At 70.6% G+C, this 56,885-nt stretch carries 48 protein-coding genes, 1 other RNA gene and 1 pseudogene (1 of these 50 running past the window's edge); 17 read left to right on the top strand and 33 right to left on the bottom strand.

What is annotated here, in order from left to right; genetic code table 11:
• The first annotated feature begins 3 nt into the window (after nt 1–3).
• Entirely contained in the window at nt 4–921 is a 918-nt protein-coding gene (locus tag IE168_RS03340; RefSeq protein ID WP_189495195.1) for an AEC family transporter, read from the top strand.
• A 67-nt stretch (nt 922–988) separates the two neighbouring features.
• Here IE168_RS03340 and IE168_RS03335 read toward each other — a convergent pair whose 3' ends face one another.
• The 4 genes from IE168_RS03335 to IE168_RS03320 all read right to left on the bottom strand — a co-directional run bounded on the left by IE168_RS03335 (nt 989) and on the right by IE168_RS03320 (nt 4,805).
• On the bottom strand, nt 989–1,333 hold the full coding sequence (locus IE168_RS03335; protein ID WP_189495313.1) for a DUF3817 domain-containing protein: 345 nt from the start codon (nt 1,331–1,333) through the stop codon (nt 989–991).
• 99 nt (nt 1,334–1,432) lie between these two features.
• Nucleotides 1,433–4,027, bottom strand: coding sequence for a bifunctional aconitate hydratase 2/2-methylisocitrate dehydratase (acnB, locus tag IE168_RS03330; RefSeq protein WP_189495193.1), 2,595 nt, complete (start codon nt 4,025–4,027; stop codon nt 1,433–1,435).
• Nucleotides 4,028–4,095: 68 nt separating this feature from the next.
• The gene (locus IE168_RS03325; RefSeq protein ID WP_189495191.1) at nt 4,096–4,515 is read right to left on the bottom strand and encodes a type II toxin-antitoxin system VapC family toxin; all 420 of its coding nucleotides are present in this window, start codon (nt 4,513–4,515) and stop codon (nt 4,096–4,098) included.
• A complete protein-coding gene (locus tag IE168_RS03320; RefSeq protein WP_189495189.1) occupies nt 4,512–4,805 on the bottom strand; it encodes an AbrB/MazE/SpoVT family DNA-binding domain-containing protein in 294 nt (97 codons plus the stop codon). Before IE168_RS03320 ends, IE168_RS03325 begins: the two co-directional genes overlap by 4 nt.
• Before the next feature lie 164 nt (nt 4,806–4,969).
• Here IE168_RS03320 and acnA point away from each other — a divergent pair, with 164 nt between their 5' ends.
• Nucleotides 4,970–7,744 carry an aconitate hydratase AcnA gene (gene acnA, locus IE168_RS03315; RefSeq protein WP_189495187.1) on the top strand — a complete coding sequence of 925 codons (2,775 nt, stop codon included), beginning with the start codon at nt 4,970–4,972 and terminating at the stop codon, nt 7,742–7,744.
• 143 nt (nt 7,745–7,887) lie between these two features.
• On the opposite strand, the gene IE168_RS03310 is transcribed toward acnA, so the two are convergent.
• The gene (locus IE168_RS03310; protein WP_229823046.1) at nt 7,888–8,349 is read right to left on the bottom strand and encodes a nuclear transport factor 2 family protein; all 462 of its coding nucleotides are present in this window, start codon (nt 8,347–8,349) and stop codon (nt 7,888–7,890) included.
• A 133-nt stretch (nt 8,350–8,482) separates the two neighbouring features.
• Here IE168_RS03310 and IE168_RS03305 point away from each other — a divergent pair, with 133 nt between their 5' ends.
• Together IE168_RS03305 and IE168_RS03300 are read left to right on the top strand one after the other, a co-directional pair.
• Nucleotides 8,483–10,165, top strand: a complete 1,683-nt coding sequence (locus IE168_RS03305; RefSeq protein WP_189495185.1) for a long-chain fatty acid--CoA ligase — start codon at nt 8,483–8,485, stop codon at nt 10,163–10,165.
• Nucleotides 10,166–10,343: 178 nt separating this feature from the next.
• Complete coding sequence (locus IE168_RS03300) at nt 10,344–11,261, top strand: crotonase/enoyl-CoA hydratase family protein (protein WP_189495183.1); 918 nt, start codon at nt 10,344–10,346, stop codon at nt 11,259–11,261.
• A gap of 12 nt (nt 11,262–11,273) precedes the next feature.
• Here the strand turns inward: IE168_RS03300 and IE168_RS03295 are convergent, their stop codons facing one another.
• The 5 genes and pseudogenes from IE168_RS03295 to IE168_RS03275 all read right to left on the bottom strand — a co-directional run bounded on the left by IE168_RS03295 (nt 11,274) and on the right by IE168_RS03275 (nt 18,432).
• Nucleotides 11,274–13,409: an ATP-binding protein gene (locus IE168_RS03295; RefSeq protein WP_229823045.1), complete on the bottom strand. Its 2,136-nt coding sequence runs from the start codon at nt 13,407–13,409 to the stop codon at nt 11,274–11,276.
• Between the two features lie 4 nt (nt 13,410–13,413).
• Nucleotides 13,414–14,487: an HD domain-containing phosphohydrolase gene (locus tag IE168_RS03290; protein WP_189495181.1), complete on the bottom strand. Its 1,074-nt coding sequence runs from the start codon at nt 14,485–14,487 to the stop codon at nt 13,414–13,416.
• Between the two features lie 156 nt (nt 14,488–14,643).
• Nucleotides 14,644–16,167 carry a lysine--tRNA ligase gene (lysS, locus tag IE168_RS03285; protein ID WP_189495179.1) on the bottom strand — a complete coding sequence of 508 codons (1,524 nt, stop codon included), beginning with the start codon at nt 16,165–16,167 and terminating at the stop codon, nt 14,644–14,646.
• 140 nt (nt 16,168–16,307) lie between these two features.
• Nucleotides 16,308–17,436 (bottom strand): peptide chain release factor 2 gene (gene prfB, locus IE168_RS03280; RefSeq protein WP_189495177.1). Its coding sequence is split into 2 segments (ribosomal slippage): nt 16,308–17,360 and nt 17,362–17,436, totalling 1,128 coding nucleotides; the frame shifts between segments, so codons are not numbered across the junction.
• Nucleotides 17,437–17,511: 75 nt separating this feature from the next.
• Nucleotides 17,512–18,432: pseudogene (locus IE168_RS03275) on the bottom strand (LytTR family DNA-binding domain-containing protein).
• A gap of 150 nt (nt 18,433–18,582) precedes the next feature.
• On the opposite strand from IE168_RS03275, the gene IE168_RS03270 reads away from it, so the two are divergent.
• A complete protein-coding gene (locus tag IE168_RS03270) occupies nt 18,583–19,806 on the top strand; it encodes an acyltransferase family protein (protein WP_189495175.1) in 1,224 nt (407 codons plus the stop codon).
• Nucleotides 19,807–19,882: 76 nt separating this feature from the next.
• On the opposite strand, the gene IE168_RS03265 is transcribed toward IE168_RS03270, so the two are convergent.
• The 11 genes from IE168_RS03265 to hrcA all read right to left on the bottom strand — a co-directional run bounded on the left by IE168_RS03265 (nt 19,883) and on the right by hrcA (nt 34,629).
• Entirely contained in the window at nt 19,883–21,214 is a 1,332-nt protein-coding gene (locus IE168_RS03265) for a hypothetical protein (protein WP_189495173.1), read from the bottom strand.
• Between the two features lie 99 nt (nt 21,215–21,313).
• Nucleotides 21,314–23,059 carry a single-stranded-DNA-specific exonuclease RecJ gene (gene recJ, locus IE168_RS03260; protein WP_189495171.1) on the bottom strand — a complete coding sequence of 582 codons (1,746 nt, stop codon included), beginning with the start codon at nt 23,057–23,059 and terminating at the stop codon, nt 21,314–21,316.
• Nucleotides 23,056–23,979 (bottom strand): phosphoglycerate mutase, encoded by a 924-nt coding sequence (locus IE168_RS03255; RefSeq protein WP_189495169.1) that lies wholly within the window; start codon nt 23,977–23,979, stop codon nt 23,056–23,058. The genes recJ and IE168_RS03255 overlap by 4 nt, the downstream gene beginning before the upstream one ends.
• Before the next feature lie 28 nt (nt 23,980–24,007).
• Nucleotides 24,008–24,481, bottom strand: coding sequence for a transcription elongation factor GreA (gene greA, locus IE168_RS03250; RefSeq protein ID WP_189495167.1), 474 nt, complete (start codon nt 24,479–24,481; stop codon nt 24,008–24,010).
• Nucleotides 24,478–27,723, bottom strand: coding sequence for a carbamoyl-phosphate synthase large subunit (carB, locus tag IE168_RS03245; RefSeq protein ID WP_189495165.1), 3,246 nt, complete (start codon nt 27,721–27,723; stop codon nt 24,478–24,480). Before carB ends, greA begins: the two co-directional genes overlap by 4 nt.
• Nucleotides 27,723–28,847 (bottom strand): glutamine-hydrolyzing carbamoyl-phosphate synthase small subunit, encoded by a 1,125-nt coding sequence (gene carA / locus IE168_RS03240; protein ID WP_189495163.1) that lies wholly within the window; start codon nt 28,845–28,847, stop codon nt 27,723–27,725. The genes carB and carA overlap by 1 nt, the downstream gene beginning before the upstream one ends.
• A 135-nt stretch (nt 28,848–28,982) precedes the next feature.
• Entirely contained in the window at nt 28,983–29,693 is a 711-nt protein-coding gene (gene dapB / locus IE168_RS03235; protein ID WP_189495160.1) for a 4-hydroxy-tetrahydrodipicolinate reductase, read from the bottom strand.
• 45 nt (nt 29,694–29,738) lie between these two features.
• Nucleotides 29,739–30,872 carry a molecular chaperone DnaJ gene (gene dnaJ, locus IE168_RS03230; RefSeq protein WP_189495158.1) on the bottom strand — a complete coding sequence of 378 codons (1,134 nt, stop codon included), beginning with the start codon at nt 30,870–30,872 and terminating at the stop codon, nt 29,739–29,741.
• A 129-nt stretch (nt 30,873–31,001) separates the two neighbouring features.
• Entirely contained in the window at nt 31,002–32,930 is a 1,929-nt protein-coding gene (dnaK, locus tag IE168_RS03225; protein ID WP_189495156.1) for a molecular chaperone DnaK, read from the bottom strand.
• Nucleotides 32,931–33,031: 101 nt separating this feature from the next.
• Nucleotides 33,032–33,541 carry a nucleotide exchange factor GrpE gene (grpE, locus tag IE168_RS03220; RefSeq protein ID WP_189495154.1) on the bottom strand — a complete coding sequence of 170 codons (510 nt, stop codon included), beginning with the start codon at nt 33,539–33,541 and terminating at the stop codon, nt 33,032–33,034.
• Nucleotides 33,538–34,629, bottom strand: coding sequence for a heat-inducible transcriptional repressor HrcA (gene hrcA, locus IE168_RS03215; RefSeq protein WP_189495152.1), 1,092 nt, complete (start codon nt 34,627–34,629; stop codon nt 33,538–33,540). The genes grpE and hrcA overlap by 4 nt, the downstream gene beginning before the upstream one ends.
• Before the next feature lie 90 nt (nt 34,630–34,719).
• Here hrcA and recN point away from each other — a divergent pair, with 90 nt between their 5' ends.
• Complete coding sequence (gene recN, locus IE168_RS03210; protein ID WP_189495150.1) at nt 34,720–36,399, top strand: DNA repair protein RecN; 1,680 nt, start codon at nt 34,720–34,722, stop codon at nt 36,397–36,399.
• A gap of 30 nt (nt 36,400–36,429) precedes the next feature.
• Here the strand turns inward: recN and fur are convergent, their stop codons facing one another.
• A complete protein-coding gene (gene fur / locus IE168_RS03205; RefSeq protein WP_189495148.1) occupies nt 36,430–36,834 on the bottom strand; it encodes a ferric iron uptake transcriptional regulator in 405 nt (134 codons plus the stop codon).
• Nucleotides 36,835–36,938: 104 nt separating this feature from the next.
• On the opposite strand from fur, the gene IE168_RS03200 reads away from it, so the two are divergent.
• Nucleotides 36,939–37,334 (top strand): outer membrane protein assembly factor BamE, encoded by a 396-nt coding sequence (locus IE168_RS03200; RefSeq protein ID WP_189495307.1) that lies wholly within the window; start codon nt 36,939–36,941, stop codon nt 37,332–37,334.
• A gap of 1 nt (nt 37,335) precedes the next feature.
• Here IE168_RS03200 and IE168_RS03195 read toward each other — a convergent pair whose 3' ends face one another.
• Both IE168_RS03195 and IE168_RS03190 read right to left on the bottom strand, forming a co-directional pair.
• The gene (locus tag IE168_RS03195; RefSeq protein ID WP_189495146.1) at nt 37,336–37,593 is read right to left on the bottom strand and encodes an RnfH family protein; all 258 of its coding nucleotides are present in this window, start codon (nt 37,591–37,593) and stop codon (nt 37,336–37,338) included.
• A 2-nt stretch (nt 37,594–37,595) separates the two neighbouring features.
• The gene (locus IE168_RS03190; RefSeq protein WP_189495145.1) at nt 37,596–38,024 is read right to left on the bottom strand and encodes a type II toxin-antitoxin system RatA family toxin; all 429 of its coding nucleotides are present in this window, start codon (nt 38,022–38,024) and stop codon (nt 37,596–37,598) included.
• A gap of 23 nt (nt 38,025–38,047) precedes the next feature.
• Here IE168_RS03190 and smpB point away from each other — a divergent pair, with 23 nt between their 5' ends.
• Nucleotides 38,048–38,545 carry an SsrA-binding protein SmpB gene (gene smpB, locus IE168_RS03185; protein ID WP_189495143.1) on the top strand — a complete coding sequence of 166 codons (498 nt, stop codon included), beginning with the start codon at nt 38,048–38,050 and terminating at the stop codon, nt 38,543–38,545.
• Between the two features lie 6 nt (nt 38,546–38,551).
• On the opposite strand, the gene IE168_RS03180 is transcribed toward smpB, so the two are convergent.
• A complete protein-coding gene (locus IE168_RS03180) occupies nt 38,552–40,756 on the bottom strand; it encodes a CHASE domain-containing protein (RefSeq protein WP_189495141.1) in 2,205 nt (734 codons plus the stop codon).
• A 172-nt stretch (nt 40,757–40,928) separates the two neighbouring features.
• On the opposite strand from IE168_RS03180, the gene ssrA reads away from it, so the two are divergent.
• From ssrA to IE168_RS03155, 5 genes are all read left to right on the top strand, one after another.
• Nucleotides 40,929–41,282: a transfer-messenger RNA gene (gene ssrA, locus IE168_RS03175) on the top strand.
• 138 nt (nt 41,283–41,420) lie between these two features.
• Nucleotides 41,421–42,278: a formate dehydrogenase accessory sulfurtransferase FdhD gene (fdhD, locus tag IE168_RS03170; RefSeq protein ID WP_189495139.1), complete on the top strand. Its 858-nt coding sequence runs from the start codon at nt 41,421–41,423 to the stop codon at nt 42,276–42,278.
• Nucleotides 42,275–44,626 (top strand): FdhF/YdeP family oxidoreductase, encoded by a 2,352-nt coding sequence (locus IE168_RS03165; protein ID WP_189495137.1) that lies wholly within the window; start codon nt 42,275–42,277, stop codon nt 44,624–44,626. The genes fdhD and IE168_RS03165 overlap by 4 nt, the downstream gene beginning before the upstream one ends.
• Entirely contained in the window at nt 44,616–45,683 is a 1,068-nt protein-coding gene (locus IE168_RS03160; protein ID WP_229823043.1) for a response regulator, read from the top strand. Before IE168_RS03165 ends, IE168_RS03160 begins: the two co-directional genes overlap by 11 nt.
• Nucleotides 45,680–47,683, top strand: a complete 2,004-nt coding sequence (locus IE168_RS03155) for an ATP-binding protein (protein ID WP_189495136.1) — start codon at nt 45,680–45,682, stop codon at nt 47,681–47,683. Before IE168_RS03160 ends, IE168_RS03155 begins: the two co-directional genes overlap by 4 nt.
• Before the next feature lie 54 nt (nt 47,684–47,737).
• On the opposite strand, the gene IE168_RS03150 is transcribed toward IE168_RS03155, so the two are convergent.
• The 8 genes from IE168_RS03150 to IE168_RS03115 all read right to left on the bottom strand — a co-directional run bounded on the left by IE168_RS03150 (nt 47,738) and on the right by IE168_RS03115 (nt 54,390).
• The gene (locus tag IE168_RS03150; RefSeq protein WP_189495134.1) at nt 47,738–48,463 is read right to left on the bottom strand and encodes a helix-turn-helix domain-containing protein; all 726 of its coding nucleotides are present in this window, start codon (nt 48,461–48,463) and stop codon (nt 47,738–47,740) included.
• Between the two features lie 148 nt (nt 48,464–48,611).
• Entirely contained in the window at nt 48,612–49,289 is a 678-nt protein-coding gene (locus tag IE168_RS03145; RefSeq protein ID WP_189495132.1) for a YiaD family glycine zipper/OmpA-like lipoprotein, read from the bottom strand.
• A 95-nt stretch (nt 49,290–49,384) separates the two neighbouring features.
• Nucleotides 49,385–50,527 carry an alanine racemase gene (alr, locus tag IE168_RS03140; protein ID WP_189495130.1) on the bottom strand — a complete coding sequence of 381 codons (1,143 nt, stop codon included), beginning with the start codon at nt 50,525–50,527 and terminating at the stop codon, nt 49,385–49,387.
• Nucleotides 50,528–50,531: 4 nt separating this feature from the next.
• The gene (locus IE168_RS03135; RefSeq protein ID WP_189495128.1) at nt 50,532–51,947 is read right to left on the bottom strand and encodes a replicative DNA helicase; all 1,416 of its coding nucleotides are present in this window, start codon (nt 51,945–51,947) and stop codon (nt 50,532–50,534) included.
• Between the two features lie 200 nt (nt 51,948–52,147).
• Nucleotides 52,148–52,600, bottom strand: a complete 453-nt coding sequence (rplI, locus tag IE168_RS03130) for a 50S ribosomal protein L9 (protein ID WP_189495126.1) — start codon at nt 52,598–52,600, stop codon at nt 52,148–52,150.
• 100 nt (nt 52,601–52,700) lie between these two features.
• Complete coding sequence (gene rpsR / locus IE168_RS03125) at nt 52,701–52,931, bottom strand: 30S ribosomal protein S18 (protein ID WP_144893764.1); 231 nt, start codon at nt 52,929–52,931, stop codon at nt 52,701–52,703.
• 11 nt (nt 52,932–52,942) lie between these two features.
• A complete protein-coding gene (gene rpsF / locus IE168_RS03120) occupies nt 52,943–53,377 on the bottom strand; it encodes a 30S ribosomal protein S6 (RefSeq protein WP_189495124.1) in 435 nt (144 codons plus the stop codon).
• Between the two features lie 671 nt (nt 53,378–54,048).
• Nucleotides 54,049–54,390: a HesB/IscA family protein gene (locus IE168_RS03115; protein WP_189495122.1), complete on the bottom strand. Its 342-nt coding sequence runs from the start codon at nt 54,388–54,390 to the stop codon at nt 54,049–54,051.
• 101 nt (nt 54,391–54,491) lie between these two features.
• Between IE168_RS03115 and asnS the strand changes: the two genes are divergently transcribed.
• The 4 genes in view from asnS to IE168_RS03095 are tightly spaced (at most 33 nt apart) and all read left to right on the top strand, a layout consistent with a single transcriptional unit that may run on beyond the window.
• Nucleotides 54,492–55,892 carry an asparagine--tRNA ligase gene (asnS, locus tag IE168_RS03110; RefSeq protein ID WP_189495120.1) on the top strand — a complete coding sequence of 467 codons (1,401 nt, stop codon included), beginning with the start codon at nt 54,492–54,494 and terminating at the stop codon, nt 55,890–55,892.
• 4 nt (nt 55,893–55,896) lie between these two features.
• Complete coding sequence (locus IE168_RS03105; protein ID WP_189495118.1) at nt 55,897–56,202, top strand: hypothetical protein; 306 nt, start codon at nt 55,897–55,899, stop codon at nt 56,200–56,202.
• Complete coding sequence (locus IE168_RS03100; RefSeq protein WP_189495116.1) at nt 56,199–56,522, top strand: hypothetical protein; 324 nt, start codon at nt 56,199–56,201, stop codon at nt 56,520–56,522. Before IE168_RS03105 ends, IE168_RS03100 begins: the two co-directional genes overlap by 4 nt.
• 33 nt (nt 56,523–56,555) lie before the next feature.
• Nucleotides 56,556–56,885, top strand: partial view of an SDR family oxidoreductase gene (locus IE168_RS03095; protein ID WP_189495114.1) — the start only. Its footprint extends 456 nt past the window's final position; 330 of the gene's 786 nt are visible here — the first part of the coding sequence; its start codon is at nt 56,556–56,558; its stop codon lies off the right edge, out of view.

Genomic DNA, 56,885 nt, shown 5'->3' with positions numbered 1-56,885 from the left:
CTGATGGCCTTTGATGCGTTTGCGTTGATGCTCGCGATGCTGGCCTTGGGCATGGTGTTCGCGCGCCTGCGCGTGCTGCCGGCCAACGCGGCGGAAACGTTGAACCTGCTGGTGCTCTACGTCTGCCTGCCGGCGGCGATCCTGCTCAACGTGCCGAAGCTGCGCTTCGACGTGTCGCTGTTCGCGCTGGCGGCGCTGCCGTGGCTGGTGGCCGGCGTGGCGTGGGCCATGGTGCAGCTCGCGTCACGCTGGCTGCATTTCCGGCGCGATGAAATGGTGGTGCTGGTGCTGCTGACGATGCTCGGCAACACCAGCTATGTCGGCTTCCCGATGGTCGAGGCGCTGCTCGGCGGGCAGGCCATTCCCTATGCCGTGGTCTACGACCAGTTCGGCACCTTCCTGCTGCTGTCCACCGTCGGCATGATCGTGCTGGCGCGCGGCAGCGGCGACAGCGCGCCGTCGGCGCGGGCGATCGCGCTGCGCATCGTCCGTTTCCCGCCGATCTGGGCGCTGGTGTTCGGACTCACGCTGATGCCGGAGCAGCCGCCGCAGTGGATCGCCCTCGCGTTGGAGCGCCTGTCCGGCGTACTGGTGATGCTGGTGATGCTGGCCGTGGGCCTGGGCATCCAGCTGCGCCTGCCGCGCGACGAGATCGCGCCGCTGGCGACCGGGCTGGCGCTGAAGCTGGTGCTGTTGCCTCTGCTTTCGCTGCCGGTGGCCTGGCTGCTGGGCATGCGTGGCGACGTGCTGCAGGTGGGCGTGCTGGAAACCGCGATGCCGCCGATGATCACCGCCGCCGCGCTGGCGATCACGCATGGGCTGGCGCCGCGATTGGCGGCTGCGATCGTGGGGTACGGGATCGTGCTGTCGCTGGTGACCTTGCCGCTGTGGCGGCTGGTGCTGCTGCAGGTTTCCGGCTGAGCGCAGCCTGGCAACTGCGCGTTTCATGCTGCCTGCAGCGCGAAGCCGCTGCGCAGCCCGGTTTCCGTCAGGCCTTCCCCGTGAGTTCTGGGCCGGGGTTCCTTGCAATCACCACCTGCGACAGCAGGCCGCGGCGGCGGAACCAGTACTCGAGTGGCAGGGTCACCAGCGGCGGGATCGCCGCAAGCACCGCGACCAGCAGGGCCCACATCGGCCAACGCAGCCTGACACCCGCGGCGAACGCGACGACCACGTAGAGCAGGAACGCGCCGCCGTGGAGGCGGCCGAACAGCCAGACGCCAAGATCGGTCGTGCCGCTGACGTACTTCAGGTACATGCCCACGAGCAGCCCCGCCCAGGTAAATGCTTCGACCAGGGCGACGAGGGAAAAGAGTTTGCCGGCCGCTGACATCCGCCGTTGCCCTTCACGCATGTGAATCTCCAGACTGGAACGCTGATCGGAAGACGCCCGACAATGCCGGGCGTTTCCGCAGTCGACGCGACGTGCCGGTCAGGCCGCCGACGCCCCTTCCGCCACCTCGCGGTACTCCTCGATCTGATCGAAGTTCATGTACCGGTAGATCTCCGCGCCCTTGTCGCTGATCACGCCCACGCCTTCCATGTACTCCTCGCGGGTCGGGATGCGGCCCAGGCGCGAGCAGATCGCGGCCAGCTCCGCCGAGCCCAGGTAGACGTTGGTGTTGCGCCCCAGGCGGTTCGGGAAGTTGCGGGTCGAGGTCGACATCGCGGTGGCGCCCTCGCGGATCTGCGCCTGGTTGCCCATGCACAGCGAGCAGCCCGGCATCTCCATGCGTGCGCCGGCGGCGCCGAAGGTGCCGTAGTGGCCTTCCCTGGTCAGCTCGCTGGCGTCCATCCTGGTCGGCGGCGCGACCCAGAGGCGCGTGGGGATGTCGCGCTTGCCTTCCAGCAGCTTTGCAGCCGCGCGGAAGTGGCCGATGTTGGTCATGCACGAGCCGATGAACACCTCGTCGATGGTGTCGCCGGCGACGTCGGACAGGGTCTTGGCATCGTCCGGATCGTTCGGGCAGCACACGATCGGTTCGACGATCTCGGCCAGGTCGATCTCGATCACCGCGGCGTACTCGGCGTCGGCATCGGGCTCGAGCAGCTGCGGGTCGGCCAGCCACTGCTCCATTTTGGCGATGCGGCGCTGCAGGGTGCGGGCGTCGGCGTAGCCTTCGGCGATCATCCACTTCAGCAGCACGATGTTGCTGGTGAGGTATTCGATGATCGGCGCCTTGTCCAGACGCACGGTGCAGCCAGCGGCGGAGCGCTCGGCGGAGGCGTCGGCCAGCTCGAAGGCCTGCTCGATCTTCAGGTCCGGCAGGCCTTCGATCTCCAGGATGCGGCCGGAGAAGATGTTCTTCTTGCCCTGCTTGGCAACCGTCAGCAGGCCCGCCTTGATCGCGTACAGCGGGATCGCGTGCACCAGGTCACGCAGGGTCACGCCCGGCTGCAGCTGGCCCTTGAAGCGCACCAGCACCGATTCGGGCATGTCCAGCGGCATCACGCCCGTCGCCGCGGCGAAAGCGACCAGGCCCGAGCCCGCCGGGAAGGAAATGCCGATCGGGAAGCGAGTGTGGCTGTCGCCGCCAGTGCCGACGGTGTCGGGCAGCAGCATGCGGTTGAGCCAGCTGTGGATGATGCCGTCGCCCGGGCGCAGCGAGACGCCGCCGCGGGTGGAGATGAACTCCGGCAGCGTGTGGTGCGTCTTCACGTCCACCGGCTTCGGATAGGCCGCGGTGTGGCAGAACGACTGCATCACCAGGTCCGACGAGAAGCCCAGGCAGGCCAGGTCCTTCAGCTCGTCGCGGGTCATCGGGCCGGTGGTGTCCTGCGAACCGACGGTGGTCATCTTCGGCTCGCAGTAGGTGCCCGGGCGAACGCCCTGCCCCTCCGCCAGGCCGCAGGCGCGGCCGACCATCTTCTGCGCGAGCGTGAACCCCTTGCCGGTGTCGGCGGGCGCGGCCGGCTGGCGGAACAGCGCGGTGGCGGGCAGGCCCAGCGACTCGCGGGCCCGCGCGGTCAGGCCGCGGCCGATGATCAGCGGGATGCGGCCGCCGGCGCGCACCTCGTCGAACAGCACTTCGCTCTTGACCTCGAACTCGGCGATCACTTCGCCGCCCTTCAGCGCCTTGCCGTCGTAGGGACGCAGCTCGACCACGTCGCCGTGCTCCATCTTCGACACGTCGAGCTCGATCGGCAGCGCGCCGGCGTCCTCCATCGTGTTGTAGAAGATCGGCGCGATCTTCGAGCCCAGGCAGACGCCGCCGAAGCGCTTGTTCGGGATGTAGGGGATGTCCTCGCCGGTCCACCACAGCACGCTGTTGGTGGCCGACTTGCGGCTGGAACCGGTGCCGACCACGTCGCCGACGTAGGCGACGAGATGCCCCTTCTCCTTCAGCGACAGGATCTCCTGGATCGGGCCGCGCTTGCCGTCTTCTTCCGGCACGAAGGGCGCGTCGGGGCGCTTGTTCTTCAGCATCGCCAGCGCATGCATCGGGATGTCCGGGCGCGTGGTGGCGTCCGGCGCCGGCGACAGGTCGTCGGTATTGGTCTCGCCCGGCACCTTGAACACGGTGATGGTCATCGACTCCGGCACCTCCGGCTTCGAGGTGAACCATTCGGCGTCGGCCCAGCTCTGCAGCACGGCCTGGGCGTTGGCGTTGCCGGCCTTCGCCTTCTCCTCGATGTCGTGGAAGGCATCGAACACCAGCAGGGTGTGCTTCAGGCCATCGGCGGCGACGGCGCCCAGCCGCGCGTCATCCAGCAGCTCGACCAGCGGAGCGACGTTGTAGCCACCCAGCATCGTGCCCAGCAGCTCCGTGGCGCGCTCGCGGCTGATCAGCGCGTTCTGTTCGCTGCCGAAGGCGATGGCGGCCAGGTACGAGGCCTTGACCTTGGCCGCATCGTCCACGCCCGCGGGCACGCGGTGGGTCAGCAGGTCGAGCAGGAACTGCTCCTCGCCGGCCGGCGGGTTCTTCAGCAGCTCGATGACGTCGGCGGTCTGCTGCGCGGTCAGCGGCAGCGCGGGGATGCCGAGCGCAGCGCGTTCGGCCACGTGGTGGCGATAGGCTTCCAACATGGTGGGGACTCCGGGAAAAAACAGGTGGTGGATGTCGCTTCGTTCCCGCCACGGCGGGGACGCTGTTCTCAGGTGGCCTTTGGCACGATCAGCTTCAGGCCCTTGAAGTAGTCGCGGAAGAAGCCGTCGTCGCGGGTGATCAAGGCATTGCACTGGAGCATGGCGTGGGCGCCGACGAGGAAATCCGGCACGGTGCGCGGTGCTTCCTTGTTACGCGAGGATTTGCGCCGCTGGTTGAAGCGGCGCTGCATTTCACCAGCGCGGATGGCCGCCCTGCGATCGACCGGCAGGTAGCTCAGACCCATGTCCTCGACCACGTCCATGATGTCCGCGCCGTGGCCCAGGCCCGCGGTGATTTCGCTCACCACCACGTCGCAGACCACGACCGGCCCCAGCATCAGGGCATCGCGGACGCAGCTTTCGGCCGCGTCAGCCCGGGCGTCTTCACCGAGCAGGTCGATCAGTACATTGGTATCGACGGCGATCATTCATCGCCCGCCTGGCCGGCATCGGCCGGTTCGCGCAGCACCTCGAAGGGTTCCAGAGGGTCACCCGGCGCACGCCCACGCAGTTCGCGCATGATGTCGTCGGTGGTGACGCCGGGCGGCAGCTTGAACCGGCCACGGGCCCGCGACACAGCGTCATCGACGTTCTTGCGCAGGATGATGCGCCCGCCTTCCAGTTCAACCTTCAGGGTGGTGCCCTTGGTCAGCCCCAGGGCATCACGCACCGCCTTGGGCAGGGTGATCTGGCCGCGTTCGGCAACGGTGGCTTCCATGGGACCTCCCGCCCGTCGGGGCATGGCTGGAACGGTATGCATGTATTGTACATACCTTGCAATGCATACCCAAGCCCACATACCGGGAACGCAGCGGTAACGCATTCATCCGTACACTGGCGGCCTGCCCGCCCGCCAAGCCATCCGAACCAAGGAGCCCAGCCATGGCCGATTCCTTCTCCACCCGCGACCGTCTCGAGGTCAACGGCAAGTCCTACACCTATGCCAGCCTCGCGAAGCTCGGCCAGCAGTTCGACCTCGCCCGCCTGCCCTACTCCATGAAGATCCTGCTGGAGAACCTGCTCCGGCACGAGGACGGCGGGATCACGGTCGGCAAGGAGCACATCGAGGCCGTGGCGCGATGGGACGCGAAGGCCGAGCCCGACACCGAGATCGCCTTCATGCCTGCGCGCGTGGTGCTGCAGGACTTCACCGGCGTGCCCTGCGTGGTCGACCTGGCCGCGATGCGCGATGCCGTGGCCCGCCTGGGCGGCCGCCCCGAACAGATCAACCCGCTGATCCCGTCGGAGCTGGTGATCGACCACTCGGTGCAGGTCGATGTCTTCGGCCGCCCGGACGCGCTGGACCTCAACGGCCGGATCGAGTTCGACCGCAACAAGGAGCGCTACGGCTTCCTGCGCTGGGGCCAGAACGCCTTCCAGGACTTCAAGGTGGTGCCGCCCAACACCGGCATCGTCCATCAGGTGAACCTGGAGCATCTGGCGCGCGTGGTGATGGAGCGCAGCATCCCCAACGAGAGCGGCGACGGCGAGACCTGGGCCTTCCCGGACACCGTGTTCGGCACCGACAGCCACACCACGATGATCAACGGCATCGGCGTGCTCGGCTGGGGCGTGGGCGGCATCGAGGCCGAGGCCGCGATGCTCGGCCAGCCGTCGTCGATGCTGATCCCGCAGGTGGTCGGCTTCAAGCTCACCGGCAAGCTGCCCGAGGGCGCCACCGCCACCGACCTGGTGCTCACCGTCACCCAGATGCTGCGCGCGCATGGCGTGGTCGGGAAGTTCGTCGAGTTCTTCGGCGACGGCCTGCAGCACCTGCCGCTGGCCGACCGCGCCACCATCGGCAACATGTCGCCCGAGTACGGCGCCACCTGCGGCATCTTCCCGGTCGACGCCGAGGCGATCCGCTACCTGCGCCTGTCCGGCCGCAGCGAGGAACAGATCGCGCTGGTCGAGGCGTATGCGAAGGCCCAGGGCCTGTGGCACGAACCCGGCCAGGCCGAGGCCACCTACTCCTCCGTGCTTGAGCTGGACATGGGCACCGTCAAGCCCTCGCTGGCCGGCCCCAAGCGCCCGCAGGACCGGGTGCTGCTGGAGGACATGAAGGCGAACTTCAACGAGAACGTCGAAGGCCTGGTCGCCAACCGCAAGGTCGGCTGCGCGGTGCAGGAACTGGCGGCCGAGGGCGGCGACCAGCCCCAGGCCGCGCGCCTGGCGGCCAAGCCGGTGTCGAAGATCACCATCGGTGACGGCGAACACCAGCTTTGCGACGGCTCGGTGGTGATCGCGGCGATCACCTCCTGCACCAACACCTCCAACCCGGCTGTGATGCTCGGCGCCGGCCTGCTGGCGCGCAACGCCGTGGCGAAGGGCCTCAAGGCCGCGCCCTGGGTGAAGACCTCGCTCGGCCCGGGCTCGCTGGTGGTCACCGACTACCTGAAGAAGGCCGGGGTGATGGACGACCTGGAGAAGCTCGGTTTCTACGTGGTCGGATACGGCTGCACCACCTGCATCGGCAACTCCGGCCCGCTGCCGGAAGCGGTGTCGAAGGGCATCGCCGAGAACGACCTCGCCGTGGCCTCGGTGCTCTCGGGCAACCGCAACTTCGAAGGCCGCATCCACGCCGAGGTGAAGATGAACTACCTCGCCTCGCCGCCGCTGGTGGTGGCCTATGCCATCGCCGGCACGGTCGACATCGACCTGACCCGCGAGCCGCTGGGCCAGGATGCCGACGGCAAGGACGTCTACCTGCGCGACATCTGGCCCTCCAACAAGGAAATCGGCGACATGATCGCCGCGACTGTGGGCCCGGAGCTGTTCGCACAGAACTACGCCGACGTGTTCAAGGGCGACGCGCGCTGGAACGCGATGGCCTCGCCGGAAAGCGAGCTCTACCCCTGGGACGAGGCCTCGACCTACATCAAGAACCCGCCCTACTTCGACGGCATGACGATGGAGGTCGGCAGCATCGACGACATCCACGGCGCGCGCGTGCTGGGCCTGTTCGGCGACTCGATCACCACCGACCACATCTCGCCCGCCGGCTCGATCAAGAAGGACTCGCCCGCGGGCCTGTTCCTGCAGTCGCGCGGCGTGCAGCCGGCGGACTTCAACAGCTACGGCTCGCGCCGCGGCAACGACGACGTGATGGTGCGCGGCACCTTCGCCAACATCCGCATCCGCAACCGGATGCTCGACGGCGTCGAGGGCGGCTACACCCGCTACTTCGGCAAGGACGGCGGCGAAGGCGAACAGCTGGCGATCTACGACGCGGCGATGAAGTACAAGGCCGACGGCACGCCGCTGGTGGTGATCGCCGGCAAGGAGTACGGCACCGGCTCCTCGCGCGACTGGGCGGCCAAGGGCACCAACCTGCTGGGCGTCAAGGCGGTGATTGCGGAAAGCTTCGAGCGCATCCACCGCTCCAACCTGGTGGGCATGGGCGTGCTGCCGCTGCAGTTCATCGACGGGCAGAGCGCGGAGTCGCTGGGTCTGGACGGCACCGAGACCTATGCCGTCACCGGGCTGGAGGACGGCGCCGCGAAGCGTGCCACGGTCACGGCCACGGCGGCCGACGGCCGCAGCACTACGTTCGAAGTTGCGGTGATGCTGCTCACGCCCAAGGAGGTCGAGTACTTCCGCAACGGCGGCCTGCTGCACTACGTGCTGCGGCAGCTGGCCGGACACCAAGCCGCCTGACCCCGCCCCCTGTATCTGTAGGAGCAGCTACAGCTGCGACCCGTGCTTGCCGGGCTGCCCGGTCGCAGCTGTAGCTGCTCCTACAGAGGTGGGCTGTGCGGTCGCAGCTGTAGCTGCTCCTGCAGGCAGGGAGTCTTCGGCCTTCAGCGCATCACCGGCGCCCAGTCCGCGCTGCTCATCCGCCACTCGCCATCGACCAGGCGCCAGCCGGTGTCGACCTGCCAGGCCTGGGCGCTGTCGGGCAGCAGCCGGCCGCTGCCGCCGGAGAGCACGGCGCTGAAGCGGACGCGGGCGTGGTCGTCCTGGAGCTCGATGTCAAGCGGGCCCGGAAGCACGCCCACGTCGCCGTGGCGCATGAAGTGCAGCGCGGCCAGGCGTCGCGCGCCATCGCGATCGAGCCCGCCGGGCCCGATGAAGTCGTCGCTGAGATGCTCCGACACCTCCCCCGCATCGCGCGCCTCGATCGCCGCCTGGATCCCGTCGAGCGCCTGGCGCAGCGCTTCCTCGGGCTGTGGACGTGCGCAGGCGGCCATCGCCGCGACGAGCAGCAGCGCGGCTGCGATGCGCCACCGGGGCGCAGCATCGAAGTGTCCGCGTGCCGCCATGCCGTTCCCCGTTCGCCCGTGGTCCGCGCCAGCATAGCTGCACTGCGCCTTGCCGCGCCGCGGAACCGTGTGATCCAATCGAATCGATGCGCCGGGCGCGAAACCCGGCGGCCAACCGTCCGAGGGGGAATGAATGAGCAGCACTGAACGGCCATGGCTGGCGAACTATCCGGACGGGATTCCCGCCGAGATCGACGCCGACGAATACCCCTCGATCCCGGCGCTGCTGCAGGAGGCGATCGACAAGTACCGCGACCAGCCCGCGTTCTCCAACATGGGCGTGTCCATCACCTATGGTGAGCTGGACACGCTGAGCCGGCAGTTCGCGGCCTACCTGCTCGGGGAGTTGAAGTTCAGGAAGGGCGATCGCATCGCGATCATGATGCCCAACTGCCTGCAGTACCCGATCGCCACCTTCGGCGCGCTGCGCGCGGGGCTCGCGGTGGTCAACACCAATCCGATGTACACCGCGCGCGAACTGCGCCACCAGCTGGTCGATTCCGGCGCGCGCGCGATCCTGGTGCTCGACAACTTCGGCCACGTGGTGCAGAAGGTCCTGGCCGACAGCAAGGTCGAGAAGGTCATCACCACCGGCCTGGGCGACATGCTCGGCTTCCCCAAGGGCGCGATCGTCAACTTCGTCGTCAAGCACGTGAAGAAGATGGTGCCCGACTACGCCATCGCGGGAACGATCCGCTTCCGCGACGCGCTGAAGGCCGGCGCGGCGCACGCGGTGCCCGACGTCGCCATCGACCGCGAGGACATCGCCTTCCTGCAATACACCGGCGGCACCACCGGCGTCGCCAAGGGCGCGATGCTGACCCACCGCAATCTGGTGGCCAACATGCAGCAGGCCTCGGCCTGGGTCAGCAAGCAGGCCAAACCGGGCCAGGAAGTGATCGTCACCGCGCTGCCGCTGTACCACATCTTCGCGCTGACCGCGAACGGCCTGGTGTTCACCAAGTTCGGCGCCAAGAACATCCTGATCACCAACCCGCGCGACATGCCCGGCTTCGTCAAGGAGCTCAAGCGTGAGCCCTTCACCGCCATCACCGGCGTCAACACGCTGTTCAACGGCCTGCTCAATACGCCCGGCTTCGAGGACGTCGACTTTTCGCAGCTGCGCCTGACGCTGGGCGGCGGCATGGCCGTGCAGCGTTCGGTGGCCGAGCGCTGGAAGAAGGTGACCGGCGTGACCCTGGTCGAAGCCTACGGCCTGACCGAGACCTCGCCCGCGGCCTGCATCAACCCGATGGACCTGGCCGAGTACAACGGCGCCATCGGCCTGCCGATCCCGTCGACGGACGCCTGCATCAAGGACGAGGAAGGCCGCATGCTTCCCGTCGGCGAAGTGGGCGAGCTGTGCATCAAGGGCCCTCAGGTCATGCGCGGCTACTGGCAGCGCCCCGAGGACACCGCCGCGGCGATCGATGCCGACGGCTGGCTGCACACCGGCGACATGGCGCGCATGGACGAAGGCGGCTTCTTCTACATCGTCGACCGCAAGAAGGACATGATCCTGGTGTCGGGCTTCAACGTGTACCCGAACGAGATCGAGGACGTGATCGCGATGATGCCCGGCGTGCTCGAGGTCGCCGCCGTCGGCGTGCCCGACGACAAGTCGGGCGAGGCGGTGAAGCTGGTCATCGTGAAGAAGGACCCGTCGCTCACCGCCGAGCAGGTCAAGGCCCACGCCCGCAACGAGCTCACCGGCTACAAGCAGCCGCGCTATATCGAGTTCCGTGACGAGCTGCCCAAGACGAATGTGGGCAAGATCCTGCGGCGGGAGCTCCGCGACGAAACACCCTCGCATTAATGTGACGTAATTCACAGTTTTTCCCTGACGGCCGGGCTCCCCTGCCCCGGTGCGTCCACTCCGCTTGCCCAAGCGGGGAAATGGGCGCATAGATGCCCGGCAACGGGCATTCATCATCTTTCCAGGACTCCGCCGGCAGGCCCGGCCGGAGGCGTCCTGCACGTCAGGGGACCTCCACATGAACGTCGAATTTCTTCACGGCAACACCGCCACGGACCTGGCCACGCTCCGCATCACCCACGACCCGTCCAACGCCTCGCACTGGTGCCACATGCACGCCCGCCAGGCCTTCAGCGACGCCTCGTACCGGCCATGCTTCTCCCCGCGGCTGCTGCGTGAACTCCGGCTGTTCGCGCGGGAGGCGATCGAGGGCTGCCAGGCCGCGTCCGCGGCGGCCGAGGGCCCGGCTCCGGCCCTGTCGCACATCGTCATCGGCTCGGATGCGCACGTCTTCAACCTCGGTGGCGACCTCGAGCTGTTCGCGGGCCTGATCCGCCAGCGCGACCGCGAAGGCCTGCTCCGCTACGCCACCGAATGCGTCGACAGCATCCACCTGCTGCACACCCGCCTGCATCCGGACGCACACACCGTGGCGCTGGTCCAGGGCGACGCGCTGGGCGGCGGCTTCGAGCTCGCGCTGGCCTGCCAGACGATCGTGGCCGAGCGCGGCGTGCAGATGGGCTTCCCGGAGGTCCTGTTCGGCCTCTTCCCGGGCATGGGCGCCTACTCGCTGCTATCGCGCCGCATCGGTCCGAAGCGCGCCGAACAGATGATGCTCGACGGCGTGATGTACAGCAGCGAGGCGCTGCACGATATGGGCATCGTCGACGTGCTGGCCGAGCCCGGCGAGGGCGTGCGTGCCGTCAACGAGGTGATCCGGCAGAACCGCCGCATCGCCGCCGCGCGGCTGGCGCTGCACCGGGTGCGCGATGCGATCGACCCGATCCCGCACGCGGAGCTGATGGACACCACGCGGATCTGGGTGGACACCGCGCTGCAGCTGGGCGACCGCCAGCTCAGGATGATGGAGCGCCTGGTGCGCGCGCAGCTGCAGCGCCCCGCCCTCCTCGACGCCGCGGTGGCCACCAGCCGCTGAGGCTGGCCCCCTTCAGGCGCTGTCAGGCCCGGTGGCGGCATCGCCCCGGGCCAGGTCGCCGCGTGCGCGCAGCGCCGCCAGCGCCTGCTCCAGCTGCTGGCGCATCAGCCGGACCATGCGGCTCCACTCGCGGACCAGCCCGTCGGTGGGCATGCGCATGCCGTCGGACGCGGTTTCGGAAACGCGCACCGCGCCCATGTTGCCGGCCGCGCCCTTCAGCGCGTGGCAGGCGTCCCTGAAGCCATCCCAGCGCGCCGCAGCGCCCGCGGCCTCCATGTCGGCCAGGCACTTGCGCGCGTCGCGCGCGCACTCGCCCAGGAAGCGCTGCACGAACTCGTCGCCCAGGCCCATCTCGCGCAGCTCGTCGAGGATGTGCTGGGAGATGACGCTGCCATTCCCCTGCCCGGCGACGTCCGCCGCTGCGGCGCCGGCGGCCGCCGGAGCCTCGCCGTCGGCGATCGCGGCCAGCCGCTCCAGCAGGCGGTCCACGACCACCGGCTTGGTCATGAAGGCATGGGCGCCGGCCCGCTCGCAGTCCGCGCGCGCCTCCGGCGTAGCGTCGGCCGTGAGCACGATGAAGGGCGTGCGCCTGCGGCCGGCCTCCAGGAAACGGGCCTGCTTGAGCACCTCCAGCCCGCTGCCCCCCGGCATGTGCAGGTCGATGATCACCACGTCGAAGTCCTGCGCCTCGAGTGCGGCCAGCACTTCTTCGCCATCGTCGACGACCTGCGGCCGGTGCCCCGCCTTCTCCAGCAGCTTGCGCATGACCATCAGGTTGGCGGCCTGGTCGTCGGCCACCAGCACCCGCAGCGGACGCACGCGCGCGCGGTGGCGGACGAAGGGATCGCTGAAGGCGATGACGTTGCCGCCATCGCCCGCGGCCACGGGCGTCGCGGCCGCGAACGGCAGGTCCACCCAGAAATGCGAGCCGATGCCGGCGTGGCTCTCGAGGCCGATGCTGCCGCCGAGCTGCTCGACCAGGGCCTTGGCGATGGTCGTGCCGAGGCCGGTGCCGCCGTAGCGTCGTTCCAGGCCGTCGTCGGCCTGCTCGAAGGCCTCGAAGATCCGCGCCTGCGCCGGGACCGGGATGCCGATGCCGGTGTCGCGCACCGAGAAGCGCAGCCAGATGCGGGCCTCGTCGCGCGGCAGCCGCTCCACCTCCAGCGAGACCCGCCCGGCGTCGGTGAACTTGATCGCGTTCGACAGCAGGTTCACCAGCACGTGGCGCAGGTGGTTGCCGTCGCCGTGCAGGTGGGCCGGAACGCCGTCGCCCAGGTGTGTGTCGAAGGCCAGGCCCTTGGCATGCGCCCCGGGCTGCAGCATCAGGCCGATGCCGCGGATCAGTTCGTCGAGCGGGAAGTCGGCGTCGCTGCGGCGGAACTTGCCCGCCTCCAGACTGGACAGGTCCAGCACCTCGTCCACCAGCATCTGCAGCGCGCGCGCCGAGGTCCGGATCACCTCCGAGCTGTCACGCTGTTCGGCGCTGAGCGGCGTGGCCGCCAGCAGCTCGGACATGCCGAGGATGCCGTTGAGCGGTGTGCGCAGCTCGTGGCTGATATTGGCCAGGAAGCGGCTCTTGGCGCGGTTGGCCGCCTGCGCCGCCTCCTTGGCCTGGACCAGCTGGCGCAGCAGCGAGCTCAGGTACAGCGGCACCGCGGCCAGCCCGACCAGCAGCCCGGCGCCCAGCCACAGGTTCTGCTGCCAGTACGGCGTGATCGCCAGCGCGGTGCCGAACGACACCGCGGCGAAGCCGATCGCCAGGTACAGCCAGCGCGGCCCGAAGCGCAGGCCGTTGCCGACCGTGACCCACAGGATCACCACGTACATCCACGCCAGCAGGTCGCCGAGCAGGTACAGGCCGACGCCCATCAGGCTGTAGTCGGCCACCATCCCGAGCACGCGGCGCGGATAGGAGACACCGGGACGCGCCAGCAGCCAGCCCAGGATCAGCAGGCCGATGCCGAACTCCACCGCCATCAGGATCTGCGACAGCCGCAGCTGCTGCGCCACCTCCGGCCGGCCGCTGACCACCAGCTGCAGGTAGGCGGTGATGAGCACCAGCATCGCCATGCGCACCAGCGCCTGGCCGTGCTCGGTATCCGGCCGGTTGGCCAGCCGGGCCCTGATCCATGGCAGGACCGGCGGCACGGCGTCAGTCCCCCACCGGCCCGGCATCGCCGCCGCGGGCGACATCCGCCGCATAGCGCTCGCAGGCCTCCTCGACGCGCGCGCGGCTGGCCACGAGGGCGTCCACGCAGCGCGGGTCGAACAGGCGCCCGCTCTCGCGGACGATGAAGTCCAGGGTTTCGTCCATGCTCCAGGCGCGCTTGTACGGCCGCTCCGACAGCAGCGCGTCGAACACGTCCGCCACCGCCACGATCCGCGCCTCCAGCGGGATCTCCTCGCCCTTCAGGCCGCCCGGGTACCCGCTGCCGTCGTAGCGCTCCTGGTGGCGCAGCGCGATCGTCGCGCCCATCTGCACGAAGCGGTTCTGGCTGTCCTTGAGCAGCTCGTGGCCGATCTCCGGATGCCGGCGCATCACCGCGAGCTCGTCCGCGTCCAGCGCGCCGGGCTTGAGCAGCACGGCGTCGGGGATCGCGATCTTGCCGATGTCGTGCAGCGGCGCGGCCAGCTCGATGGTGCGCACCTCGTCCTCGCCCAGGCCCAGGCCCTCGGCGACGATGCCGGCCACCGCCGCCAGCCGCGCGAGGTTGGCGCTGGTGCCGGCGTCGCGGTAGGCGATGGCGCGCGCGAGCCGCGTCAGCGTCTCCCGCTCGCGCTCCTCGACCTCGTGCATGCTCGACAGCAGCCGCTGCTCGAGCGACAGCGCACGCTGCTTGACCGACTCGGCCTGCTGCCTGAGCTGCAGCAGGTTGCGGCAGCGTGCGCGCAGCTCGCGCGGGCGCACCGGTTTGACCAGGAAGTCGATCACGCCGGCATCCAGTGCGGCCTGGCGGATGGGTTCGTCGCCGACCACGGTCACCAGCACGATCGGCACGTCGCGGTGTCGCAGCGGACGCCGGAAGCGGCGCGCGAACTCCAGCCCGTCCATCACCGGCATCCGGTAATCGAGCAGCAGCAGGTCGGCGCGATTGTCCTCGCACCAGCGCAGGGCTTCCTGCGGGTCGCTGAAGTCGAGCACCTCCAGCTCGGGACTGATGTCCTCGAGGATGTGCCGCAGCATCGTGCGTGCCGAGGTCTGGTCGTCGACGATGACGATGTTCACCGGTTCATGTTCCCTCGCATCGCGCAGGGCGTCGGGCGCCGCCCCCGGACCGCTGCATGCAGGCCGCGTGCCCGCCCCCGGCCCGCGGATGCGGGGCCCAGGCGACCGAGGATACGTCAGTTCCCGGCCCGGTCGGGCACTTCCCGGCCCCCTGCGTCACTCGGGCGCCGCCTGGGGGCGCATGTAGGGGAACAGCAGCACGTCGCGGATCGAGGCCGAGCCGGTCAGCAGCATGACCAGGCGGTCGATGCCGACGCCGAGTCCGCCGGTGGGCGGCATGCCGACCTCGAGCGCGCGGATGTAGTCGGCGTCGTAGTGCATGGCCTCGTCGTCGCCGCCGGCCTTGGCCTCGACCTGGGCGCGGAAGCGCGCGGCCTGGTCCTCGGGATCGTTGAGCTCGGAGAACCCGTTGGCCATCTCCTTGCCGCCGATGAACAGCTCGAAGCGGTCGGTGATGCCGGGTTCGGTGTCCGACTCGCGCGCCAGCGGCGAGACCTCCACCGGGTAGTGGGTGATGAAGGTCGGCTGCACCAGACCCTCCTCGACGGTCGCCTCGAAGATCTCCAGCAGCAGCTTGCCCCAGCCCCAGGACGGCTTCGTGCGCACGCCGAGGCGCTCGCAATGGGCCGCCAGTGCGTCACGGTCGCGACAGTCGGCGGCGCTGATGCCGGGGTTGAGCTCGCGCACGGCGTCGTCCATGCGCCAGCGGCGGAAGGCCGGAGCCAGGTCGATGTCATGGCCGTCCCAGCCGAAGCGCGTGCCACCGGTGGCCTCGAGCGCCACGTCGCGGATCATCGCCTCGGTCAGGTCCATGACCTGGGTGTACGTGGCGTAGGCCTCGTACAGCTCGAGCATCGTGAACTCGGGGTTGTGGCGGGTGCTGACGCCTTCATTGCGGAAGTTGCGGTTGATCTCGTACACGCGCTCGAAGCCGCCCACGACCAGCCGCTTCAGGTACAGCTCGGGCGCCACGCGCAGGTACAGCTCGAGGTCGAGCGCGTTGTGGTGGGTGGTGAACGGACGCGCGGTGGCGCCGCCGGCGATGTAATGCATCATCGGCGTCTCCACTTCGAGGAAGCGGCGCGCGTCGAGCCAGCGGCGCATCGCCGCGACCACCTTCGAGCGCACCACGAACACCTCGCGCGCCTCGGGGTTCACGATCAGGTCGACGTAGCGCTGGCGGTAGCGCTGCTCGACGTCGGCAAGGCCGTGCCACTTGTCCGGCAGCGGCCGCAGCGACTTGGTCAGCAGGCGCAGCGCGTCGACCTTCACCGACAGCTCGCCGGTGCGGGTGCGCGTGAGCACGCCCTCGGCGGCCACGATGTCGCCCACGTCCCAGCCCTTGAAGGCGTCGTAGGCCTCGCCCAGGGCATTGGACTGCAGGAACAGCTGCAGCCGCCCGCTCACGTCCTGGACCTGGGCGAACGCGGCCTTGCCCATGACCCGCTTGGCGAGCATGCGGCCCGCCACGGCGACCCGGCGGCCGCTGGCCTCGAGGGCCTCGGCGGTCCAGGCCTCGGCGTCGGCGTACTCGTCCTGCAGGTCGCCGGCGTGGTCGGTACGACGGAAGTCGTTGGGGAAGGCGACGCCCTGCCCGCGCAGCGCGGCCAGTTTGCCGCGGCGCTCGGCGATGAGGCTGTTGTCGTCGGCGGCGGGCTGGGGCTGGGCGGGGGTGGTCATGCGGGTCTCGGGGGCTGCGGGATCTGTGGAATCAGGGGGGGGCTGGGAGCGTGTCGCGGGTGCGGGTCGCAGCTTTAGCTGCTCCTACAGTGGCGGCGGCGCGGCTGCAGGAGCAGCTATAGCTGCGAACACTTCCGCGATCAAACAGCGTCGATGCGCTTCGCGCCCACTTCCAGCCCCGACTTCAGGCTGGCCTCGATGAACTCGTCGAGGTCGCCATCGAGCACGTTCTGCGTGTCCGAACGCTCGATGCCGGTGCGCAGATCCTTGATGCGGCTCTGGTCGAGCACGTAGTTGCGGATCTGGCTGCCCCAGCCGATGTCGGACTTGGTGGCTTCCACCGCGTCGCGCTCGGCGTTGCGCTTCTGCATCTCGAGCTCGTACAGCTTGGCCGCCAGCATCTTCATCGCGGTGTCGCGGTTGGAGTGCTGGCTGCGGCCGGTCTGGCAGGCGACCACGATGCCGGTGGGCACGTGCGTGATGCGCACCGCCGACTCGGTCTTGTTGACGTGCTGGCCGCCGGCGCCGGACGAGCGGTAGACGTCGGTCTTGAGGTCGGCCGGGTTGATCTGGATGTCGATCGAATCGTCGACTTCCGGCGACACGAACACCGAGGTGAAGCTGGTGTGGCGGCGGTTGTCGGAGTCAAACGGAGACTTGCGCACCAGGCGGTGCACGCCGGTCTCGGTCTTCAGCCAGCCGTAGGCGAAGTCGCCCTCCACGCGCACCGTGGCCGACTTGATGCCGGCAACGTCGCCGCCGCTGGCCTCCATGATCTCGGTCTTCCAGCCGCGGCTCTCGGCCCAGCGCAGGTACATGCGCAGCAGGATCTCGGCCCAGTCCTGGGCCTCGGTGCCGCCGGCCCCGGCCTGGATGTCCAGGAAGGCGTTGGTCGAGTCCATCTTGCCGGAGAACATGCGCTGGAACTCGAGCTTCTCCACCTGCGCCGACAGGCGCTCGACATCCGCCTCGACCGCTTCCGCGGTCTCCGCGTCGTCTTCGGCCTCGGCCAGGTCCAGCAGCTCGGCCGCCCCCACCAGGCCGTCGGTCAGGTCGCGGATGCCGTTGACGGTCTTGTCGAGCGTCGAGCGCTCGCGCCCCAGCGCCTGCGCGCGCTCGGGGTCGTTCCAGACGTCCGGGTTCTCGAGCTCGCGCTCTACTTCCTCGAGCCGCTCGCGCTTGGTGTCGTAGTCAAAGAAACCCCCTCAGCGCATCCAGCCGACCCTTGAGGTCGGCGATGCGCTGGCGGACGGGATTGAGCTCCATCATCTGCCGGTCGATCCGCTTGGAAAGAGGCGGATTCTAGCAATTCCGGCGCCGGGACCGGGATGCCGCCGTGCGCGCTCAGGCGGTCCGCTGCGGCGCTCCCGGAAAGGCGCGCCCGCGCAGCGCCTCGCGGTAACTGCGGCTGCACGGCAGTTCGGTGCCGTCGACCAGATGAACGCGGGCGTCGCCGCTGTCGAGCGGCTCGATCGAGGCGACCCGCTCGAGGTTGACGATATGGCTGCGATGGATGCGGACGAAGCGGGCCGGATCCAGCCGCGCCTCGATGCCCGCCATGGTGCTGCGCAGGGGATAGTCGCGCCCGGCCACGTGCAGATTGACGTAGTTGCCTGCCGCCTTGAGCCACTCGATGTCCGCCGCGGCGACCAGGAAGTCGCGTCTCAGTTTGCGCACCAGGAAGCGGTCCGGACGTTCTTCGTGCTCGTCGGCGGGAGCCGGAACGCCGGGGTCCGGGCGCCCGAGCACGTGCGCCTCCCCGTGCAGCCGCCGCCAGAGCCAGCTGTAGCCGTGGGCGACGGACACGATCAGGGCAAAAGTCTGCACGTCCTTGATGTACTCGTAAGGCAGGCCGATCCACCAGTCGAAGCTGTAGCTGTCGCCCGCCAGGGCTTAGGCGAAGTTGCGGACCAGCACCATGCCGGCCACGTGCAACAACGACCAGACAAGACTGGCGGCCGCGTACACCGGCAGGCGCCGGGCCCAGGTTCCGGCGTGCAGGGGCCAGCGCTCGCACAGCCACAGCAGCGACGGCACCAGCAGCAGCGACGCCAGCGCACTGCTGCCCTCCTCCACCACCGGCTGCCAGGCCTGCACATGCAGGCCATCGCGATGGGCATCGATCAGGATCACCGCGACGTTGGCCGCCGCGGCGATGCCGAACACCAGCACCCAGATCGCGATCTCGAAGGGGCGCTGCCAGGGCCGGTGGCGGGTCCAGAAGTCCTGCGGCTCGCGGGCAGGTCCGGCATCGGATCGGTGCATGACGAAATTGTATCGACGCCGCCGATACCCGCTCCACGGCTCGTCCCCCAGTTCCGCGGTTCGGCCCAAAACCCCGTCGCAGTGCCACTTTGCGCTGGCACCAGCAGGCATCACGATCAATGCTCGACCGTCCTTTCGCCGGCCAGACCGATGCCCAGACGCCACGATATCGACGCGCTCCGCGTCTTCGCTTTCGCCCTGCTGATCGCCTATCACCTCGGCATGGTCTACGTCGCCGAATGGGGCTACCACGCCAAGAGCACCTACCAGGCGGAATGGCTGCAGTGGCCGATGATCGCGCTCAACCGCTGGCGGATGCCGCTGCTGTTCATGATCTCCGGCATCGCCCTGGGCCTGGCCATGGCCGCACGTCCGGGCTGGCGACTGGCGCTGTCACGCAGCTGGAGACTGCTGCTTCCGCTTCTGTTCGGGATGCTGGCGATCGTCCCGGTCCAGGCCTACTGCGAAGCACTCGGCAACGGCGCGATCGAGCCGGACTTCGGCGCGTTCATGGCCCGCTACCTGCAGCTGCGACCCTGGGCGGGCGGCGGCTGGTCCGGCGCCGAGTATGGAATCACCTGGAACCATCTCTGGTACCTGGCCTATGTCTGGACCTACAGCATGCTGCTGCTGGCGCTGACGCCGGTGCTGGAGTCGGCCGCTGGAACGCGGCTGCGAAACTGGCTGTTCGACCGCCCCCGCATCTTCTGGGTGCTGGTCCCCTCGGCCTGGCTGTTCGCCGGCCTCTGGTGGTTGATGCCGCGCTGGCCCGAGACCCATGCGCTGGTCGGCGACTGGTACGCACACGCCAAATACCTGTTCTTCTTCGCCGCGGGCTGGCTGGTCGCAGGCGAGGCGCGCTTCTGGACCGGCCTGGTCGCCATGCGCCGGACGACGCTGGCGCTGGCGCTGCTGGCCATCAGCCTCGAACTGTCCCTGCGTGCAGCCGGTCGCTACCTTCCGCCCGGCGACATCCCCGCCTGGGCGCTGCGCGTGGACTGGGCCATGATCGAGCGCATGGCCCGGGCGACCTACGCCTGGACCGCGCTGCTGGCGATCTTCGGCTGGAGCCGCACTCTGCTCGACCGCCCATTCCAGTGGCTGCCGAGCGCACGTGAGGCGGTGTTTCCCTGGTATGTGCTGCACCAGAGCCTGATCGTGCCCCTGGCGTTCTCGCTCTCACCGCTGGCGCTGGGGCCGTGGCTCGAGCCACTCCTGGTGGGCACGGGCACCATTGCCGGCTGCGCCATCCTGCATATGCGGGTCATCGCCCGCATCCGCTGGCTGCGCCCCTTCTTCGGACTTCCGCCCAGACCCAGTCGCCAGGCTTCCCGGTACTCGACAACGAGCTGGATGGCATCTCCGCCGCGGTAGTCGTCGGGCGAGAGACGGAAGGCGACGTGCAAGCGCGGGGGCGGTGGTTCGCCGCCCCAACCGCCGAACCGGCCGTTCAGCGCCGCCGCACGCCGATGCGGTAGCGACCGCCCTCGCCGCCGCCCAGCGACGATGCTTCGAGCACGTAGTCCCCGGCCGGCAGGTGCTGTTCGATGCGCGCGTCCAGGCCACCACCGCTGTCGTCGTCCGCGGCGATCTCCTCGCCATCGCGGAACAGGCGCAGGTGGCTGTCGAGGCCCTCGCCGGCGGACATCTCGACCACGTGGTCGCCGGCGCGCGGGACGCTGAAGGTGTAGCGGTCCGAGGTCCCCCCGATCAGTCGCGCGTCGCGCGGCTGCCCGACCCGCAGCGCGCCGCCGCCGGCATCCGCCGGAACGTCGGACAGCGCCGCGGACAGGGTGAACACGCCGGCGCCGGTATCGAAGGCCGAGGCGCGGACGGTGTATTCGCCCGGCTCCAGCACGGTGGCGATGCGCGCGTCGAGCCGCTCGCCGGAGTCGTCGTCCTCGAGCTCCACGCCGTTGCCCAGCAGCTGCAGGCCGGGATCGATCTCGTTGCTGCGCATGTCGAGTTCGAGCAGATGGCGGCCGTCCAGTCGCAGGCGATAGGTCACCGGCTGGCCCTGGTAGAGGGCGGTGACCTCGCGGCCCGGCACGAGTTCGCCGTCGACGGCCGGCTCGACGCCTTCCGGCAGCGCATGGCTGGCCACCGAGAGTTCGTACTGGCCGTCGATGCTGTCCTGGAAGCCGGAGGCGCGCAGGCTGTAGATCCCGGGCGCGAGCCGGGTGGTCAGCATCGAGTTGCTGCCTTCGGAATCGTCGCTGCGCAGCGACACGCCCTCGCCCTCCAGCGACAGCACGGTGTCGAAGTCGTCGGACGCCATGCGGATGCGGTACATGCCGGGCTCGGTGATGCGCAGCGGGATGGTGCGCGGCGACTGCGCCCAGTCGGTGATCGTCGCCCCCGGCGCGAGCTCGCCGCCGGCATACACCTGCATGGCCGTGGCGCTCAGCGTGTACGGGCCATAGGCCGAAGCATCGCGGCCACTCACGGCCAGCACGTAGCGGCCGGCCCGCGGCGCGCGCACGGCGAGGCTGGCGTCGTCGGGGCCCTCGGCCGAGGCCTGCACCAGTTCGCCGTCGCGGAACAGCGACAGCTGCGCATCCAGCGGGCCCGTGACCTCGAAGCGCACGCCTTCGTCGGCGGCCAGGCTGATGGCGTACAGCTCGCTGCGGCTGCCGTCGCGCCAGTTCATGGCATCGGCGCTGGTGATCTCGCCCCGTACGGGCTGGCCCACGGCCAGCGGCGACGTCGGCGTGGCCGCCGTGGCCATGCCGGAGAACATGGCGAGGATCGCCAGCGTGAGCGCGGTTGAGCGTGGAGCCATGTGCGATTCCCTCGATCGGTGGCCGGCGCGGGCGCGCAGGCGGTGCGCGATTATCAATCGGCTCCGCGGTCCGCGATAGCCCCCTGAATGCGGCCGCGCTCAGCAGGCCTCGAGGTGTTCGACCAGCAGCTGGATCGCGTCCCCGCCGCGGTAGTCATCCGGCTGCAGGCGGTAGGCCAGGCGCGCGCGGCCCGGCGGAGGTTCGCCGCGCCAGGCGCCGAACTGGATCGCGGCCAGCGGCGTCCTCAGGCCCTCGGCACGCAGGGTCATGCGCAGGTGGCGCTCGCCCACCACGCGCCAGTCGGCCACCTCGAACTCGCCGTCGAACAGCGGCTCGGGAAAGGCCTGGCCCCAGGGGCCGCCATCGCGCAGGGCCTCGGCGTGGAAACGGTCGAACTCGTGCGGGGCCAGCGCGCCGTCGCTGTCGAGGGTGGCCTGCAGCGCGGCGGCATCCAGCGTCGCGGCGGCATGGGCCTGGAACGCGGCCTGGAAGGCGTCCAGGCGCGCGGCGTCCAGCGTCAGGCCGGCCGCCATGGCATGGCCGCCGAAGCGTTCGATCAGCCCGGGATGACGCGCATCGATCGCGGCCAGGGCATCGCGCACGTGGAAGCCCGGGATCGAGCGTGCCGAGCCGCGCAGGCTGGCGCTGCCGGGTTCGGACGGCGCGAACGCGACCACCGGCCGGTGCAACCGCTCCTTGAGCTTCGACGCCACCAGCCCGACCACGCCCGGATGCCAGCCCGGATCGAAGGCGCAGGCCGCGGCCTTGCTCCCATCGCCCTGCCCCATCGCGTCGAGCGCCTGCGTCGTGAGCGCGCGCTCGGCTTCGTCCAGCATCGCCTGCTGCACGTTGCGGCGTTCGCGGTTGATCGTGTCAAGCTGGACCGCCAGTTCGCGTGCCCGCGCCGGATCGTCACACAGCAGGCATTCGATGCCGAGCGCCATGTCCTCCAGGCGCCCGGCGGCGTTCAGGCGCGGCCCGACGGCGAAGCCGATGTCCGCCGCGGACAGCAGCTCCGCGCGGCGGCCGGACACCTCCACCAGCGCCTTGAGCCCGGCGCAGCCCTGCCCCGCGCGCAGGCGGCGCAGGCCGGCCGCGACCAGGGCGCGGTTGTTGGCGTCCAGCGGCACCAGGTCGGCCACGGTGCCGACGGCGACCAGGTCCAGCAGCTGCGCAAGCTCCGGCCCCTTGCCTTCCAGCCGGCCCTCGTCGCGCAGTCGCGCGCGGAGCGCCAGCAGCACGTAGAACATGACGCCCACGCCGGCCAGCATCTTGCTGCCGAAGCCGTCACCCTCGCGGTTCGGATTGACGATGGCGTCGGCCGCCGGCAGCCGCTCGCCGGGCAGGTGGTGGTCGGTGACCAGCACCTGCCAACCCAGGGCCCGGGCGGCCTCGATACCGGCATGGCAGGCGATGCCGTGGTCCACGGTCACCAGCAGGTCGGGGCGCAGCGGCGCCAGTTCCGCCACCAGCGCGGTCGACAGGCCATAGCCGTGCACCATGCGGTTGGGAACGGCGTGCAGCACGTCGCCCGCGCCGAGCATGCGCAGGCCGCGCACTGCGAGGGCGCAGGCGGTGGCGCCGTCGGCATCGAAGTCGCCCACCACCAGGATGCGGCGGCCACCCTCGATCGCAGCGGCCAGCAGCGCCGTGGCGCGATCGAGGTCGAGCAGGCCGTCGGGCGGCAGCAGGCCGGCCAGCCGCGGGCGCGCGGCATCGGCGTCGTGCGCGCCGCGGGCGGCATAGATGCGGCGCAGCAGCGGCGGGATGTCGGCCGGCCACGACGCCGCGGCGTCAGCGCCGTCCGCAAGCGCGCGGCGCCGGATCCTGCGGACGGGCGTCACTGCGCCGGCCAGGCCAGCGGGGCGCGCCAGATGCGCAGCGCCTGCCCGCGACGCAGGCAGAAGCGCCAGCCATCGGCATCGTCCAGGTGCAGCGCCGCGATGCCGCCCGCGCGCAGCGCATCCAGCGCCGGTGCCAGCCACCCGCTTTCGATCCACGCGAGGTCGCGCGTGCCCTCGAGGTCGTACACGCCCGGCTCGCCCGCGAAGCGCTCCGGCAGGTCGGCCCCGCGGCCGCCGGCCGAGGCAAGGGCGCGCGCGCTGTCGTCGCCGCTGAAGCCGGTGGTGCCTTGGCCGGACGCAGCGGCCGGCAGGCGACCGCCGCCCCAGAACCACAGCGCGTTGACCGGCGACTGGCCGCGCGCCGCGCGTCGCGCATTGAGGGGATGGTGGTGCAGCGTCACCTGCGCCTCGCTGGCCAGCGTGCGCCAGCGCCGCGCCTCGGGGCTGATGTCCAGGTGTTCGAAGATGTCCTCGCCCAGCGCGTCGCCGGGGTCGGAAAACACCGGCAGGCGCGTCTCCGCCGGCAGGCGCAGGTACCAGCGCGCCGGATGCGGGGCGTCGAGCATGAACCCGGCATCGCCGAACAGCGGACGCAGTGCCGACAGCAGCTCGTCACTGTCGGCGCGCGCCAGTCCCAGCGCATCGCCGTGCGCCAGCAGGCGCACGCCGTTGATGTCCGGGCGCAGCCAGACCGGGTCGGCGCGCAGCCACGCCGCACCGGCGGCATCGCCGAGCTCGGCCTGCCGCGACAGCGCCGCGATCGGCCAGCCCTCGCCGCGCAGCGGGAAATGCCGCAGCAGCTGCGCGCGCCTGCCCGCCTCGCCGGCGGGCACCGGGTCGCCGCGCCCCAGGCGCTTCGCGCAGGCCGCGGACAGGCGCTGTCGCCCCAGCCGAGCGGCGGCCGGGAGCAGCAGGGTCACGCTGGAATCCAGGTCCGGCATCGCCGGATCAGCCGTAGCTGACCTCGACGATCTCGACCTCGCTGGTGCCGCCGGGCGCCTCGATGGTCACGACGTCGCCGGCGTGCTTGCCGATGAGCGCGCGCGCCACCGGCGAGGAGATGGCGATCAGGCCCTGTTTGATGTCGGCTTCCAGGTCGCCGACGATCTGGTAGCGGGTCTCCTTGCCCGTATCCTCGTCGGCCAGCAGCACGTTGGCACCGAACACGACCTTGTCGCCGACGTTGAGCGAGGCGACGTCGATCACCTGCGCGTGCGACAGCTCGCTCTCGAGCTGCTTGATGCGGCCCTCGATGAAGCCCTGCTGCTCGCGCGCGGCGTGGTACTCGGCGTTTTCCTTCAGGTCGCCGTGGGCACGCGCCTCGGCGATCGCGTTGATGACGGCAGGCCGCTGGACGCTCTTCAGTTCTTCCAGCTCCGCGCGCAGGCGCTGCGCTCCCTGTGCCGTGATCGGTGGTCTCATGTCCGCTTCAACTCCTCGTGCAGTTCTTGCAGCGCCCACACCGGGCCGCTGCCGCGATATTCCAGAGAATGCAGCAGGGCCTTCGCACCGGCAATGGTGGTCGAATAGGTCACCCGCTGCTGCAGCGCCTCGCGGCGGATCGAGAACGAGTCCGCGATCGCCTGGCGCCCTTCGGTGGTATTGACGATGTAGGCGATGTCGCCGTTCTTGATCAGGTCCACGATGTGCGGCCGGCCTTCGGCGACCTTGTTGACCTGCTCGCATTCGAATCCGTTGTCGCGCAGCCAGGCCGCGGTACCGGAGGTCGCGACCAGCGAGAAGCCGCGCTCGACCAGCGCCTTCGCCACCGGCAGCACGCGCTTCTTGTCCGGATCGCGCACCGAGACGAAGGCCTTGCCCGCCTCCGGCGCACGGATGCCCGCGGCCTCCTGCGCGCGCGCGAAGGCGGCGCCGAAGTCGCGGCCCACGCCCATCACCTCGCCGGTGGAGCGCATCTCCGGGCCCAGGATCGGATCGACGCCCTGGAACTTGGCGAACGGGAAGATGGCTTCCTTCACCGAGTAGTACTCCGGCACCACCTCGTCCACCGCGCCCTGCTCCGCCAGGCTGCGCCCGGCCATGCAGCGCGCGGCGATCTTGGCCAGCGGCACGCCGGTGGCCTTGGACACGAAGGGCACCGTGCGCGAGGCGCGCGGATTCACTTCCAGCAGATAGATGGTGTCCTCGCCCTCGTCGCTGGTCTGCACGGCGAACTGGGTGTTCATCAGGCCGACCACCTTGAGCTCGCGGGCGAGCGCGGCGACCTGCTCGCGCAGGCGCGCCTTCGTGTCGGCCGACAGCGAGTACGGCGGCAGCGAGCACGACGAGTCGCCGGAATGCACGCCGGCCTCCTCGATGTGCTCCATCACCCCGCCCACCAGCACCCGGCCGTCGGCGTCGGCGATGACGTCGATGTCGACCTCGATCGCGTTGTCGAGGAAGCGGTCCAGCAGCACCGGCGAATCGTTGGACACCTTCACCGCCTCGCGCATGTAGCGCTCGAGATCGGCGTCGGCGTGCACCACTTCCATCGCGCGGCCACCGAGCACGTAGCTCGGGCGCACCACCAGCGGATAGCCGACCTCGCGCGCCAGCACCAGGGCTTCCTCCGCACTGCGTGCGGTGCGGTTGGGCGGCTGCTTCAGGCCCAGTCCGTCGACCAGCTTCTGGAAACGCTCGCGGTCCTCGGCGAGGTCGATCGAGTCCGGCGAAGTGCCGATGATGGGCACGCCGTTGGCCTCCAGCGCGCGCGCCAGCTTGAGCGGCGTCTGGCCGCCGTAATGCACGATCACGCCCTTGGGCTGCTCCAGCTCGACGATCTCCAGCACGTCCTCCAGCGTCACCGGCTCGAAGTACAAGCGGTCGGAGGTGTCGTAGTCGGTCGAGACCGTCTCCGGGTTGCAGTTGACCATGATGGTCTCGTACCCGTCCTCGCGCAGGGCGAGCGCGGCGTGCACGCAGCAGTAGTCGAACTCGATGCCCTGGCCGATCCGGTTGGGCCCGCCGCCCAGCACCATGATCTTGTCGCGCCCGCTGGGCTCGGCCTCGCACTCGTCCTCGTAGGTCGAGTACAGGTAGGCGGTGGTGGTGGCGAATTCGGCGGCACAGGAGTCCACGCGCTTGTAGACCGGGCGGATGCCGAAGGCGCGGCGCAGCGCGCGCACCGACTTCTCCTCCACCCCGACCAGCTGCGCCAGGCGCGCGTCGGAGAAGCCCATGCGCTTGAGCGCACGAAGGCGCGCGGCATCGAGCGCGTCGACGCCGTTGGCGGCCACCTCGCGCTCGGCGGCGACGATGTCCTCGATCTGGTCGAGGAACCAGGGATCGATCCACGACAGCGCGAACACCTCGTCCACCGTCATGCCGGCGCGGAAGGCGTCGGCGACGTGGAACAGGCGCTCCGGCCCCGGCTCGCGCAGCTCGCGGCGCAGCGCGGCACGGCCTTCGTCCGTGTCCAGCGCAAGGCCGGTGGGATCGAGGCCGGCCTTGCCGGTCTCCAGCCCGCGCAGCGCCTTCTGCAGCGACTCCTGGAAGCTGCGGCCGATGGCCATCACCTCGCCCACCGACTTCATCTGGGTAGTCAGGCGCGAGTCGGCCTGCGGGAACTTCTCGAACGCGAAGCGCGGGATCTTGGTGACCACGTAGTCGATCGAGGGCTCGAACGAGGCCGGCGTCTTGCCGCCGGTGATCTCGTTCTTCAGCTCGTCGAGCGTGTAGCCCACGGCCAGCTTGGCCGCGACCTTGGCGATCGGGAAGCCGGTGGCCTTCGACGCCAGCGCCGACGATCGAGACACGCGCGGGTTCATCTCGATCACCACCACGCGCCCGGTCTCGGCGTTGATGCCGAACTGCACGTTCGAGCCACCGGTGTCGACGCCGATCTTGCGCAGCACGTCGATCGAGGCCTGGCGCAGACGCTGGTATTCGCGGTCGGTGAGGGTCTGCGCCGGGGCGACGGTGATCGAGTCGCCGGTGTGCACGCCCATCGCGTCGAGGTTCTCGATCGAGCAGACGATGATGCAGTTGTCCGCGGTGTCGCGGACCACCTCCATCTCGAACTCCTTCCAGCCCAGCACCGACTCCTCGACCAGGATCTCGTTCACCGGCGACAGCTCGAGGCCGCGCTTGGCGATCTCCTCGAACTCCTCGCGGTTGTAGGCGATGCCACCGCCGCTGCCGCCCAGCGTGAACGACGGCCGGATGATGGTCGGGTAACCGACCTTCGCCTGGATCTCGACGGCCTGCTCGAAGGTCTTGGCGACTTCGGCCCTGGGGCATTCAAGCCCGATCTCGCCCATCGCGACGCGGAACAGCTCGCGGTCCTCGGCCATCATGATGGCCTCGCGCTTCGCGCCGATCAGCTCGACGCCGTACTTCTCCAGCACGCCGTGGTCGGCGAGGTCGAGCGCGCAGTTGAGCGCGGTCTGGCCGCCCATGGTCGGCAGCAGCGCGTCTGGCTTCTCCTTGGCGATGATCTTCTCGACCGTCTGCCAGTTGATCGGCTCGATGTAGACCGCGTCCGCCGTGTCGGGGTCGGTCATGATCGTGGCCGGATTGGAGTTCACCAGCACCACGCGGTAGCCCTCCTCGCGCAGCGCCTTGCACGCCTGCGCGCCGGAGTAGTCGAACTCGCAGGCCTGGCCGATGACGATGGGGCCGGCGCCGATGATGAGGATGGTCTTGAGGTCGGTGCGCCTGGGCATCAGTGCTGCGCCTCCATCAGCGCGATGAAGCGGTCGAAGAGTGGCGTCACGTCCTGCGGGCCGGGCGCGGCCTCGGGATGGCCCTGGAAGCTGAAGGCCGGCGCGTCGGTGAGCGCGATGCCCTGGTTGGTGCCGTCGAACAGCGAGCGGTGGGTGACGCGCACGTTGCCCGGCAGCGTGGCCTCGTCGATGGCGAAGCCGTGGTTCTGCGAGGTGATCATCACCCGCCCGGTCTCGAGGTCCTGCACCGGATGGTTGGCGCCGTGGTGGCCGTTGGCCATCTTGATCGTGCGCGCGCCCACGGCCAGGCCCAGCAGCTGGTGGCCCAGGCAGATGCCGAAGGTCGGCACCTTCGCGGCCAGCACTTCGCGGATCGCGTCGATGGCGTAGTCGCAGGGTTCCGGGTCGCCGGGGCCGTTGGACAGGAACACTCCGTCGGGCTTCAGCGCCAGCGCCTCGGCGGCGGTGGTGCGCGCGGGCAGCACGGTCACGTCGCAGCCGCGGTCGGCGAGCATGCGCAGGATGTTGCGCTTCACGCCGAAGTCCCAGGCCACCACGCGGAAGCGCGGCGCCACCTTGCGGAAGCCGCCGGCGTCGAGGTCGAGGTCGCCCTCGTTCCACTGGTAGCGCGCGTCGGTGCTGACCACCTGGGCCAGGTCCATGCCCTTGAGGCCCGGGAACTTGCGCGCGGCTTCAACGGCGCGGTCGATGTCGATCTCGCCGGCCATCACCGCGCCGTTCTGGGCACCGCGCTCGCGCAGCAGGCGGGTCAGGCGGCGGGTGTCGATGCCGGCGATCGCGACCACGCCGCGGTCGGCCAGCCACTCGGGGAGCGCGGCGCGGCTGCGCCAGCTGCTCGGGCGGCGCGGGACGTCACGCACCACCAGGCCCGCCGACCAGACCTTGCCGGACTCGTCGTCCTGGCCGGAGCAGCCGGTGTTGCCGATGTGGGGATAGGTCAGGGTGACGATCTGGCGGGCGTACGAGGGGTCGGTGAGGACCTCCTGATAGCCGGTCATCGCGGTGTTGAACACGACTTCGCCGACGGAAAGGCCGGGCGCGCCGACGGATACGCCTTCGAAGACCGTACCGTCTTCGAGCGCGAGGATTGCGGGTGGGGTCACTGGCGGTCGCCTACGTGGGGTTGCAAGACACCGCCGGCCCGGCATTGGCCGGCCCGGAGGCATGAGGATCAGGCGAGCGGGAATGATACCGGCGCGGGTTCCGCTGCGCCAGCGAGAACGTGAATGCCCGGCGCCTCAGAGCAGGTCGCGCAGGCGCCAGGCCCCCGGCGGGCGGCCACGCAGGCGGGAGGCCGCGTGCAGCGCCCCGCGCGCGAAGACATCGCGGCTGGTGGCGCGATGCACCAGCTCCACGCGCTCGCCCGTGCCGGTGAGCTGCACTAGGTGTTCGCCGACGATGTCGCCGGCCCGCAGGCTGGCGTAGCGCGGCATGCCGCCGCCCCTTTTCGCGGCGGCACCGAGGGCCAGCGCGGTGCCGGACGGGGCGTCCTGCTTGTGCACGTGGTGGGTCTCGACGATGTCGCAGTCCCAGCCGGCCAGCGCCGCCGCGGCGCGCTCGACCAGCTCCTCGAGCACCGCCACGCCCAGGCTGAAGTTGGCGGCCCACAGCACCGGGATATCGGCGGCGGCCTCGGCGAGGGCCTGTCGCTGGGCATCCGAGAGCCCGGTGGTGCCCGACACCAGGGCCGCGCCACGCTGCCTGCACAGGGCCAGCAGCGGATCGAAGCCCTCGGGCAGGCTGAAATCGATGGCGACGTCGAAGGGCGGCACGCCCGCAAGCTCGCTGGCCGCGAACTGCGGCACGCCATCGACCACCCGCTGCGCCGGCTTGCGCGACACCGCCGCCACCACGCTGCAGTCCACCGCGCCCCCGGCGCACAGGCGCAGCAGCGCCTGCCCCATGCGGCCGCTGGCACCGTGGATCAGGAACCTGACTGGATCACCCATCCGGGAAGGCTAGCGAGGCGGCCGCGCAGCCACAAGCACGCGCCCTCAGGAGGTCATCCGCTCCCAGAAGCCTTTCACGCCGTCGACGAAGGTGCTCGACTTCGGTGAATGACGGCGCGCGCCCTCGCCGACGAAGGTGCCCTCGAACTGCTCCAGCAGCTCGCGCTGCGCGGCGGTCAGGTTGACCGGGGTCTCCACCACGACCTTGCAGTACAGATCTCCCGGCGCGCGGCTGCGCACCGACTTCACGCCCTTGTCGCGCAGGCGGAAGACCTTGCCGGTCTGGGTCTCGGCGGGAATGCGGATCTCGGCCTCGCCGCCGAGGGTCGGCACGCGCACGGTATCGCCAAGCGCGGCCTGCGAGAAGCGGATCGGCACCTCGCAGTGCAGGTCGTCGCCGTCGCGCTCGAAGATGGCGTGCGGGCGCACACGGACTTCGACGTAAAGATCGCCGGGCTGGGTGCCGGGCGGACCGGCCTCGCCCTCGCCGGACAGGCGGATGCGGTCGCCGGTATCGACGCCCGCGGGCACCTTGACCTGCAGGACCTTCTCCTCCTCCACGCGGCCGTTGCCGCGGCAGGCCGGGCACGGGGTCCTGAAGGTCTTGCCGCGGCCGTGGCAGGACGGGCACGGCTGCTGCATCGAGAAGATGCCGCGCTGGAACCGGACCTGGCCGTGGCCATGGCAGGTGTCGCAGGTCTCGAGCTGGCCGTCCTCGGAGCCCGTGCCCTTGCAGGGTTCGCACTCGACCAGCGTCGGCAGCTCGATGCGGCGCTCGACGCCGGCGACGGCGTCCTCGAGGTCGAGCTCCATCACGTAGCCGATGTCGGCGCCGCGGCGCGGGCCGCGGGCGCCGCCACCGCCGCCGAAGATGTTGCCGAAGATGTCGCCGAAGATGTCGCCCATGTCGGCGCCGCCGAAGCCCGGGCCGGCGTTGCCGCCGCCCATGCCGTGCTCGAACGCGGCATGGCCGTGCTGGTCGTACATGCGGCGCTTGCCGCCGTCGGACAGGACCTCGTAGGCCTCCTTGCACTCCTTGAACGCAGCCTCGGCCCTGGCGTCGCCGGGGTTGCGGTCAGGGTGGTACTTCATCGCGCAGCGGCGATAGGCCTTCTTCAGCTCGTCCTCGGTGGCGCTGCGGGCCACGCCGAGGACTTCGTAATAGTCACGCTTGCTCATCGATCAGGTCCGTGCTGCCTGGTGGACCCGACGGTGCGGGGTCCGGATACGCGGCGGGAACCGGGTTTCGATCCGGTCCCCGCCACGGGGGTGGCCATCGCGGCCATCGCCGCGCCCACGCTGGGGCGATCAGGCCTTGCGGTCGTCGTCCTTGACCTCGGTGAACTCGGCGTCGACCACGTCGTCGGCCGCCTGGCCGGCATCGGTGGGGCCGCCGGCACCGGCGTCGCCGCCCTGCCCGGCCGCCGCGGCCGCCGCGAACAGCGACTGCGCGACCTCCTCCAGCGCCTTGGTCTTCGCCTCGATCTGGCCCTTGTCGTCACCCTTCATGGCGGTTTCGACGTCGGCGATCGCGGCCTCCACGCGGCCGATCACGTCGCCCGGCACCTTGTCGCCGTTGTCCTTGATCGCGCTGCGGGTACCGTGCACCAGCGCATCCGCCTGGTTGCGGGCGCCGACCAGCTCGTGGAACTTGCGGTCGTCCTCGCGGTGCGCCTCGGCGTCGGCGACCATCCGCTGGATCTCCTCGTCCGACAGGCCCGAGCCGGCCTTGATCTCGACCTTCTGCTCCTTGCCGGTCTTCTTGTCCTTGGCGGTCACGTGCACGATGCCGTTGGCGTCGATGTCGAACGACACCTCCACCTGCGGCATGCCGCGCGGCGCCGGCTCGATGCCCGACAGGTCGAACTTGGCCAGCGACTTGTTGTAGCGGGCCTGCTCGCGCTCGCCCTGCAGCACGTGCACCGTCACCGCGGACTGGTTGTCCTCGGCGGTGCTGAACGTCTGCGAGGCCTTGGTCGGGATGGTGGTGTTCTTCTCGATGATCTTGGTGAACACGCCGCCGAGGGTTTCGATGCCGAGCGACAGCGGGGTCACGTCGAGCAGCAGCACGTCCTTGACGTCGCCGGCCAGCACGCCACCCTGCACCGCGGCGCCGATGGCGACGGCCTCGTCGGGGTTCACGTCCTTGCGCGGCTCCTTGCCGAAGAACTCGGCCACGGCCTGCTGCACCTTGGGCATGCGGGTCTGGCCGCCGACCAGGATCACCTCGTTGATGTCGCTGGAGCGCAGGCCGGCGTCGTTGAGCGCGGTGCGGCAGGGCTCGAGCGTCTTCTTGACCAGGTCCTCCACCAGCGCCTCGAGCTTGGCCCGGGTCAGCTTGATGTTGAGGTGCTTCGGGCCCGAAGCGTCCGCGGTCACGTACGGCAGGTTCACTTCCGTCTGCTGGGCGCTGGACAGCTCGATCTTGGCGCGCTCGGCCGCGTCCTTCAGGCGCTGCAGGGCCAGCGGGTCCTTTCGCAGGTCGATGCCCTGGTCCTTCTGGAACTCTTCCACCAGGTAGTCGATGACGCGCTTGTCGAAGTCCTCGCCGCCCAGGAAGGTGTCGCCGCTGGTGGCCAGCACCTCGAACTGCTTCTCGCCGTCGACTTCCGCGATCTCGATGATCGACATGTCGAAGGTACCGCCGCCGAGGTCGTACACGGCGATCTTGCGGTCGCCGCCGTCCTTGTCGAGGCCGTAGGCCAGCGCGGCCGCGGTGGGCTCGTTGATGATGCGCTTGACGTCGAGGCCGGCGATGCGGCCGGCGTCCTTGGTCGCCTGGCGCTGGGAGTCGTTGAAGTAGGCCGGCACCGTGATCACGGCCTCGGTCACCTTCTCGCCCAGGTAGTCCTCGGCGGTCTTCTTCATCTTCTCGAGGATGCGCGCGGAGACTTCCTGCGCCGACAGCTTCTTGCCGTCGCTGGTCTCGACCCAGGCGTCGCCGTTGTCGTGGGCGACGATCGCGTACGGCACCAGGCCCAGGTCCTTCTTGACCTCGGCGTCGGTGAACTTGCGGCCGATCAGGCGCTTGACCGCATAGAAGGTGTTCTTCGGGTTGGTCACGGCCTGGCGCTTGGCGGACGCGCCGACCAGCACCTCGCCGTCCTTGGTGTAGGCGACGACGGACGGGGTCGTGCGGTCGCCTTCACTGTTCTCGATGACGCGGGCCTTGCCGCCGTCCATGATCGCCACGCACGAATTGGTCGTGCCCAGGTCGATGCCGATGATCTTTGCCATGGGTGTCTGCCTCTTGGAATTTGGTCTGGGGGCGGCAGCGCCGCCGATGACTGCTATCTGGGGATGGCGGCGGCGCCTTCAAGCGCCCGCGGCCCGCGGATTCAGTCCGCCTTCGCCACGGCGACCATCGCCGGGCGCAGCAGCTGCTCGTTGAGCCGGTAGCCCTTCTGGAACACTTGGGCCACGGCGCCCGGGGCCACGCCCTCGGCCTCGACCACGCTCATCGCCTGGTGGGACTCGGGGTCGAAGGCATCGCCGGCGGCGGGAGCAATCTGCAGCAGGCCCTGGTTCGCCGTCACCCGGTGCAGCTCGCGCAGGGTCAGTTCGACGCCGTCGTGCAGCGGGCCGGAACCGCCGGCCGCGGCCAGCGCCGCGTCCAGGCTGTCGAACACCGGCAGCAGGTCGCCCAGCAGCTGCTTGTTGGCGAAGCGGCAGGCGTTCTGCACGTCGCGCTCCATGCGGCGGCGCTGGTTCTCGAGGTCGGCACGGTCGATCAGGGACTGCGCGCGCACCTGCTCCAGTTCGGCGCGGAGGGTTTCGATCACGTCTTCCAGCGGAAGGTCTTCGGCGGGCGCCTCGGCGGCGTGGTCGGGCGTGGGTTCGGTGGTCATGGCTCTGGTGGGTCCGGAATGGCTCGGTCCGGACTCAGTGGGGATGCCGCGTCGGGATTCAAGGCGGCCCCCAGCACCTCGGCGGTGGCCTGGACCACAGGGATCACCCGGTCGTAGGCCATGCGGGTCGGGCCGATCACCCCCAGCACGCCCAGCACCCGGCCATCCGCCGCGTAGGGCGCAGTCACCAGGGACATGCCGGCCATCGATGCGACCCCGGTCTCCTCGCCGAAGAACACCCGCACGCCGGGGGCCTTCACCGTGCGTTCGAGCAGCTGCAGGATCTCGCGCTTCTCCGAAAACGCCTCGAACAGCTCGCGCAGGCGGTCGAGGTCGGACAGGTCCTGCAGGCCCAGCAGGCGGGCCTGGCCGGCCACCACCATGTCCTCGCCGCCCGGCGCCAGCGCCTGCTCGGCAAGCTCGGTGGTGGCGCGCAGCAGGCCTTCGAGCTCGCTGCGCGCGGTGCGCAGTTCGCGCAGCAGGCCGGCGCGGATCGCCGGCAGCGGCTGGCCGGCGAACCGGGCGTTGAGATAGTTGGCCACCCGCTCCAGCTCGGCGGCGTCGTAGGCGCGGCGGGTCTGGACGATGCGGTTCTGCACCTCGTTGTCGGCGAAGACCACGATCGCCATCACCCGCTGGCCGTCGAGCGGCACGAAGTCGATCTGGCGGAAGGCGAACTGCTCGCGCCCGGGCACGCTGACCACGCCCACGAAGCGGGTCATCGCCGACACCAGCTCCGAGGCGCTGCCCAGCAGCGACTGGGTTCCGCCGCCGGGCGCGAGCCCCCCGCGCAGCCGATCGACCTCGGTGTCGTCGAGCGGGCTCAGCTGCAGCAGCGAATCGACGAAGACCCGGTAGCCACGCGCGGTCGGCACGCGGCCGGCCGAGGTGTGCGGCGCCGACAGCAGGCCGACTTCCTCGAGGTCGGACAGGATGTTGCGGATCGTGGCCGGGCTGACGTCGAGGCCGGCGTGGCGCGCGAGGGTCTGCGAGCCGACCGGTTCGCCGTCGCGGATGTGGCGCGCGACGAGCGTGCGCAGCAGCTGGCGGGCGCGGGCGTCGAGCGGATCGTCAGGGCGTCGGGACATGCCGCGGGTATACGTCCGCCGCGCGGCCGTCGCAAGCGGCGAGATCGGCCGATGACAGGCTGCGCGTCCCCGCGGCACAATTCACGCGCCATGCTCAAGCGTCTGTCGATCAAGGATTTCGCCGTCGTCTCCGCCACCGAGCTCGAGTTCGGGCCGGGTCTCACCGTCGTGTCCGGCGAAACCGGCGCCGGCAAGTCGCTGATCGTCGACGCGCTGGGCTTCCTGTCCGGGCTGCGCGCCGACAGCGGCATGGTCCGCCACGGCGCCCAGCGCGCCGAGCTCGACGCCGAGTTCGCGCTCGAGGATTCGCCCGCGGCGCTGGCCTGGCTGCGCGAGCAGGAGTTCGACGACGGTGGTGCCTGCCAGCTGCGCCGCACCCTGCGCGCCGACGGCGGGTCGCGCGCCTGGATCAACGGCCGCCCGGCCACGCTGTCGCAGCTGGGCGCGCTGGCCGCGCTGCTGGTGGAGATCCACGGCCAGCACGAGCACCAGGCGCTGCTGTCGCGGGGCAGCCAGCTGGCGCTCCTCGACGCCTTCGGCCGCCACGAGGCGGAGCTGTCCGCGGTCGCGCAGGCGGCGCGCGCCTGGTCGGCGCTGCTGCGCGAGCGCGACCTGCTCAACGCCGCCGGCGACGTCTCCGACCGCATCGACTTCCTCGGCCACCAGCTGGGCGAGCTGGAGCGCGAGGCGCTGGAGCCGGACGCGATCGCCGACCTGGTCGCCGCGCACCGGCGCCAGGCCCACGGCGCCGAGCTGGTGGAGGCCTGCGACGCCGCGCTGGAGCGCCTGGGTGGCGACAGCGACGCCCTGCCGGCGGCCGTGCAGCAGCTGCGCGGCCTGCTCGCGCGCATGCAGGCGCACGAGCCGCGCCTGGGCGAGGTCGACGCCATGCTCGAGGGCGCGGCCATCCAGCTCGACGAGGCCGCGGTGCTGCTCGACCGCATCCGCGCCGACCTCGACATCGATCCCGAACAGATGCAGCAGCACGACGCCCGCCTGTCGCGCCTGCACGAACTCTCGCGCAAGCACCGCGTGCCGCTCCAGGACCTCGCGGCGCACCGCGACGCGCTGGCCGCCGAGCTCGAGTCCCTGTCCACATCCGCGAAGCGGCTGGAGGGCCTGGGCGCGGAGATCGAGGCCGCCGCCGCCGCGTGGCGCGGCGCGGCCGCGAAGCTTGGCAAGGCGCGCACGAAGGCCGCCACCGCGCTCGGCAAGGCCACGACCGCACTGATCGGCGAACTGGGCATGGGCGGCGGCCGCTTCGAAGTGGCGCTCGAGCCCACCGCGGGCGAGACGCCCGACGCCCAAGGTGCCGAACGCGCCGAGTTCCTGGTCACGGCCAACGCCGGCCAGCCGCCGCGGCCGCTGCGCAAGGTGGCCTCGGGCGGCGAACTGTCGCGCATCTCGCTGGCGATCGAGGTCGCCGCGCTGGGGCTGGACGCGGTCCAGACCATGGTCTTCGACGAGGTCGATTCCGGCATCGGCGGCAACGTCGCCGGCATCGTCGGCCGCAAGCTGCGCGACCTCGGGTCCCGCCGCCAGGTGCTGTGCGTCACCCACCTGCCCCAGGTCGCCGCCCAGGGCCACGCGCACTACCGGGTCAGCAAGGCCGAAAGTGAAGGCATGACCCAGAGCGCGGTGCGCCTGCTCGACGATGCCGGGCGCCAGGAGGAACTGGCGCGCATGCTGGGCGGGATCGAGGTCAGCCGCGAGGCGCGGGCGGCGGCGAAGCGCCTGCTGCGCGAGGCCGAGGAAACACCGGCCGCGTAACGGGCCGGTCGGAGACGGCGGCTCCGGCCATCAGCGCTTCTTGCGGACGTAGAGCACCAGCGAGTGCTCTTCGAGGATGTAACCGTGCTTCTCGGCGATCTGGTGCTGCAGCGCCTCGATTTCGGGACTTTCGAACTCGATGATCCTGCCGCTGTCGACGTCGACCATGTGGTCGTGATGGCCGCCGCGGTCGATCTCGTAGACGGCGGTGCCGCCCTCGAAGTTGTGCTTCAGCACCAGGCCCGCGGCCTCGAACTGGGTGAGCACGCGGTAGACCGTGGCCAGGCCGATCTCGTCGCCCGAATCCAGCAGTTGCCGGTAGATGTCCTCGGCGGTCATGTGGTGCTGCGAGGTCTTCTGCTCGAGCAGCTGCAGGATGCGCATGCGCGGATGGGTGACCTTCAGTCCGGCCTTGCGCAGCTCGTTGGTTTCCATGCGTCTCCCGTGGACAGTCGATAGGGGGGCGCCAGCTGCCGTAACCGGTTGCCGTGGCCCGGCGAGTGTATCATCGCGCCATGTCCGTTCCGACCTGGCCCCCGATGCACAAGCTGATCGTCCCCGCCCTCGCCGTCTGTCTCACCGCGGGCTGCGGCATCCTCTACAAGCAGCCGATCTACCAGGGCACGCTGATCTCCCCGGCCAGCGTCGAGCAGCTGCAGGTCGGCATGAGCCGGCAGCAGGTCGAGGCGCTGCTGGGCACGCCGTCGATCCAGGACCCGTTCCACCACGACCGCTGGGACTACACCGCCACCGAGCGCGTCGGCCGCACCGGACGGACCGAGAAGCGCAACTTCGTGGTGCACTTCGAGGGCGATGCCGTGGCGCGCTGGGAAGGCGACTACTTCCCCAACCGCGACCAGGAACTGATCCAGGACGTGCGCCGGCAGTTCGGCCCCAACCTGGCGCGCCCGAACAACAAGCGCGGCGGCCGCTGAGTCATCGCGTCCCGCGGGCGGCCCGGCGCCGCCTCGCTTCCTTGGGATCCAGCTGCAGCGGCCGCAGCAGCTCCACGCGGTCGCCGTCGCGCAGCGGCGCATCCGCCGCCGCCCGCAGCCCGAACACCGCATAGCCATCGATGCCCTCCAGCGGCAAGCCGCTGGCGGCCACCGCATCGGCGACCGTCGCCGCCGCGTCCAGCTCGACCCGCACGGCGCGGTGCGCACGCGGCAGCGCCAGCACCACCTCCACGTGCATGCTCAGTCCGCCGAATCCGCGACGCGCACGAAGTCGTCGACCATGCGGTCGGCCAGCCCCTGCAGGCCCAGCTTCAGCGCCGGGACCAGCAGCCGGCTGCGCGGCTCGAAGTCCAGCGACAGCATGACCTTGCAGGTCGACTCGTCGAGCGCGTGGAAGTCCCAGCGCCCTTCCAGCTTGCGGAACGGGCCGTCGCGCAGCGCCATGTCGATGCGGTGTGGCGGCTGCAGCCGGTTCTCGGTGGTGAACCAGGTGCTGATGCCGCCGATCCCGAGCTCGAGCCGCCCCAGCATCCGTTCCGGCCCGGCCTCGATCACCTCGGCGCCGCTGCACCAGGCGAACCGCCGCGGATAGGCCTCGACGTCGTTGACCAGGTCGAACATCCGCGCGGCGGAGTGCTCGACCAGTGCGGACCGGGTGATCGTGGGCATGGGCGGTGTGGGAGAATGGCGCGATGGGCAAGAAGGCAAAGGATAAGGGAAAGGCCGGTGACGGGGGCACGATCGCGCTCAACAAGCGCGCGCGCCACGAGTACCAGCTGGGAGATCGCCACGAGGCCGGCCTCGCCCTGCAGGGCTGGGAGCTGAAGGCGATCCGCGCCGGCCGCGCCAACATCGGCGAAAGCTACGCGGTGGTGCGCGGCGGCGAACTGTTCCTGTTCGGCGCGCAGATCACTCCGCTGATCCAGGCCTCCACGCACGTGGTCGCCGACGAGCGCCGCACGCGCAAGCTGCTGATGCATCGCCACGAGATCGACAAGCTGGTCGGCCTGGTGCAGCGCGAGGGCTACACCATCGTGCCCACCGCGCTCTACTGGAAGGGCAACAAGGTCAAGGCCGAGGTTGCGCTGGCCAAGGGCAAGCAGTCGCACGACAAGCGCGACGCCGCGAAGGAGCGCGACTGGCAGCGCGACAAGCAGCGCGTGATGCGCCGCCACAACCGCGACGCCTGAGCCGCCTCAGCCCGGCTCCTCCGGCAGGGTGAACCTGAAGCGCGCGCCCTGTCCGGGCGTGCCCTCGCCGGTGATGGTGCCGCCGTGGCGCTCGATGATGCGCTTGACCGAGGCCAGGCCGATGCCTTCGCCACTGAACTCGTCGGTCGCGTGCAGGCGCTGGAACGGACGGAACAGCTTGTTGGCATAGGCCGGGTCGAAGCCGGCGCCGTTGTCGGCGACCTCGAACCAGTCATGGCCGCCCTCGTGCACGGCGCGGAACGAGATGCGTGCATCGGCGGCGTCGCGGGTGAACTTCCAGGCGTTGCCCAGCAGGTTGCCCAGCAGGTTGCGCACCAGCGCGCTGTCGCCCGAGGCCTGCAGCCCCGCTTCGATGTAGACGTCGACCGCGCGCCCGGGCTCGCCCTGCGAGAGCTCGGCCACGATGTCCTCGGCCATGGCCGACAGGTCCAGGCACTCGCGCCTGAGCTCGCCGCGCGACACGCGCGACATCTTGAGCAGCGCGTCGATCAGCTCGCCCATGCGCGCGGTGGCCGCGCGCACCCGCGCCATGTAGCCGCGGCCGATATCGTCGAAGGCGTCCGCATGGCGGTCCGACGCCATCCGGCTGAAGCCGTCGATGGCGCGCAGCGGCGCGCGCAGGTCGTGCGAGATGGTGTAGGCGAAGGATTCCAGCTCTTCGTTCGCGCGGGTCAGCTCGCGCGTGCGCCGCGCCACCCGCGCCTCCAGCGTGCGGTTGAGCGCGAGCACCTGGGCCTCGGCACGCAGGCGGTCGGTGATGTCCTCGACCTGCACCAGGCTGGCGATGCCCTGCCCCTCCTCGCCGGGCACCTGCGCGTAGGTCAGGTGCACGTGCCGGAGGTCGCCGTCGTCGCGCAGCAGCTCGCGCGTGACCCGGTAGACGCTGCCCGACGCACCGCGCGCGCGCAGTTCCGCGGCGCTGTCCATGCCCGTGAACAGGCCGTCGAAGTCGCGCCCCAGGAGTTCCTCGGGCGAGGCGCGGAGGATGTTGGCCAGGGCGAGGTTGCTGTCGATGATCCGGCCGTCGCGATCCAGCAGCGCCTTGCCGATGGCGGAGAAGCGCATCGCGCTGCGGAAGCGCTGCTCGCTGCGCCGGTAGGAGTCGCTCATGCGCGCGGCGATCCGCTGCGCGCGCGACTGCGTGCGCGCCAGGATCATCGCCAGCGCGAAAAGCAGCAGCGAAGCCAGCACGCCCACGTAGATCGTCCCCGAAGGCCCCAGCAGCCCGGCGCCTTCGTGCGAGCCCGGCGACTGATGGAAATCCAGCCGCCAGCGCCGGCCGTAGACCTGTTCGACCACGCTGTGGCGGGCGCCCTCGACGCCGGGTGCCGGGAAGTCCGCGTCGTCGATCGGGAACACCGCGAGTTCGGGCGCGCCCCCGGCATCCGGGACGTCGCTTCCGGCCTCGCCGATGTCGACGATGCGCATCGTCATGCCCTCGCGCCCTTCGGGCACGGCGTTGGCGACGAACACGTCCAGACGGAACGGAGCGCAGACCCAGCCGGCCAGCGCCGCAGTGCGCGCGGAGGGATTGGCCGGAACGATGCCGCTGCGGTACACCGGGGCGTAGATGACCAGCCCGGGACCCGACCCGGCCTGCACCGCCGGCATCGGCGCGGTGATGCGCGCGGCCGCGCTCGCGCGTGCGGCCCGCATGGCGTCGGCCTGCACCGGCTCGGTGAGCATGTCGAAGCCGACCGCGTCGGCGTTGCCCAGGGTCTGCGGCTCGAGCAGCACGATCGGGCCGTATTCCGGGCGTGCGCCGGGTGGATCGACCCGGAACAGCACGCGCGAGGCATGGCGCTGCTCGAGCTGGAACTCCTGCAGCTGCGCGGGCGACATCGACGCGGCGTAGCAGAGCCCGAGCATGGCCGGAAACCGCTCCGCCAGGTCCAGGCCTTCGGCATAGTTGCGCCATTGGCGCGCGCTCGGGCGCTCCACCGCGGCCAGCAGCGACACGCCGCCGCGCGTGATCAGCTCGTAGGTCAGCAGCTGCTGGCGCAGGCCGGCAGTCACCTGCTCGGCATCGGCGACGAGCCGGGCCTCGGCCAGCGCCCGCTCCCGGTTGCCGGCGCCGGCCGCGTAGATGGCCACGAGGGCCAGCGAGGCGAGGAGGACCAGGCCCGCCAGCATGTAGCCCTGGCGGGGTGGCAGCGGCTCGCCAGCGGGCATGTCGTCGCGGATGACCATCGGCGGCGAGGATAACGCGAGCCGCGACCACGCCGGAGGCCGCGTGCCACGACGCGGGGCTGAACGCCGGCGCATGCGCATCGCCATGTCCCTTGCGGACGCCGCCTGCGCCCCTATACTGGATCGGTCAAGCGCGTTCTCTGCCATCCGGCAGGCCAGCTGTCCCGGACACGGGGGTGTACTGGCTTCGACGGGGGTTGCGAAATCGCCTGGTGCATGCCGAGGGGGCAGCTTTCCTCGTAAATCCAGCGGCAAACTTCTAGTTGCCAACGACGACAACTACGCTCTCGCCGCTTAAGGCGTAAGCCCCGAACCCACTTGTGCCCGTGCTCGTGGATGTAGGGTCACTATCACGGGAATCCAGCCGCGGCGGCCGCCTGTCTGCCGCGGTTGAACTCACAGGCTGGTTTCCTGGCGCGCTTCGCACACCGTGCTGCCGGGGAACGAGATCCAACGGTGGGCTAAGCATGTAGGACTGGGGATGGAGTGCCTTCGGACGCGGGTTCAATTCCCGCCACCTCCACCACTGCAAGACCAGGAAAGCCCGCGCAAGCGGGCTTTCCTGCCTCTGGCGGCCGTGAACCCATGCTCCCGCGTGGATCCGCGCGGGCGCATGGCCGGCAGCCGCATTGCCCCTTCCAGCCGGCAAGGCCATCCTGTCCGCATGCACGCCTCCGATCCCTGCCCGTCCCCGCCTCCCGCCGGCAGCGTCCTGCGCCGGGTCGAGCGCTGGCGTGGCGACGCCCGCCGCCTCCTCGACGACCATGTCGCCGAGGAGGTCCCCGTCGCCTTCGTCTACAACGACGAGCCCTTCGCCGTGATGATGGCCACGCCGGCGGACCTTCCAGATTTCGCCATCGGCTTCGCGCTCAGCGAGGGCATCGTGGAGCGGCGGGAGGACGTGGCGATCGAACGCATCGAGGAGCTGATCGAAGGCGTCGAGATCCGGCTGCGCATCCCGGCCGCGCGCGCGCAGGCGCTGGCGCTGCGCCGCCGCAGCATGAGCGGGCGCAGCGGCTGCGGGGTCTGCGGCAGCGAACTGCTGGAGGCGGCACTGCGCTATCCGCCGCCGGTGGCCTCCGACGTGCGGGTCAGCGCGGGCGCGCTGCGCCGGGCCCTGGCCGACCTGCGCTCCGCGCAGCGCATCACCGCGCTCACCGGCGCCGCGCACGCGGCGGGCTGGGCCTCGCTCGACGGCCACCTGCAGCTGGCGCGCGAAGACGTCGGCCGCCACAACGCGCTCGACAAGCTGATCGGGGCGATGGCCGCCGCGGGGCACGATCCCGGCGCCGGCTTCCTCGTGGTCACCAGCCGCGCCAGCTACGAGATGGCGATGAAGGCGGCCAGCGCCGGCATCTCCTTCATGGCCGCGATCTCGGCGCCGACGGCGCTGGCGATCTCGCTGGCCGAGCAGGCGCGGCTGACGCTCGTCGGCTTCGCTCGCGACGACGGGCAGGCGGTGTACACGCACGGACACCGGCTGCTGGCGGTGCCTGACGACGCCGCGGAGGCATCGGCATGAGCAGCGATCCGTCCATCCGCGACTACGACCGTCCCGCCGGCGGCTGGGACGCGCTGAAGAGCGTCGCCCGCCAGCTGGTGAGGGAGGATGTCGGCGTCGAGGGCGCGCGCACCCTGCTGCGCACCAACCAGCCAGACGGCTTCGACTGCCCCGGCTGCGCCTGGCCCGACCGCGACCACGCCTCCACCTTCGAGTTCTGCGAGAACGGCGCCAAGGCCGTGGCCGCCGAGGCCACCCGCCGCCGCGCCGGCCCCGACCTGTTCGCGCGCCACAGCGTCAGCCAGCTGGCGGAATACAGCGACCACTGGCTGGAATCGCAGGGCCGGCTGACCACGCCAATGCGCTACGACGCCGCCAGCGACCATTACGTGCCGGTGACCTGGGACGAGGCGTTCGCGCTCGTCGCCAGGCACCTGCGCGCCCTGCCCTCGCCGGACGAGGCGGTGTTCTACACCTCGGGCCGCACCTCCAACGAGGCCGCCTTCCTCTACCAGCTGTTCGTGCGCGAGTACGGCACCAACAACTTCCCCGACTGCTCGAACATGTGCCACGAGTCCTCGGGCACGGCGCTGAAGAAGCAGGTCGGCGTCGGCAAGGGCACGGTCACGCTGCAGGACTTCGAGCAGGCCGACTGCATCCTGGTGTTCGGGCAGAACCCGGGCACCAACCATCCGCGCATGCTCGGCGAACTGCGTGACGCGGCCCGGCGCGGCTGCCGGATCGCGGCCTTCAATCCGCTGCGCGAGCGCGGGCTCGAGCGCTTCGCCGATCCGCAGGACAAGCTGGAGATGCTGCGCGGCGGGTCGACCCTGATCGCCTCGGACTACTTCCAGCTGAAGATCGGCGGCGACCTGGCCGCGGTGAAGGGCATCATCAAGCACGTGCTGGAACGCGACGCGGACGCGCTCGCACGCGGCGAGGCCTCCCTGCTGGACCGCGACTTCTTCGATGCCCACACCTCGGGCTTCGAGGCCTTCGCCGCCGACGTGCGCGCCGAGTCATGGGACACGATCATCGCCGAGTCCGGCCTCGACGAAGCGCAGCTGCGCCGCGCCGGCGATCTCTACCTGCAGTCGGAGCGCGTCATCGCCTGCTGGGGCATGGGCATCACCCAGCACCGGCATTCGGTGGCGACCATCCACATGATCGCCAACCTGATGCTGCTGCGCGGCCACATCGGCCGTCCCGGCGCCGGGCTGTGCCCGGTGCGCGGGCACAGCAACGTGCAGGGCGACCGCACGATGATGATCTGGGAGCGGCCGCCGGCGGCCTTCCTCGACCGGCTGGGCGAGGTGTTCGGCTTCGAGCCGCCGCGCGCGCCCGGCTTCGACACCGTGGCCGCCATCGAGGCCATGATCGACGGCCGCGCGAAGGTGTTCTTCGCCATGGGCGGCAACTTCGCCGTGGCCACGCCCGACAGCGACGCCACCGCGCGCGGCCTGCGCAGCTGCGCGCTCACCGTCAACGTCACCACCAAGCTCAACCGCAGCCACCTGGTGCACGGCCGCGAGGCGCTCATCCTGCCCTGCCTCGGCCGCACCGAGATCGACGTGCAGGCGGCCGGGCCGCAGGGCGTGACGGTCGAGGACTCGATGAGCATGGTGCACATGTCGGCGGGCATCCACGCCCCGGCGTCGGACACGCTGCTGTCGGAGCCGGCGATCGTGGCGCGGCTGGCGCAGGCCACGCTGGGGGCACGCTCGAAGGTCGACTGGGACTGGCTGGTCGAGGACTACGACCGCATCCGCGACCTCATCGCCCGCGTGTTCGACGACTTCCACGATTTCAACGCCCGTGTGCGCGTGCCGGGCGGCTTCCGGCTGTCGAACGGCGCGAGCGTCCGCCGCTGGGACACCGGTGACGGGCGCGCGCGCTTCGTTCCCGCCGCGGTGCCGGTCGACAGTCCCGTGCATCGCGCCCGCGCAGAACGCAGCGCGCAGCCGGTGTTCACCCTGGCCACGATGCGCTCGCACGACCAGTACAACACCACCATCTACGGCCTCGACGACCGCTACCGCGGCGTGTTCGGCGAGCGCCGGGCGCTGTTCGCCAACGCCGCCGACATCGCCGCCCTGGGGCTGGCGCCGGGCGACCGCGTCGACCTGGAAAGCCTCTCCGACGACGGCGTGCGCCGGCAGGCCCGCGGCTTCCTGCTGGTCGCCTACGACATCCCGCGCGGCTGCCTGGCGGCGTACTACCCGGAAACCAACCCGCTGGTGCCGCTGGGCAGCTTCGCCGATGAATCACGCACGCCGACGTCGAAGTCGGTGCCCGTGATCGTGGTCCCCCACGTGGCCGACGCCACGGCGCCGCGCCAGCGCGACATCCCCGCCACCGTTGTCGGTTGACGCGTCCCTGCTGCACGCGCTGCTGGCCGAGCTGGCGGCGCATCCCGACGGCGTGTCCGCCCCGCGCCTGTGCAAGCGCCTGGGCCTGCGCATGAGCGTGCTGCTGCGCACGCTGGCATGGATCGGCGAAGACGCGGTAGGCACGCACCAGGGGCCGGGCTGGGTGCGCACGGTCGACGACGGCGCGCGCATGATGGTCCACCTGACCGGCGCAGGCCGTGCCCTGCTCGCCACCGTGCCGGGCGCGTCCGCGCCGCTGTGCGATCCTCCACCTCCCGCCGATGACACGCACCGCCCCGGCATGACGTCCGCCGCCCCCCCGACCACAGCGCCCGCCGCCAGCGTCCGTCCCGACATCCTCGTCGTCGACGACGACACCGACATCGTCGCCCTCATCGACCGCTACCTCGATGCCCACGGCTTCGCCGTGCGCGCCGCGCACAGCGGTGCCGACATGCAGGCGGCACTTGCCGCGGCCGCGCCGGACCTGGTGCTGCTCGACCTCGGCCTGCCCGACATCGACGGCCTGTCGCTGCTGCAGCAGCTGCGCACGCACTGGCAGGGCCCGGTGATCGTGGTCAGCGGCCGCGGCGAGGCGGTGGAGCGTGTGGTCGGGCTCGAGCTCGGCGCCGACGACTACGTGGCCAAGCCCTTCGACTTCCGCGAACTGCTGGCGCGCATCCGTTCGCTGTTGCGCCGCGCCGCGCCGGCCGAACCGCAGCCCGCCGCCGGCCCGCCGCGCCGGCTGGCCTTCGCGCACCTGGTCATCGACCTCGGCGCGCGCCGCATGCACGATGCCGGCGGCGCCGAGATCCCGCTCACCACCGGCGAATTCGACCTGCTGCGGGCGCTGCTCGAGCGCCCGAACGAAGTGCGCAGCCGCGACGAACTGATGACCGCGCTGCATGGCCGCGAGGCCGGGCCCTTCGACCGCGCGATCGACGTCGCCATCGCCCGCCTGCGACGCAAGGTCGAGCCGGACCCCGCCAACCCCGACCTGATCCGCTCCGTGCGCGGCCTGGGCTACCTGCTCGCCGCCGAGGTGCGGCCGGCATGAGCGGCGGCGCGCGCCCGGAGCCCGGCATCCCGGGCCTGTTCGAGGCGGTGCCCGACGCGCTGGTGGTGATCGGCCCCGACGGCCGCATCCTGCACGCCAACGGCCACGCCGAGGCGCTGTTCGGCCACGCGCGCGGGAGCCTGGAAGGGCGCGAGATCGAGGAGCTGCTCCCGGCCGCGGCGCGCGCGCGCCACCGCGCCTATCGCGACCGCTACATGAACCAGCCGCACGTGCGTCCGATGGGCGCCACCGGCCAGACCCTCACCGGGCTGCGCAGCGACGGCACCGAGTTCGCGGTCGAGATCGCGCTGAGCCCGCTGCAGTTCCCGGAAGGCCAGCGCTACCTGGCGTCCGTCCGCGACATCTCCGGGACCCAGCGCGTGCGCCAGGCGCTGGCCCGGGCGCGCTACGACGCCATCGCCGCGCGCATCGGCCAGCTGGCGCTGGAAACCGGCACCGTGGCCGAGCTGATGGAGCTGCTGCCGGGACTGCTGGCCGACGCCCTGGGCGTCGACTCGGTCGCGATCCTGGCCTCGCCACAGGACGGACAACCGGCCGGGATCCGCACCGCCACGGGCCCGGCCTGGCAGGTGGGCAGAACCCCGCCGCGGCCGTTCGCCGGCGAGCACCGCGAGGCCTGGATCATCGAGGACATCGCCGCCGATCCTTCAGGCGCCGCGCTGTTCCCGCTGCCGCTGCCGCGTTCGGGCAGCGCGGTGATGGTGCCCGTGCTCGAACGCCACCGCGTGGCCGGCGCACTGCTGGCCACCGCCGCCGAGGCCCGCCGCTTCGACCACGACGCGCGCCATCTGCTGCAGTCGGCCGCCGCCACGCTCGCGGCCTTCGTCCAGCAGCGCCGGGCCGAGGAGCAGCTCGCGCACGCGCACCGGCTCGACGCCATCGGCCAGCTCACCGGCGGCGTGGCCCACGACTTCAACAACCTGCTGACGGTGATGTCGGGCAGCCTGCAGCTGCTCGAGACCGAGGTCGAAAGCGACGCCGGGCGCGCCCTGCTGGCCAGCGCACTGCGCTCGGTGGGGCGCGGCGCGGAGCTGACCGCCAAGCTGCTGGCGTTCGCGCGCCGCCAGCGCCTGCTGCCGCGCGAGGTCGACGTCCAGGCGCTGCTGCACGACATCGGCCAGGTGCTCAAGCGCACGCTGGGCGACGCGGTGCGGCTGCGGATCGAGGTGCAGCCCGGGCTGTCCAGCGCCTACGTCGACGCCGGCCAGCTCGAGGCCGCCCTGATCAACCTCGTGCTCAACGCCCGCGATGCCCTGCTCCACGGCGGCGGGATCGTGGTCGCCGCCGGCGAGGAGCAGGTGGCGCATGCCCGCCCCGGCCTGGCCCCCGGGCGCTACCTGAAACTGACGGTCAGCGACAACGGACGCGGCATGCCGCCGGACGTGCTGGCACGCGCGATGGAGCCGTTCTTCACCACCAAGGGGCGCGAACGCGGCAGCGGACTGGGCCTGAGCATGGTCCACGGCTTCGCGCGCCAGAGCGGCGGCGACCTGGAGATCGACAGCCGCCCCGGCGTGGGCACCGAGGCGCGCCTGTACCTGCCGGTCGCCGCGCGCGGCGGCTCCGGCGCGCCGGCCGGGACAGCCGCCGCGGCCACGCCCTCGTCGGGTCGCGGCGAGCGCGTGCTCGTGGTGGAGGACGATCCCGCGGTGCGCGCGATCAGCGCGGCCTTCCTGCGCGCGGGCGGCTATGCGGTCGAGGCGGTGGGCGACGCCGAAGCCGCGCTGGAACGCCTGCGCGACGACGACGGCATCTCCCTGCTTTTCACCGACGTGATGCTGGGTCCGGGCATGGACGGCAAGCGCCTGGCACAGCAGGCGCGCGCGCTGCGTCCCGGGCTGCCGGTGCTCTTGACCTCGGGCGACGAGGAACACGCCGCCGACGCCGACGCCACGCCGGGGCTGCGCCTGCTGCGCAAGCCGTGGCGGCGCGAGGACCTGGTCGACGCGGTGCGCGCCGAGCTCGCCAGGCCGCACTGAGGCCGGCGCAGGTGCGCGGCGGGCCGGAGTCGCCCGCCCGGCGCGCAACGACGGTCAGTGGCAGCGCGCGTCCTCGCCGGCCAGCACGGCGCGCAGGCCGGCCTCGTCGACCATGCGGATGCGCCGCCCGCTGACCTCGATCATGCCGCGGGCCTGCAGGCGCGACAGCGCGCGGGTCACGGTTTCCAGGGTCAGCGACAGGAAGTTGCCGAGTTCGGCGCGGGTCATGCGCAGCTGCAGCAGTCCGGGGTCCAGGCCGAGCGTCGCGAAGCGCGCCGAGAGGTCGAGCAGGAACGCGACCACGCGCTGGTCCGCGCCCAGCGTGCCCACCGCCAGCATCCAGCGCCAGTCGCGGCGGATCTCGCCGGCCAGCATCGCGGTCACCCGCGACTGGATCTCCGGCAGCATGTCCTGCAGCCGGGCGCAGGGCAGCTCCCAGACCTCGGCGGCGTCCAGCGCCAGTGCGTCGCAGGCGTGCGCGGGCATGTCGATGGAATCCAGGCCCAGCAGGTCGCCGCGCATGCGGAAACCGGTCACCTTCTCGCGGCCGTCCTCGCTCAGCACGCTGGTCTTGAAACAGCCGCTGCGCACGTAATAGAGCGAATGCCGCGGCTGGCCGGCATGGAACAGCGCCTGCCGCGGCTCGAGGCGGTGCACGCGGGGCGGCCAGCGCAGCAGCAGGGATTCCAGCGCGGAGGCGGCGTGCTGCTGGCGATCGTCGGGCCAGCCATGGGCGCGCACCTGCGTCAGGACCTGGCTGGACATGGCGTTCTGGAACATGCGGGCGGCTCCTGCAGTGCGATGCCACCCACTCTATCCAGGCCCGCGCCGCGGACGGGCAGCGGGCGGTAACCGTTCGTAACGGAATGTAACAACGACAGGGGCCGCACTCGGCGGCCCCTGCTTCACGAAGGTTGCAGACGCGGCATCAGCCCTGCAGCGGCACCACGCGGATCTCGACGCGGCGATTGAGGGCGCGGCCCTGCTCGGTCGCGTTGTCGGCGATCGGCATCGACTTGCCGAAGCCCACGACCTCGAAGCGCTCGCGCATCAGGCCCTGGCCGATCAGGTAGTTGGCCACCGAGGACGCGCGCTGCTCGGAGATGCGCTGGTTGACCGCGTCGCCGCCGACGTTGTCGGTGTGGCCGGCCACCTCGACGATGGTCTGGTTGTAGTCGGCCAGCGTCGCGGCGACGTTGTTCAGGGCCGGGTAGAACTGCGGCTTCAGCTCGGTCTTGTTGAAGTCGAAGGTCACGCCGTCCGGCAGGTTGAGCTTGATCACGTCGCCCTCGCGGTCGACGACGATGCCGGTGCCGGCGGTCTGGCGGCGCAGCTCGGCTTCCTGACGGTCCTGGTAGGCGCCGACTGCGCCGCCGGCCAGGCCACCCACGCCGGCGCCGACCAGGGCGCGCTGGCGGCGCTCGGTGGCGTCCGAACCGCTCAACAGGCCGGCCACCGCGCCGATGCCGGCGCCGACCAGGGCGCCCGTGCGGGTGCGGTTGGGGTCGTTGGGATCGCTGGTCTGGCCGGTGTAGCTGGCGCAGCTGGTCAGCATGACCGCGCCGGCGGCCAGGGAAGCGAGCAGGATTCGGGGCGAAGTGCGCATGGTGGAGGCTCCTGTGGCGGGCGGCGGGCGCCCTGTTGGATGAACGGGGCTACGCTACCCGCGCTCGCGTCCGCGCGCGGTGATGGGCGCGAAGCCTATTCAGCCGACGGAAAGCCACCGCCGCGATACACCCGCGGGATCCGGTCGTTGAGCCCGACGAGCACCTCGTACGGGATCATGCCGGCGGCTTCGGCCACCTGCTCCGCACGCAGTTCAGCGCCGTCCTGGCGCCCGATCAGCACCACCTCGTCCTCGTTCCAGGCGCTCTGCTCGCCGATGTCGACCATGAACTGGTCCATGCACACGCGCCCGACGATCGGGAAGCGGCGCCCGTGGATCAGCACCGATCCGCGCGAGGACAGCGCGCGCGGATACCCGTCGCCGTAGCCGATGGGAATGGTCACAACGCGCGTATCGCGCAGGGGCGCCCAGGTCGCGCCGTAGCTGACCGGGTATCCGGCCTCCACCACCTTGAAGTAGACCACCCTGGACACCAGGCTCATAGCCGGTTCCAGCGCCACCGTCGGGCGGCAGGCCGCGCCGGGCAGCACGCCGTAGAGCATGATCCCGGGCCGCACCATGTCCAGCCGCGTCTGGGGGAAGTGCAGCACGCCGCCGGAATTGGCGATGTGCCGCGGCGGCATCGGCGCGCCGATGCGGGTGAAGTGCGCGCAGGCCTCGTCGAAGCGCTCGAGCTGCAGCGCGGTCATCGGCGAGTCTGGTTCGTCGGCGCAGGCCAGGTGGGAAAAGATGCCGGCCAGGTCGATCCAGCGCGACGCCACCGCGGCCTCGATGAAGGGACCGGCGCTCCAGGCGTGCACGCCGATGCGCTGCATGCCCGTGTCGACCTTCAGGTGCACCGTGGCGCGGCGGCCCATGGCCTCGGCGGTGGCCTCGACCTGGCGCAGCTTCTCCAGCGACGACACCGTGATCTGCAGATCGTGCGCGATGTACTGCGCCACCTGCGGCGCGAACACGCCGCCCAGCACCAGGATCGGCACCGTGATGCCGGCCCGGCGCAGCGCGATGCCCTCCTCCGGGAAGGCCACGCCCAGGTGCTCCACGCCCACCGACTGCAGGTGCCGCGCCACCGGCACCAGGCCGTGGCCGTAGGCATTGGCCTTGACGATGGCCATCACCGGCACCTTCACGTGCTCGCGGATCGCACGCAGGTTGCCGGCGATGCGGTCGAGGTCGACCAGGGCCCGGGTCGGGCGTTCGGAAACCGGCAGGCCCATGACGCTACTCGAAGCTGCCGACGGAGTCGTGGGCCAGGTTGTCGAAGCGGGTGAACTCGCCGAAGAACCTCAGCTTCACCGAACCCGTGGGCCCGTTACGCTGCTTGCCGATGATCACCTCGGCCAGGCCCTTGTCCGGCGAGTTTTCCTTGTTGTAGTAGTCGTCGCGGTAGATGAAGACGATCACGTCGGCGTCCTGCTCGATGGCGCCCGACTCGCGCAGGTCGGCCATCACCGGGCGCTTGTCGGTGCGGGTTTCCAGCGAGCGGTTGAGCTGCGACAGCGCGATCACCGGCACGTTGAGCTCCTTCGCCAGCGCCTTGAGCGAGCGGCTGATCTCCGAGATCTCGGTGGCGCGGTTCTCGCTGTTGCCCGGCACCTGCATCAGCTGCAGGTAGTCGATCATGATCATCCCGAGGCCGTGCTCGCGCTTGAGGCGGCGCGCCTTGGCGCGCAGCGCGTCGGGCGACAGCGCGGGCGTGTCGTCGATGAAGATCCTGGTTTCCTTCAGCAGCCGGATGGCGCTGGAGATGCGGCTCCAGTCCTCGTCCTCGAGCTGGCCTGTGCGCAGGCGCGCGGCATTGACGCGGCCGACCGACGAGATCAGGCGCAGCGCGAGCTGGCTGGCCGACATTTCCATCGAGAACACGGCCACCGGCTTCTTCGTCTTCATCGCGGCGTATTCGGCGATGTTGAGCGCGAGGGTGGTCTTGCCCATGGCCGGGCGTGCGGCCAGGATGATCAGGTCGGTCGGCTGCAGGCCCGCGGTCATCTCGTCGAACTCGACGTAGCCGGTCGGCAGGCCGGTGATGCCGCCACCGCTGTTGTAGCGGGTCTGCAGCACGTCGAAGGCCTCGGCCATGGCCTGGTTGACCGCGGTGAAGTCCTGGCGCCCACGGCTGCCGGCTTCGGCGATCGCGAAGACCTCCTGCTCGGCCTTGGCCAGGATCTCCGCGCTGTCACGGCCCTCGGGCTGGAAGCCGTCGTTGACGATTCCCGTGCCGACCTCGATCAGCTGCCGCAGCACCGCCTTGTCGCGCACGATCTCGGCGTAGGCGACGATGTTGGCGGCCGAAGGCGTGGTGGTGGCGAGCTCGACCAGGTAGGCGCCGCCGGCGACGAGCTCGGCCTCGCCCTGGGATTCGAACCACTCGCCCAGGGTCACCGCGTCGAAGGGCCGGTTGCGCTCGGCCAGCTCCTTGATGGCGCGGAAGATCAGCTGGTGGTCGCGGCGGTAGAAGTCGGTCTCGTCGAGCTGGTCGCCGACGCGGTCGTAGGACTCGGGCGACAGCATCAGCCCGCCCAGCACCGCCTGTTCGGCCTCGACCGACTGCGGCGGCAGGCGCAGCTGCTCGACCCGGGCATCGCCGCGCCCGTGCAGGTCGCGGCCATCGCGCTTGAAGCCGGGTCTTGCGCTCATCGGTATCGGGACTCCCCTGGCGGGACCGTCGTCGCGGCCCCTGGTGCTGTGTCGGACTGACATCGTACTGGCCCCCGGCCGGGATGCGTTGCAGACAACCCTGTGGATAACCGGTGGGTATCGCAGGAACCGCGACCGCGCCGCGCTGAAACGGAAACGGGCGCCCTGCGGCGCCCGTTCCGGATCCCGAGCCTGGAGGCTCAGGCGGCTTCGGGTTCGACCACGACCTTGACGGTGGTCTCGACGTCGGCGTGCAGGTGCACCACGACCTCGAACTCGCCGACGGTGCGGAAGGCGCCCTCGCCCATCACCACCTCGGACTTCTCGACCGGGGTGCCGGCCTTGGTCAGGGCATCGGCGATGTCGCGCGGGCCGACCGAGCCGTACAGCTTGCCTTCGGTCGAAGCGTTGGCGTAGACGGTGACGCTGGCGCCCTCGAGCGCGGCGACGCGCCTGTTGGCCTCGTCCAGGCTCGACTGCGCCTTGGCCTCGTACTCGGCGCGGCGCGCCTCGAAGCTGGCCAGGTTGGCGGCGGTGGCCGGGACGGCCTTGCCCTGCGGCACCAGGAAGTTGCGGCCGTAGCCGGGCTTCACGGTGACCTTGTCGCCAAGGTTGCCGAGGTTGACGACCTTCTCGAGAAGGATCAGATCCATGGGATGTACTCCGTATTCGTTAGCGGCACGCCCACGCGCGCCGCAACCGTTGCTGTCCGAATGGACGGTGGCCGGGCCGCCCGTGGCGGGCGGCGCGGGATCAGACGTTGTGGTTGTCGGTGTACGGGATCAGGGCCAGGTAGCGCGCGCGCTTGACGGCGGTGGCGAGCTGGCGCTGGTACTTCGACTTGGTGCCGGTGATGCGGCTGGGGACGATCTTGCCGTTCTCGGTCAGGTTCTGGCGCAGGGTGTTGAGATCCTTGTAATCGATCTCCTTGACGCCCTCGGCGGTGAACTTGCAGAACTTGCGGCGGCGGAAGAACTTGGACATGTCGGTGATCCTCAGGCGGCTTCGGAGTTGTCGGCGTCGGCGGCGGGCTTGTCGCCCTCGCCTTCCTCGTCGTCACGGCGGCGGCGCTCGCCGCGCTCCGGACGGTCGGACTTCTCCGGCTTCTCGTCCTTGTTCTTCATGATCAGCGACTGCTCGGTATCGGCCTCGTCGCGGCGGATCACGAGGTGGCGCAGGATGGCGTCGTTGAAGCGGAAGCCTTCGATCAGTTCGTCGAGCACGGACTGGCCGGCTTCGATGTTCATCAGGACGTAGTGGGCCTTGACGAGGTTGTCGATGGGGTAGGCCAGCTGGCGGCGGCCCCAGTCTTCGAGGCGGTGGATCTTGCCTTCGGCACCTTCGATCAGGGTCTTGTAGCGCTCGACCATGGCCGGCACCTGTTCGCTCTGGTCCGGGTGGACCAGGAACACGATCTCGTAGTGACGCATGTTGTTTCCTTGTGGATATCGGCCGCGGCGACGTGCCGCGGGCCCGGATAGCCCCCGGACGGTCCGGGCGGACGCCGTGGGGCAAGGGTCTCCCGGTGGACTGGGAGCCGCACATTATGGCAGCCGACCGGGTTTCCGCGCAAATTGTTGTTTTCAGGGGCTGTCCTTCCTGTCCTCCGGCTTCGTGGGGGACGCGTGCCACTACGCGGTGGGTATGGACCGGCGAAGCAGCCCGGTCCGCTATGCGGCCCGGCCCGGCCCGGCCCGGCCCGGTCCGGCCCGGCGCAGCGCGCCGGGCGTTCGCGCGGGCGTGGGCTTTCCCGGCGTCGGGAGTGACGGCGTCCGTAGAACCTTCCGCGCAGTCCCCTGGCTGTTGTGCGATAGCCGCACGCATGGACGTAGGCCTTGGGCTTTGGGTCAGGTCTCAGGCCACCGCACCGTCCGTCGCGGAGCGCGGAGTCCGCCGCTTTTCGCCTGGCCGTGCCAAGAAGGTGGTGCAGGAGGTGGGTGGCGGGGGGAGTGCGGAGAGTGGGCCATGGATGGCCCACGCCCCCGCTTTCAGCCATGGATGGCTGACGGCGGGGCGGAGCACTCCCCCCGCCAGCCGCCTCCTGCGGCGCGAACCATCACCAAGGAATCAGGCCAGCCCGGAAAGCCGGGCGATACGGACCTCAAGCCACCTTGTCGGCGTCGGTCGTGAAGCTCTCGCCGCAGCCGCACTCGGCGGCTGCCTTCGGGTTCCTGAAGGTGAACTGCTCGCTCAGGCCCTGCTTCAGGAAGTCCATCTCCGTGCCGTCGACCAGGGGCAGGCTGTCGGCGTCGATGAAGATGCGCACGCCGTCCTGTTCGAAGACGGTGTCGCCGGGCTCTTCGCCGCGGGCGAGGTCGACCGAGTAGCCCCAGCCCGAGCAGCCGGTGCGACGCACGCCGAAGCGCAGGCCCACGGCCGAGGGATCGGAGGCGAGATAGCCCTTCACGCGTTCGAGGGCGGCGGGAGCGAGGGTGATGGCCATGGCGCCATTCTACCCGTCCGCGCCGGCGCGCGGCCCTGAACCGTGGGACGGTGCGTCCGGTAGACTTTCCGCTTTCCCCTACTTTTCCAAGGATCCAGGGCATGACGGTGGTCAGCGTCGAACACGCGCTCGCGGGCAAGGTCGCCGCCGGCGGCGAAGTCACGGTCCGCGGCTGGGTGCGCACCCGCCGCGATTCCAAGGCCGGGCTGAGCTTCGTCAACGTCAGCGACGGCTCCTGCTTCGCGCCGATCCAGGTGGTCGCGCCGTCGAGCCTCGACAACTACGAGGCCGAGGTGAAGCGCCTGACCGCCGGCTGTTCGGTGATTGCCACCGGCACGCTCGTGGCCTCGCAGGGCCAGGGCCAGAGCTTCGAGATCCAGGCGTCGTCGATCGAGGTCGTGGGCTGGGTCGAGGATCCGGAAACCTATCCGATCCAGCCCAAGGCGCACTCGCTGGAGTTCCTGCGCGAGGTCGCCCACCTGCGCCCGCGCACCAACCTGTTCGGCGCGGTGACCCGCATCCGCCACTGCCTGGCGCAGGCGGCGCACCGGTACTTCCACGAGAACGGCTACTTCTGGATCAACACCCCGATCATCACCACCTCGGACGCCGAGGGCGCCGGGCAGATGTTCCGGGTGTCGACGCTGGACCTGGCCAACCTGCCCCGCCACAAGGACGGCGGCGTGGACTTCGACCGCGACTTCTTCGGCAAGGAGACCTTCCTCACGGTGTCGGGCCAGCTCAACGTCGAGGCCTTCGCGCTGGCGATGAGCAAGGTCTACACCTTCGGCCCGACCTTCCGCGCCGAGAACAGCCACACCACGCGCCACCTGGCCGAGTTCTGGATGATCGAGCCGGAGATCGCCTTCGCCGACCTGGCCGAAACCGCCCGGATCTCCGAGGAATTCCTCAAGTACCTGTTCAAGGCGGTGCTCGACGAGCGCGCCGACGACATGGCCTTCATCGCCGAGCGGGTGCAGAAGGACGCGGTCACGCGGCTGGAGGCGTTCGTCAACGCGCCGTTCGAACGCATCGAGTACGGCGACGCCATCGGCCTGCTGCAGAAGTCCGGGCACAAATTCGACTTCCCGGTCGAATGGGGCCTGGACCTGCAGACCGAGCACGAGCGCTGGCTGACCGAGCAGCACGTCGGCCGCCCGGTGGTGGTGACCAACTACCCCGAGCACATCAAGGCCTTCTACATGCGCCTCAACGACGACGGGAAGACCGTGGCCGCGATGGACGTGCTGGCGCCGGGCATCGGCGAGATCATCGGCGGCTCGCAGCGCGAGGAGCGGCTGGACGTGCTCGATGCGCGCATGGACCAGTTCGGCCTCGACCGCGAGCACTACGGCTGGTACCGCGACTTCCGCCGCTACGGCACCGTGCCGCACGCCGGCTTCGGGCTGGGCTTCGAGCGCCTGGTGGTCTACGTCTGCGGGCTGTCCAACATCCGCGATGCCATCCCCTACCCGCGCGCGCCGGGCACGGCGGAGTACTGAGGCCGTGCTGCTGTTCTTCGCCCTGTGCTTCGTCGGCGTGGCCATTGCCGGCGCCTGTGCGTACATCATCTTCTGGCCGCTGTCGCTGGTGCACCTGCGCGACCGCCATCCGGAGGTGCGCGAACGCCTGGGCGAAGGCGCCTTCCTGAAGCCCGCGGCGATGCTGTGGCTGCTGGGCGGCGGCTACCGCGAGACCCGCGACCCGGACTTCACCGGACTGGCCACGCCGGCGCGGGTGGCGCTGTCGACGGTGATCTTCGGCCTGGCCGGGGCCGGGATCCTGTCGCTGTGGTCGGTGGCGCTGTCATGAGCGGCTTCGACGAAGCCCGCCCGCACGACGAATGGTGGCTGGCCACGCTCGGCCGCACCGTGGTCTGGGCGCGGCTGCGGGTGCGCGAGGCCGGCACCGCCGAGGTGCTCGACAGCGACGCCAACACCCTGGTCTACGACAGCGAGGACACCGCGCGCTCGATGCTGCTCGACGCAGAGTTCGTGGCCTTCGACGGCCTCGATGACAGCGACGCCGCCGAGCGCGGCTTCCTGCTGGCCGAACTGGTGCCGCCGCAGGGCGACGACGACGCCGCGCTCCAGGCCGGCATGGTGCAGAAGCTCGGTGGCCGCGGCAGCTGAGCTGCTCCGGGCGAACCCGAGGAGGACATCCACATGGACCTGAACCTGGAAGGACGCCACGCGCTGGTCTGCGGCGCGTCCGAAGGCATCGGCCGCGCCGCGGCTGAAGAGCTGGCGGCGCTGGGCGCCACCGTGACCGTGCTCTCGCGCCGCGAAGCGGTGCTGCGCGAGGTGGTGGCCGGGCTTGCCGGCGGGCCCGGGCGCGGACACGCCTTCGCGGTCGCCGACAGCGCCGATACCGACGGCCTGCGCGCGGCCGTGGACGCCGTGGTGGCGCGGCGGCCGGTGCAGATCCTTGTCAACAACACCGGCGGCCCGCCGGGCGGCAGCGCGCACGAAGCGGCACTGGACGCCTTCGAGGCC

The sequence above is a fragment of the Luteimonas padinae genome (assembly GCF_014652935.1).
In the GTDB taxonomy this organism is placed as follows: Bacteria; Pseudomonadota; Gammaproteobacteria; order Xanthomonadales; family Xanthomonadaceae; genus Luteimonas; species Luteimonas padinae.
This window is presented reverse-complemented; position numbering and strand designations above follow the sequence as displayed.

Coding starts and splice junctions, on each gene's coding strand:
- smpB (WP_189495143.1), top strand. CDS start 38,048: ATGGGCAAGAAGGCAAAGGATAAGGGAAAGGCCGGTGACGGGGGCACG.
- IE168_RS03265 (WP_189495173.1), bottom strand. CDS start 21,214: ATGGCTCCACGCTCAACCGCGCTCACGCTGGCGATCCTCGCCATGTTC.
- grpE (WP_189495154.1), bottom strand. CDS start 33,541: ATGACCACCGAACCCACGCCCGACCACGCCGCCGAGGCGCCCGCCGAA.
- IE168_RS03300 (WP_189495183.1), top strand. CDS start 10,344: ATGAACGTCGAATTTCTTCACGGCAACACCGCCACGGACCTGGCCACG.
- IE168_RS03195 (WP_189495146.1), bottom strand. CDS start 37,593: ATGCACGTGGAGGTGGTGCTGGCGCTGCCGCGTGCGCACCGCGCCGTG.
- recN (WP_189495150.1), top strand. CDS start 34,720: ATGCTCAAGCGTCTGTCGATCAAGGATTTCGCCGTCGTCTCCGCCACC.
- IE168_RS03165 (WP_189495137.1), top strand. CDS start 42,275: ATGAGCAGCGATCCGTCCATCCGCGACTACGACCGTCCCGCCGGCGGC.
- IE168_RS03270 (WP_189495175.1), top strand. CDS start 18,583: ATGCCCAGACGCCACGATATCGACGCGCTCCGCGTCTTCGCTTTCGCC.
- rpsR (WP_144893764.1), bottom strand. CDS start 52,931: ATGTCCAAGTTCTTCCGCCGCCGCAAGTTCTGCAAGTTCACCGCCGAG.
- IE168_RS03335 (WP_189495313.1), bottom strand. CDS start 1,333: ATGTCAGCGGCCGGCAAACTCTTTTCCCTCGTCGCCCTGGTCGAAGCA.
- fdhD (WP_189495139.1), top strand. CDS start 41,421: ATGCACGCCTCCGATCCCTGCCCGTCCCCGCCTCCCGCCGGCAGCGTC.
- IE168_RS03190 (WP_189495145.1), bottom strand. CDS start 38,024: ATGCCCACGATCACCCGGTCCGCACTGGTCGAGCACTCCGCCGCGCGG.
- hrcA (WP_189495152.1), bottom strand. CDS start 34,629: ATGTCCCGACGCCCTGACGATCCGCTCGACGCCCGCGCCCGCCAGCTG.
- dnaK (WP_189495156.1), bottom strand. CDS start 32,930: ATGGCAAAGATCATCGGCATCGACCTGGGCACGACCAATTCGTGCGTG.
- IE168_RS03340 (WP_189495195.1), top strand. CDS start 4: ATGGCCTTTGATGCGTTTGCGTTGATGCTCGCGATGCTGGCCTTGGGC.
- asnS (WP_189495120.1), top strand. CDS start 54,492: ATGACGGTGGTCAGCGTCGAACACGCGCTCGCGGGCAAGGTCGCCGCC.
- rpsF (WP_189495124.1), bottom strand. CDS start 53,377: ATGCGTCACTACGAGATCGTGTTCCTGGTCCACCCGGACCAGAGCGAA.
- IE168_RS03310 (WP_229823046.1), bottom strand. CDS start 8,349: ATGGCGGCACGCGGACACTTCGATGCTGCGCCCCGGTGGCGCATCGCA.
- IE168_RS03135 (WP_189495128.1), bottom strand. CDS start 51,947: ATGAGCGCAAGACCCGGCTTCAAGCGCGATGGCCGCGACCTGCACGGG.
- dnaJ (WP_189495158.1), bottom strand. CDS start 30,872: ATGAGCAAGCGTGACTATTACGAAGTCCTCGGCGTGGCCCGCAGCGCC.
- fur (WP_189495148.1), bottom strand. CDS start 36,834: ATGGAAACCAACGAGCTGCGCAAGGCCGGACTGAAGGTCACCCATCCG.
- acnA (WP_189495187.1), top strand. CDS start 4,970: ATGGCCGATTCCTTCTCCACCCGCGACCGTCTCGAGGTCAACGGCAAG.
- IE168_RS03325 (WP_189495191.1), bottom strand. CDS start 4,515: ATGATCGCCGTCGATACCAATGTACTGATCGACCTGCTCGGTGAAGAC.
- IE168_RS03320 (WP_189495189.1), bottom strand. CDS start 4,805: ATGGAAGCCACCGTTGCCGAACGCGGCCAGATCACCCTGCCCAAGGCG.
- IE168_RS03200 (WP_189495307.1), top strand. CDS start 36,939: ATGCACAAGCTGATCGTCCCCGCCCTCGCCGTCTGTCTCACCGCGGGC.
- alr (WP_189495130.1), bottom strand. CDS start 50,527: ATGGGCCTGCCGGTTTCCGAACGCCCGACCCGGGCCCTGGTCGACCTC.
- IE168_RS03180 (WP_189495141.1), bottom strand. CDS start 40,756: ATGGTCATCCGCGACGACATGCCCGCTGGCGAGCCGCTGCCACCCCGC.
- IE168_RS03150 (WP_189495134.1), bottom strand. CDS start 48,463: ATGTTCCAGAACGCCATGTCCAGCCAGGTCCTGACGCAGGTGCGCGCC.
- greA (WP_189495167.1), bottom strand. CDS start 24,481: ATGAGACCACCGATCACGGCACAGGGAGCGCAGCGCCTGCGCGCGGAG.
- rplI (WP_189495126.1), bottom strand. CDS start 52,600: ATGGATCTGATCCTTCTCGAGAAGGTCGTCAACCTCGGCAACCTTGGC.
- IE168_RS03100 (WP_189495116.1), top strand. CDS start 56,199: ATGAGCGGCTTCGACGAAGCCCGCCCGCACGACGAATGGTGGCTGGCC.
- IE168_RS03145 (WP_189495132.1), bottom strand. CDS start 49,289: ATGCGCACTTCGCCCCGAATCCTGCTCGCTTCCCTGGCCGCCGGCGCG.
- IE168_RS03115 (WP_189495122.1), bottom strand. CDS start 54,390: ATGGCCATCACCCTCGCTCCCGCCGCCCTCGAACGCGTGAAGGGCTAT.
- dapB (WP_189495160.1), bottom strand. CDS start 29,693: ATGGGTGATCCAGTCAGGTTCCTGATCCACGGTGCCAGCGGCCGCATG.
- IE168_RS03155 (WP_189495136.1), top strand. CDS start 45,680: ATGAGCGGCGGCGCGCGCCCGGAGCCCGGCATCCCGGGCCTGTTCGAG.
- carB (WP_189495165.1), bottom strand. CDS start 27,723: ATGCCCAGGCGCACCGACCTCAAGACCATCCTCATCATCGGCGCCGGC.
- IE168_RS03305 (WP_189495185.1), top strand. CDS start 8,483: ATGAGCAGCACTGAACGGCCATGGCTGGCGAACTATCCGGACGGGATT.
- acnB (WP_189495193.1), bottom strand. CDS start 4,027: ATGTTGGAAGCCTATCGCCACCACGTGGCCGAACGCGCTGCGCTCGGC.
- lysS (WP_189495179.1), bottom strand. CDS start 16,167: ATGACCACCCCCGCCCAGCCCCAGCCCGCCGCCGACGACAACAGCCTC.